55 protein-coding genes and 7 tRNA genes (2 of these 62 running past the window's edge) are annotated in these 54,603 nt (G+C 71.2%); 19 read left to right on the top strand and 43 right to left on the bottom strand.

The window, feature by feature from the left end:
* From yajC to pgsA, 11 genes are all read right to left on the bottom strand, one after another.
* On the bottom strand, positions 1–89 hold the 5' portion of the coding sequence (gene yajC, locus ACFYNU_RS15730; protein WP_356592207.1) for a preprotein translocase subunit YajC. It extends 415 nt beyond the left edge of the window; 89 of the gene's 504 nt are visible here — the first part of the coding sequence; it begins with the start codon at positions 87–89; its stop codon lies off the left edge, out of view.
* 165 nt (positions 90–254) lie between these two features.
* On the bottom strand, positions 255–1,364 hold the full coding sequence (ruvB, locus tag ACFYNU_RS15725; RefSeq protein WP_388766380.1) for a Holliday junction branch migration DNA helicase RuvB: 1,110 nt from the start codon (positions 1,362–1,364) through the stop codon (positions 255–257).
* A gap of 77 nt (positions 1,365–1,441) precedes the next feature.
* The gene (gene ruvA, locus ACFYNU_RS15720; RefSeq protein ID WP_356592203.1) at positions 1,442–2,068 is read right to left on the bottom strand and encodes a Holliday junction branch migration protein RuvA; all 627 of its coding nucleotides are present in this window, start codon (positions 2,066–2,068) and stop codon (positions 1,442–1,444) included.
* Positions 2,065–2,637: a crossover junction endodeoxyribonuclease RuvC gene (gene ruvC, locus ACFYNU_RS15715; protein ID WP_356592201.1), complete on the bottom strand. Its 573-nt coding sequence runs from the start codon at positions 2,635–2,637 to the stop codon at positions 2,065–2,067. Before ruvC ends, ruvA begins: the two co-directional genes overlap by 4 nt.
* Before the next feature lie 186 nt (positions 2,638–2,823).
* Positions 2,824–3,576 (bottom strand): YebC/PmpR family DNA-binding transcriptional regulator, encoded by a 753-nt coding sequence (locus ACFYNU_RS15710; protein ID WP_356592199.1) that lies wholly within the window; start codon positions 3,574–3,576, stop codon positions 2,824–2,826.
* 62 nt (positions 3,577–3,638) lie between these two features.
* Positions 3,639–4,211 (bottom strand): pyridoxal 5'-phosphate synthase glutaminase subunit PdxT, encoded by a 573-nt coding sequence (gene pdxT / locus ACFYNU_RS15705; protein WP_356592282.1) that lies wholly within the window; start codon positions 4,209–4,211, stop codon positions 3,639–3,641.
* Positions 4,212–4,233: 22 nt separating this feature from the next.
* Entirely contained in the window at positions 4,234–5,148 is a 915-nt protein-coding gene (pdxS, locus tag ACFYNU_RS15700) for a pyridoxal 5'-phosphate synthase lyase subunit PdxS (RefSeq protein ID WP_356592197.1), read from the bottom strand.
* 127 nt (positions 5,149–5,275) lie between these two features.
* A complete protein-coding gene (locus ACFYNU_RS15695; RefSeq protein WP_356592195.1) occupies positions 5,276–5,824 on the bottom strand; it encodes a hypothetical protein in 549 nt (182 codons plus the stop codon).
* Positions 5,825–5,915: 91 nt separating this feature from the next.
* Complete coding sequence (locus ACFYNU_RS15690; protein ID WP_356592193.1) at positions 5,916–7,079, bottom strand: glycosyltransferase family 4 protein; 1,164 nt, start codon at positions 7,077–7,079, stop codon at positions 5,916–5,918.
* On the bottom strand, positions 7,076–8,038 hold the full coding sequence (locus tag ACFYNU_RS15685) for a phosphatidylinositol mannoside acyltransferase (RefSeq protein ID WP_356592191.1): 963 nt from the start codon (positions 8,036–8,038) through the stop codon (positions 7,076–7,078). The genes ACFYNU_RS15690 and ACFYNU_RS15685 overlap by 4 nt, the downstream gene beginning before the upstream one ends.
* Positions 8,035–8,712 carry a phosphatidylinositol phosphate synthase gene (gene pgsA / locus ACFYNU_RS15680; protein WP_356592189.1) on the bottom strand — a complete coding sequence of 226 codons (678 nt, stop codon included), beginning with the start codon at positions 8,710–8,712 and terminating at the stop codon, positions 8,035–8,037. Before pgsA ends, ACFYNU_RS15685 begins: the two co-directional genes overlap by 4 nt.
* Before the next feature lie 336 nt (positions 8,713–9,048).
* Here pgsA and ACFYNU_RS15675 point away from each other — a divergent pair, with 336 nt between their 5' ends.
* Complete coding sequence (locus ACFYNU_RS15675; RefSeq protein WP_356592187.1) at positions 9,049–10,683, top strand: hypothetical protein; 1,635 nt, start codon at positions 9,049–9,051, stop codon at positions 10,681–10,683.
* Positions 10,684–10,737: 54 nt separating this feature from the next.
* Here ACFYNU_RS15675 and ACFYNU_RS15670 read toward each other — a convergent pair whose 3' ends face one another.
* Positions 10,738–11,307, bottom strand: a complete 570-nt coding sequence (locus tag ACFYNU_RS15670; protein WP_069629686.1) for an HIT domain-containing protein — start codon at positions 11,305–11,307, stop codon at positions 10,738–10,740.
* A 66-nt stretch (positions 11,308–11,373) separates the two neighbouring features.
* Between ACFYNU_RS15670 and ACFYNU_RS15665 the strand changes: the two genes are divergently transcribed.
* A complete protein-coding gene (locus tag ACFYNU_RS15665) occupies positions 11,374–12,069 on the top strand; it encodes an ion channel (protein ID WP_356592184.1) in 696 nt (231 codons plus the stop codon).
* 62 nt (positions 12,070–12,131) lie between these two features.
* Here the strand turns inward: ACFYNU_RS15665 and thrS are convergent, their stop codons facing one another.
* A complete protein-coding gene (gene thrS / locus ACFYNU_RS15660) occupies positions 12,132–14,114 on the bottom strand; it encodes a threonine--tRNA ligase (protein WP_356592182.1) in 1,983 nt (660 codons plus the stop codon).
* 194 nt (positions 14,115–14,308) lie between these two features.
* Between thrS and ACFYNU_RS15655 the strand changes: the two genes are divergently transcribed.
* Positions 14,309–15,034, top strand: coding sequence for an exonuclease domain-containing protein (locus tag ACFYNU_RS15655; RefSeq protein ID WP_356592180.1), 726 nt, complete (start codon positions 14,309–14,311; stop codon positions 15,032–15,034).
* A gap of 61 nt (positions 15,035–15,095) precedes the next feature.
* On the opposite strand, the gene ACFYNU_RS15650 is transcribed toward ACFYNU_RS15655, so the two are convergent.
* Together ACFYNU_RS15650 and ACFYNU_RS15645 are read right to left on the bottom strand one after the other, a co-directional pair.
* A tRNA-Val gene (locus tag ACFYNU_RS15650) sits at positions 15,096–15,167 on the bottom strand.
* Between the two features lie 39 nt (positions 15,168–15,206).
* On the bottom strand, positions 15,207–15,662 hold the full coding sequence (locus ACFYNU_RS15645) for an SRPBCC family protein (protein WP_356592178.1): 456 nt from the start codon (positions 15,660–15,662) through the stop codon (positions 15,207–15,209).
* A 92-nt stretch (positions 15,663–15,754) separates the two neighbouring features.
* Between ACFYNU_RS15645 and ACFYNU_RS15640 the strand changes: the two genes are divergently transcribed.
* The gene (locus ACFYNU_RS15640; protein ID WP_356592176.1) at positions 15,755–18,208 is read left to right on the top strand and encodes an SCO7613 C-terminal domain-containing membrane protein; all 2,454 of its coding nucleotides are present in this window, start codon (positions 15,755–15,757) and stop codon (positions 18,206–18,208) included.
* Positions 18,209–18,288: 80 nt separating this feature from the next.
* Here the strand turns inward: ACFYNU_RS15640 and ACFYNU_RS15635 are convergent.
* Positions 18,289–18,360 (bottom strand) — tRNA-Val (locus ACFYNU_RS15635).
* A 54-nt stretch (positions 18,361–18,414) separates the two neighbouring features.
* A complete protein-coding gene (locus ACFYNU_RS15630) occupies positions 18,415–18,873 on the bottom strand; it encodes a TIGR02611 family protein (RefSeq protein WP_356592174.1) in 459 nt (152 codons plus the stop codon).
* A 190-nt stretch (positions 18,874–19,063) separates the two neighbouring features.
* Here ACFYNU_RS15630 and ACFYNU_RS15625 point away from each other — a divergent pair, with 190 nt between their 5' ends.
* Complete coding sequence (locus ACFYNU_RS15625) at positions 19,064–19,477, top strand: SsgA family sporulation/cell division regulator (RefSeq protein WP_023542925.1); 414 nt, start codon at positions 19,064–19,066, stop codon at positions 19,475–19,477.
* Positions 19,478–19,665: 188 nt separating this feature from the next.
* Entirely contained in the window at positions 19,666–20,223 is a 558-nt protein-coding gene (locus ACFYNU_RS15620) for a CGNR zinc finger domain-containing protein (protein ID WP_356592172.1), read from the top strand.
* A gap of 3 nt (positions 20,224–20,226) precedes the next feature.
* Here the strand turns inward: ACFYNU_RS15620 and ACFYNU_RS15615 are convergent, their stop codons facing one another.
* Both ACFYNU_RS15615 and ACFYNU_RS15610 read right to left on the bottom strand, forming a co-directional pair.
* Complete coding sequence (locus tag ACFYNU_RS15615) at positions 20,227–20,379, bottom strand: hypothetical protein (RefSeq protein WP_167756225.1); 153 nt, start codon at positions 20,377–20,379, stop codon at positions 20,227–20,229.
* Between the two features lie 128 nt (positions 20,380–20,507).
* Positions 20,508–20,969 carry a hypothetical protein gene (locus ACFYNU_RS15610; RefSeq protein WP_356592170.1) on the bottom strand — a complete coding sequence of 154 codons (462 nt, stop codon included), beginning with the start codon at positions 20,967–20,969 and terminating at the stop codon, positions 20,508–20,510.
* 206 nt (positions 20,970–21,175) lie between these two features.
* On the opposite strand from ACFYNU_RS15610, the gene ACFYNU_RS15605 reads away from it, so the two are divergent.
* Positions 21,176–21,703, top strand: a complete 528-nt coding sequence (locus ACFYNU_RS15605) for a DsbA family protein (protein ID WP_356592168.1) — start codon at positions 21,176–21,178, stop codon at positions 21,701–21,703.
* Positions 21,704–21,726: 23 nt separating this feature from the next.
* Here the strand turns inward: ACFYNU_RS15605 and ACFYNU_RS15600 are convergent, their stop codons facing one another.
* Genes ACFYNU_RS15600 through ACFYNU_RS15590 form a run of 3 tightly spaced genes read right to left on the bottom strand, consistent with a single transcriptional unit; the run spans position 21,727 to position 24,484 of the window.
* Positions 21,727–22,566: a GNAT family N-acetyltransferase gene (locus ACFYNU_RS15600; protein WP_356592166.1), complete on the bottom strand. Its 840-nt coding sequence runs from the start codon at positions 22,564–22,566 to the stop codon at positions 21,727–21,729.
* Between the two features lie 41 nt (positions 22,567–22,607).
* Entirely contained in the window at positions 22,608–23,429 is an 822-nt protein-coding gene (locus tag ACFYNU_RS15595; protein WP_356592164.1) for an aminodeoxychorismate lyase, read from the bottom strand.
* Entirely contained in the window at positions 23,426–24,484 is a 1,059-nt protein-coding gene (locus ACFYNU_RS15590; protein WP_356592162.1) for a chorismate-binding protein, read from the bottom strand. Before ACFYNU_RS15590 ends, ACFYNU_RS15595 begins: the two co-directional genes overlap by 4 nt.
* Before the next feature lie 180 nt (positions 24,485–24,664).
* Between ACFYNU_RS15590 and ACFYNU_RS15585 the strand changes: the two genes are divergently transcribed.
* The 5 genes from ACFYNU_RS15585 (at position 24,665) to ACFYNU_RS15565 (ending at position 25,107) form a co-directional block, all read left to right on the top strand.
* Positions 24,665–24,737: transfer RNA gene (locus ACFYNU_RS15585), tRNA-Gly, on the top strand.
* Positions 24,738–24,773: 36 nt separating this feature from the next.
* Positions 24,774–24,847 (top strand) — tRNA-Cys (locus ACFYNU_RS15580).
* Between the two features lies 1 nt (position 24,848).
* Positions 24,849–24,920, top strand: a tRNA-Val gene (locus ACFYNU_RS15575).
* Positions 24,921–24,940: 20 nt separating this feature from the next.
* A tRNA-Val gene (locus ACFYNU_RS15570) sits at positions 24,941–25,012 on the top strand.
* A gap of 23 nt (positions 25,013–25,035) precedes the next feature.
* A tRNA-Val gene (locus ACFYNU_RS15565) sits at positions 25,036–25,107 on the top strand.
* 62 nt (positions 25,108–25,169) lie between these two features.
* Here ACFYNU_RS15565 and ACFYNU_RS15560 read toward each other — a convergent pair.
* The 4 genes from ACFYNU_RS15560 to ACFYNU_RS15545 form a co-directional block, all read right to left on the bottom strand.
* Positions 25,170–25,463, bottom strand: coding sequence for a zf-TFIIB domain-containing protein (locus tag ACFYNU_RS15560; protein WP_356592160.1), 294 nt, complete (start codon positions 25,461–25,463; stop codon positions 25,170–25,172).
* 68 nt (positions 25,464–25,531) lie between these two features.
* Positions 25,532–26,524 (bottom strand): phosphotransferase, encoded by a 993-nt coding sequence (locus ACFYNU_RS15555; RefSeq protein ID WP_388766366.1) that lies wholly within the window; start codon positions 26,522–26,524, stop codon positions 25,532–25,534.
* Positions 26,525–26,728: 204 nt separating this feature from the next.
* A complete protein-coding gene (locus ACFYNU_RS15550; protein WP_356592158.1) occupies positions 26,729–26,935 on the bottom strand; it encodes a hypothetical protein in 207 nt (68 codons plus the stop codon).
* Positions 26,936–27,123: 188 nt separating this feature from the next.
* A complete protein-coding gene (locus ACFYNU_RS15545; protein WP_356592156.1) occupies positions 27,124–27,381 on the bottom strand; it encodes a hypothetical protein in 258 nt (85 codons plus the stop codon).
* A 205-nt stretch (positions 27,382–27,586) separates the two neighbouring features.
* Between ACFYNU_RS15545 and ACFYNU_RS15540 the strand changes: the two genes are divergently transcribed.
* Complete coding sequence (locus ACFYNU_RS15540; protein WP_356592278.1) at positions 27,587–28,906, top strand: protein kinase; 1,320 nt, start codon at positions 27,587–27,589, stop codon at positions 28,904–28,906.
* Positions 28,907–28,923: 17 nt separating this feature from the next.
* Here the strand turns inward: ACFYNU_RS15540 and ACFYNU_RS15535 are convergent, their stop codons facing one another.
* The 8 genes from ACFYNU_RS15535 to ACFYNU_RS15500 all read right to left on the bottom strand — a co-directional run bounded on the left by ACFYNU_RS15535 (position 28,924) and on the right by ACFYNU_RS15500 (position 40,092).
* Entirely contained in the window at positions 28,924–29,745 is an 822-nt protein-coding gene (locus ACFYNU_RS15535; RefSeq protein ID WP_356592154.1) for an RNA methyltransferase, read from the bottom strand.
* Complete coding sequence (gene cobA, locus ACFYNU_RS15530) at positions 29,738–31,072, bottom strand: uroporphyrinogen-III C-methyltransferase (RefSeq protein WP_356592152.1); 1,335 nt, start codon at positions 31,070–31,072, stop codon at positions 29,738–29,740. Before cobA ends, ACFYNU_RS15535 begins: the two co-directional genes overlap by 8 nt.
* Positions 31,073–31,326: 254 nt before the next feature.
* Positions 31,327–34,767 (bottom strand): nicotinate-nucleotide--dimethylbenzimidazole phosphoribosyltransferase, encoded by a 3,441-nt coding sequence (cobT, locus tag ACFYNU_RS15525; RefSeq protein ID WP_356592150.1) that lies wholly within the window; start codon positions 34,765–34,767, stop codon positions 31,327–31,329.
* 335 nt (positions 34,768–35,102) lie between these two features.
* Entirely contained in the window at positions 35,103–36,323 is a 1,221-nt protein-coding gene (gene cbiE / locus ACFYNU_RS15520; RefSeq protein ID WP_356592148.1) for a precorrin-6y C5,15-methyltransferase (decarboxylating) subunit CbiE, read from the bottom strand.
* A 207-nt stretch (positions 36,324–36,530) separates the two neighbouring features.
* Positions 36,531–37,169 (bottom strand): GNAT family N-acetyltransferase, encoded by a 639-nt coding sequence (locus ACFYNU_RS15515; RefSeq protein ID WP_356592146.1) that lies wholly within the window; start codon positions 37,167–37,169, stop codon positions 36,531–36,533.
* A 117-nt stretch (positions 37,170–37,286) separates the two neighbouring features.
* Positions 37,287–38,147, bottom strand: a complete 861-nt coding sequence (locus tag ACFYNU_RS15510) for a MetQ/NlpA family ABC transporter substrate-binding protein (protein ID WP_356592144.1) — start codon at positions 38,145–38,147, stop codon at positions 37,287–37,289.
* 173 nt (positions 38,148–38,320) lie between these two features.
* Positions 38,321–38,989, bottom strand: a complete 669-nt coding sequence (locus ACFYNU_RS15505) for a methionine ABC transporter permease (protein ID WP_356592142.1) — start codon at positions 38,987–38,989, stop codon at positions 38,321–38,323.
* Positions 38,986–40,092, bottom strand: a complete 1,107-nt coding sequence (locus ACFYNU_RS15500; protein ID WP_356592140.1) for an ATP-binding cassette domain-containing protein — start codon at positions 40,090–40,092, stop codon at positions 38,986–38,988. The genes ACFYNU_RS15505 and ACFYNU_RS15500 overlap by 4 nt, the downstream gene beginning before the upstream one ends.
* 588 nt (positions 40,093–40,680) lie before the next feature.
* Here ACFYNU_RS15500 and ACFYNU_RS15495 point away from each other — a divergent pair.
* Together ACFYNU_RS15495 and ACFYNU_RS15490 are read left to right on the top strand one after the other, a co-directional pair.
* Positions 40,681–41,040: a hypothetical protein gene (locus ACFYNU_RS15495; protein ID WP_356592138.1), complete on the top strand. Its 360-nt coding sequence runs from the start codon at positions 40,681–40,683 to the stop codon at positions 41,038–41,040.
* Between the two features lie 2 nt (positions 41,041–41,042).
* On the top strand, positions 41,043–41,510 hold the full coding sequence (locus tag ACFYNU_RS15490; protein ID WP_388766358.1) for a hypothetical protein: 468 nt from the start codon (positions 41,043–41,045) through the stop codon (positions 41,508–41,510).
* Between the two features lie 95 nt (positions 41,511–41,605).
* Here ACFYNU_RS15490 and ACFYNU_RS15485 read toward each other — a convergent pair whose 3' ends face one another.
* Together ACFYNU_RS15485 and ACFYNU_RS15480 are read right to left on the bottom strand one after the other, a co-directional pair.
* A complete protein-coding gene (locus ACFYNU_RS15485) occupies positions 41,606–42,109 on the bottom strand; it encodes a GNAT family N-acetyltransferase (protein WP_356592136.1) in 504 nt (167 codons plus the stop codon).
* A gap of 331 nt (positions 42,110–42,440) precedes the next feature.
* The gene (locus ACFYNU_RS15480; RefSeq protein WP_356592134.1) at positions 42,441–43,610 is read right to left on the bottom strand and encodes a glycerophosphodiester phosphodiesterase; all 1,170 of its coding nucleotides are present in this window, start codon (positions 43,608–43,610) and stop codon (positions 42,441–42,443) included.
* Between the two features lie 238 nt (positions 43,611–43,848).
* Here ACFYNU_RS15480 and ACFYNU_RS15475 point away from each other — a divergent pair, with 238 nt between their 5' ends.
* Positions 43,849–44,523: a lysophospholipid acyltransferase family protein gene (locus tag ACFYNU_RS15475; RefSeq protein ID WP_356592132.1), complete on the top strand. Its 675-nt coding sequence runs from the start codon at positions 43,849–43,851 to the stop codon at positions 44,521–44,523.
* 122 nt (positions 44,524–44,645) lie between these two features.
* On the opposite strand, the gene ACFYNU_RS15470 is transcribed toward ACFYNU_RS15475, so the two are convergent.
* Positions 44,646–46,229: a DHA2 family efflux MFS transporter permease subunit gene (locus ACFYNU_RS15470; RefSeq protein WP_356592130.1), complete on the bottom strand. Its 1,584-nt coding sequence runs from the start codon at positions 46,227–46,229 to the stop codon at positions 44,646–44,648.
* On the bottom strand, positions 46,226–46,774 hold the full coding sequence (locus ACFYNU_RS15465) for a helix-turn-helix domain-containing protein (protein ID WP_356592128.1): 549 nt from the start codon (positions 46,772–46,774) through the stop codon (positions 46,226–46,228). Before ACFYNU_RS15465 ends, ACFYNU_RS15470 begins: the two co-directional genes overlap by 4 nt.
* A 138-nt stretch (positions 46,775–46,912) precedes the next feature.
* Here ACFYNU_RS15465 and ACFYNU_RS15460 point away from each other — a divergent pair, with 138 nt between their 5' ends.
* Positions 46,913–49,132: an NADP-dependent isocitrate dehydrogenase gene (locus tag ACFYNU_RS15460; protein WP_356592126.1), complete on the top strand. Its 2,220-nt coding sequence runs from the start codon at positions 46,913–46,915 to the stop codon at positions 49,130–49,132.
* Positions 49,133–49,199: 67 nt separating this feature from the next.
* Here the strand turns inward: ACFYNU_RS15460 and argH are convergent, their stop codons facing one another.
* The 3 genes from argH to ACFYNU_RS15445 form a co-directional block, all read right to left on the bottom strand.
* Complete coding sequence (gene argH, locus ACFYNU_RS15455; RefSeq protein ID WP_356592124.1) at positions 49,200–50,630, bottom strand: argininosuccinate lyase; 1,431 nt, start codon at positions 50,628–50,630, stop codon at positions 49,200–49,202.
* Between the two features lie 139 nt (positions 50,631–50,769).
* Positions 50,770–51,963, bottom strand: a complete 1,194-nt coding sequence (locus tag ACFYNU_RS15450; protein WP_356592122.1) for an argininosuccinate synthase — start codon at positions 51,961–51,963, stop codon at positions 50,770–50,772.
* An 85-nt stretch (positions 51,964–52,048) separates the two neighbouring features.
* On the bottom strand, positions 52,049–52,435 hold the full coding sequence (locus tag ACFYNU_RS15445; protein ID WP_356592120.1) for a DUF488 family protein: 387 nt from the start codon (positions 52,433–52,435) through the stop codon (positions 52,049–52,051).
* An 80-nt stretch (positions 52,436–52,515) separates the two neighbouring features.
* Here ACFYNU_RS15445 and ACFYNU_RS15440 point away from each other — a divergent pair, with 80 nt between their 5' ends.
* On the top strand, positions 52,516–53,124 hold the full coding sequence (locus ACFYNU_RS15440) for a pyridoxamine 5'-phosphate oxidase family protein (protein ID WP_356592118.1): 609 nt from the start codon (positions 52,516–52,518) through the stop codon (positions 53,122–53,124).
* Positions 53,125–53,176: 52 nt separating this feature from the next.
* A complete protein-coding gene (locus tag ACFYNU_RS15435; protein WP_356592116.1) occupies positions 53,177–53,905 on the top strand; it encodes a L,D-transpeptidase family protein in 729 nt (242 codons plus the stop codon).
* A 56-nt stretch (positions 53,906–53,961) separates the two neighbouring features.
* Here the strand turns inward: ACFYNU_RS15435 and ACFYNU_RS15430 are convergent, their stop codons facing one another.
* Together ACFYNU_RS15430 and ACFYNU_RS15425 are read right to left on the bottom strand one after the other, a co-directional pair.
* Complete coding sequence (locus tag ACFYNU_RS15430) at positions 53,962–54,549, bottom strand: arginine repressor (RefSeq protein WP_356592114.1); 588 nt, start codon at positions 54,547–54,549, stop codon at positions 53,962–53,964.
* Positions 54,550–54,556: 7 nt separating this feature from the next.
* Positions 54,557–54,603, bottom strand: the final stretch of a protein-coding gene (locus ACFYNU_RS15425; RefSeq protein WP_356592112.1) for an acetylornithine transaminase. The gene runs 1,168 nt beyond the window's last position; only the last 47 of its 1,215 coding nucleotides appear in the window; the start codon falls outside the window, past its right edge — the gene reads right to left on this strand; its stop codon occupies positions 54,557–54,559.

Genomic DNA, 54,603 nt, shown 5'->3' with positions numbered 1-54,603 from the left:
GCCGCCTGCTGCTTCTTCTTGGCGGACCGGGTCATCAGGAACATGGCCCCGATGAGCACGATGAAGGGGAGGAGGGTCACGAGACTCACGGGAGGGAACTTCCTTCGCACGACCGCGCTGTCGGGCGGCCTGATATACGGGGGTGGGTTAGCCGACTTTTAAGGGCGGCATCGGCGGAGTCTAAGCGAGTCCGCATCAATGGAACAACGCCCGGCATGGCACCGGGGTTCCTGCTCGTGGGAATGCCCGTGCGGTCACGCCCCGAACAGACCCGGTTGTCCGCTTGCGCCCGGACTCCGCGGGGGCGGGGTGAGCCCCAGATGCGCCCAGGCGGCGGGGGTCGCGACCCGGCCGCGCGGGGTGCGGGCGAGCAGCCCCTCCCGTACGAGGAAGGGCTCGGCGACCTCCTCGACCGTCTCGCGCTCCTCCCCCACCGCGACGGCGAGGGTCGACAGACCGACGGGGCCACCGCCGAACAGCTTGAGAAGGGCCTGGAGCACGGCGCGGTCCAGCCGGTCGAGGCCCCGTTCGTCGACCTCGTACACCCGAAGGGCGACGGCGGCGATGTCCCGGTTGATATAGCCGTCGGCCTTGACCTGGGCGTAGTCGCGGACCCTGCGCAGCAGACGGTTGGCGATACGGGGCGTGCCCCGGGAGCGCCCGGCGATCTCGGCGGCCCCGTCGGAGTCGATCTCCAGGTCGAGGAGGTGGGCGGAGCGGTGGATGACCCGTTCCAGCTCGGAGGGCTCGTAAAACTCCATCTGGGCGGTGAAGCCGAAGCGGTCGCGCAGCGGCGGCGGCAGCAGCCCGGCCCTGGTGGTGGCGCCCACGAGGGTGAACGGCGGCAGCTCCAGCGGGATGGCGGTGGCGCCGGGGCCCTTGCCGACGATGACGTCGACGCGGAAGTCCTCCATGGCCATGTAGAGCATCTCCTCGGCGGGCCGGGACATCCGGTGGATCTCGTCGAGGAACAGGACCTCGCCGTCCTGGAGGGAGGAGAGGATCGCGGCGAGGTCGCCCGCGTGCTGGATGGCGGGGCCCGAGGTGATGCGGATCGGGGCGCCCATCTCGGCCGCGATGATCATGGAGAGGGTGGTCTTGCCGAGACCGGGCGCGCCGGACAGCAGAACGTGGTCGGCGGTGGCGCCCCGGGCGAGGGCCGCCTTCAGGACGAGGTCGAGCTGTTCGCGTACGCGCTCCTGCCCGACGAACTCGTCCAGCGACTTGGGCCGCAGCGCCGCCTCGACCGCCTGGTCCTCGCCGTCGGCGGAGGCGGTGACGAGCCGGTCGGGCCCGTCGGCGTCCGCCGGCCGGGGGCCGCCTGCCGGTGTCCCGTTGCTGCTGTCGTCCCAGTTCACTGTCATTCACCTCGTGGAATCGGGACGTCCCTGGACGGTCCCGTGGAGTGCGGCCCCGGCGCGTACCCGTGTGTGCGGTCGGGTCAGCGTGTCCGGTTCAGCGACTGGAGGGCGGCCCGCAGGAGTCGCGGGACGGCCGGTTCCGCACCGGCCTTGATCGCCTCCTCGGCCTGGGGCGTGACCAGCGCGACCGCCTCGTCGGCCTCCCTCGTCGCGTACCCGAGGCCGATCAGGGCCGCGTGCAGCTGATCGTTCCAGGAGACGGAGACCGGGGTGCCGATGCCCTGTCTGCCGATGTGGGAGCCGACGGGCTCACCGAGCCGGTCCTTCAGCTCCAGCAGGAGCTTCTGGGCGCCCTTCTTACCGATGCCGGGGACGGCGGTCAACGTCTTCTCGTCCCCCGTGGCGACGGCGACCCGCAGGGTGTCGGGCGAGTGCACGGCGATCATCGCCTGGGCCAGCCGGGGTCCGACGCCGCTCGCGGTCTGGAGCAGTTCGAACGTCTGGCGCTCGTCGTCGTCGGCGAAGCCGTACAGCGTGAGCGAGTCCTCCCGGACGACCAGCGACGTGGCGATCTTCGCCTCCTGGCCGATCCGCAGCCCCGCGAGGGTGGCCGGGGTGCACTGCACCAGCATGCCGACGCCGCCGACCTCGATCACCGCGGAGGTCGGGGCGAGGGCGGCCACCGGGCCGCTGACGAAGGCGATCATCGGGGAACCTTCCGTACGGGTACATGGCTGGTGGGACGGGCGGACGCCTTGGCCGCGGCCTGCGCCCGGGCGTGCGCCTGCTGGAGACGGTTGACGGCGGGGGCGCGCCAGATGTGGCAGATGGCGAGCGCGAGGGCGTCGGCGGCGTCGGCCGGTTTCGGCGGGGCGTCCAGCCGCAGCAGCCGGGTCACCATGGCGCCGACCTGTGCCTTGTCGGCGCGCCCGCTGCCCGTCACGGCCGCCTTGACCTCGCTGGGGGTGTGCAGCGCCACGGGGATACCACGGCGCGCGGCGCAGAGCATGGCGACCGCGCTGGCCTGGGCGGTGCCCATCACCGTACGGACGTTGTGCTGGCTGAACACCCGCTCCACGGCGACCAGTTCGGGCCGGTGCTCGTCCAGCCAGGCTTCCACGCCCCGCTCGATGGCGACCAGGCGTGAGCCGAGGTCCGCGTCGGCGGGCGTACGCACCACGCCGACGCCGAGCATCGTCAGCGGGCGTCCCGCGACGCCCTCGACGACACCGACGCCGCACCGTGTCAGCCCGGGGTCCACGCCCAGTACCCGCATCGCGCCCCTCCCCCTCGCACTCTCGGTCCCGCTCGGTCACATGTTCTGCCGGAGTGTCAGAACCCCTGATCAGCACAGTATCGGTCGGCACCGACAACGCGGCGGGCCGACGGGGGGTGTGTCCCCGTCGGCCCGCCGCGTACAGCCGAGTTGACGCCGCCGACCGCGCCGGCCGGACCAGGGAGGTCAGGCGTCGACCTTCTCCATGACCTCGTCCGAGACGTCGAAGTTGGCGAAGACGTTCTGCACGTCGTCGCTGTCCTCCAGCGCGTCGATCAGCTTGAAGATCTTCCGTGCGCCGTCCTCGTCCAGCTCGACCTGCATGGTCGGTACGAAGTTGGTGTCGGCGGAGTCGTAGTCGATGCCGGCGCCCTGGAGCGCCGTGCGGACCTCGACCAGGTCGGTGGCCTCGCTGAGCACCTCGTAGGACTCGCCCAGGTCGTTGACCTCCTCGGCGCCCGCGTCGAGGACGGCGCCCAGGACGTCGTCCTCGCCCAGCTCGCCCTTGGGGACGATCACGACGCCCTTGCGGTGGAACAGGTACGACACGGAGCCGGGGTCGGCCATCGAGCCGCCGTTGCGGGTCATCGCGACGCGGACGTCGGAGGCGGCCCGGTTGCGGTTGTCGGTCAGGCACTCGATGAGGACGGCGACACCGTTGGGCCCGTAGCCCTCGTACATGATCGTCTCGTAGTCGGCGCCACCGGCCTCCAGGCCGGCGCCGCGCTTGACGGCCGAGTCGATGTTCTTGTTCGGCACCGAGCTCTTCTTCGCCTTCTGGATGGCGTCGAAAAGCGTCGGATTGCCGTCGACGTCGGCGCCTCCGGTGCGCGCGGCGACCTCGATGTTCTTGATCAGCTTCGCGAAGAGCTTGCCGCGCTTGGCATCGATCACGGCCTTCTTGTGCTTCGTCGTAGCCCATTTAGAGTGGCCGGACATCTGCCTGTCTCCTTCGCGTAACCAATCCTGCTCCGTTCGGCAGAGATCCTACCGGGATCCCCTCACCGCGCGGAGCGCGCCATCTCCGTGAAGAAGCCGTGCAGCCGGTGGTCGCCGGTGAGTTCGGGGTGGAAGGCCGTCGCGAGGGCGTTGCCCTGCCGTACGGCGACGACATGCCCGCCGTGCTCGGCGAGCACCTCCACCTCGGCGCCCACGGACTCGACCCACGGCGCCCTGATGAAGACGCCGTCGACCGGTCCCACACCGGCGACGTCGACGGCCGCCTCGAAGGACTCGTTCTGCCGTCCGAAGGCGTTCCTGCGGACGATCATGTCGATGCCGCCGACGGTCTCCTGCCCGGAGCGCGGGTCGAGGATCTTCTCGGCGAGCAGGATCATCCCGGCGCAGGTGCCGTAGACCGGCATCCCGGCGCGTACGCGTGTCCGCAGCGGCTCCAGCATCCCGAAGAGGACGGCGAGTTTGGACATGGTGGTCGACTCGCCGCCGGGGATCACCAGGCCGTCCACGGAGGCCAGTTCGTCCGGCCGCCGTACGGTCGTGGCGACGGCACCGGCCGCCGACAGGGCGGCCAGGTGCTCCCGTACGTCGCCCTGGAGGGCCAGGACGCCGATCAGCGGGCCGCTCGCGGCGCCCTGGTCACCAGCCACGGTTGGCGTAGTGCTCGGACGCGGGCAGGGTGTCGATGTTGATGCCGACCATGGCCTCGCCGAGGTTGCGGGAGGCGTCCGCGACGATCTTGGGGTCGTCGAAGAAGGTGGTGGCCTTGACGATGGCGGCGGCGCGCTTGGCGGGGTCGCCGGACTTGAAGATGCCGGAGCCGACGAAGACGCCCTCGGCGCCGAGCTGGCGCATCAGCGCGGCGTCCGCCGGGGTGGCCACGCCGCCCGCGGAGAACAGCACGACGGGCAGCTTGCCCAGCTCGGCGACCTCCTTGACGATCTCGTACGGGGCGCGCAGCTCCTTCGCTGCGGCGTACAGCTCGTTGTTGTCGTAGCCGCGCAGCCGGGCGATCTCGTGTCGGATCTGGCGCAGGTGCCGGACGGCCTCGACGACGTTGCCGGTGCCGGCCTCGCCCTTGGAGCGGATCATGGCGGCGCCCTCGGCGATACGGCGCAGGGCCTCGCCCAGGTTGGTCGCACCGCAGACGAACGGTGTGGTGAAGGCCCACTTGTCGGAGTGGTTGACCTCGTCGGCCGGGGTCAGCACCTCGGACTCGTCGATGTAGTCGACGCCGAGGGACTGGAGGACCTGCGCCTCCACGAAGTGTCCGATGCGGGACTTGGCCATCACGGGGATCGAGACGGCCTCGATGATGCCCTCGATCATGTCCGGGTCGGACATCCGCGCGACGCCGCCGTCCTTACGGATGTCGGCGGGAACCCGCTCCAGCGCCATCACGGCGACGGCGCCGGCGTCCTCGGCGATCTTCGCCTGGTCGGGCGTGACGACATCCATGATCACGCCGCCCTTGAGCTGCTCGGCCATGCCGCGCTTCACGCGGGCGGTGCCGGTCTCGGGGGTCTGGCCGGTGGTGGGAAGCGTGCTGGACACGGTGACGACCTCACTGGGAACTGGTACGGGAGTCTTTCGGTGAGGTGAGCAAACCTCCGCCGACCAGTCCACAGCAAGGGCCAATGAAAGGCCGGTGGATCGTTCTCGTGGCTCTGTCGCCGCGCGGTCAGGTGCCGGGGCGGTCGGCGAGCGCGACCGGCGGCTCGTCGTCCATCTCGAACGCGAGCGGGAACGGCGCGTGCCCCGCGAGGCGGAACCAGCGGACCGTACGGTGCCGGCGCAGCGCGCGGGCCGCGCGTACGGAGTCGTTGTGGAAGCGCCGGGCCATGGGCACCCGACGTACCGCCGCGGCCAGTTCGGTCGCGGCCTCCTCGCCGCCCGGCGCGGCCCGTACCGCCTCGACCTGCGCGGCCTCCCCGAAAACGGCCCGCAGCGCCTCGCTCAGCTCGCTCTCGGCCACCTCGCGCAGCTCCTCCTCGTCGGCCTGCCGGGCCGCGTGCGCGCCCTGGTAGAGCACGATCGAGGCGGCGGGGTCGAGCAGGCCCGCGGTGGCCAGCTCCTGGGCGACCGAGGCGCGGCGCAGCAGTTGGGCGTCGAGGGAGGCCCGTGCGGCGTCGATCCGCGCGTGCAGCCGGTCGAGACGGCCGGCGGTCCAGCTGAGGTACAGGCCGATGGCCAGCAGCCCGACGAAGATCCAGATCAGGGTTTCGGTCACGCACGGCAGGCTACTGCCGTCGAGGTCCGGTGCCCCCACCCCGCCCCTTCCCGCGGCCGGGGACGGACCCGCCCCCGGCCCGCGGGTGGACTCAGTCGCGGGCCGTCAGGCCGAAGCGGGCGCGCAGGCCCACGCGTTCGTCCGTGGCCACCGACGCCGCGCCGTCGGTCACCGTCTCGTAGACCGCCAGGATGTCCGCGCCCACCGTCGACCAGTCGAAGCGGCGCACATGGGCGCTGCCGCGCGCCCGCAGTTCCTCGCGGCGCTCGGGGTCGCCCAGGAGCCGTACCACCGCCTCGGCCAGCGCGTCCGCGTCCTCGTTGGCGAACAGTTCCCCGGCCGCGCCCTGGTCCAGGACCTGAGCGAACGCGTCCAGGTCGCTCGCCAGCACAGCCGCGCCCGCCGACAGCGCCTCGACCAGGACGATGCCGAAGCTCTCGCCCCCGGTGTTGGGTGCCACGTACAGGTCGACACTGCGCAGCAGCCGCGCCTTGTCCTCGTCGCTGACCATGCCGAGGAATTCGACGCGTGAGCGCATCTCCTTGGGAAGCGACTCGACGGCCTCCTTCTCGTCGCCGCGCCCGGCGACCAGCAGCCTGGTGCCCGGGAGGGATTCGAGGATCTTCGGCAGGGCCTTCATCAGGACGGGCAGCCCCTTGCGGGGTTCGTCGATCCGCCCTATGAAGCCGATCGTGCCGCCCTGCCACTCGGGGTTGACCTCGGCGTCGGCGAAGAAGCCGACGTCGACACCGTTGGGGATGACGACCGCGTCGCCGCCCAGGTGCTCGACCAGCGTGCGCCGGGCGTACTCGCTGACGGCGATTCGCGCGCTTATCTTCTCCAGCGCCGGCTGGAGGATCGGGTACGCGGCGAGCATCACGCGCGAGCGCGGGTTCGACGTGTGGAACGTCGCGACGATCGGCCCCTGCGCCGCCCAGCAGGTGAGCAGCCCGAGCGAGGGCGCCGTGGGCTCATGGATGTGGATGACGTCGAAGGTGCCGTCGTGCAGCCAGCGCCGTACCCGGGCCGCCGCCAGGAAGCCGAAGTTCAGCCGGGCGACGGAGCCGTTGTACGGGACGGGCACGGCCCGGCCGGCGGAGACCACGAACGGCGGGAGCGGTGTGTCGTCGTCGGCGGGCGCGAGCACCGAGACGTCGTGGCCCAGCCGGATCAGATGGTCCGCGAGATCCCTGATGTGGAACTGCACTCCGCCCGGCACGTCCCAGGAGTACGGGCAGACGATGCCGATCTTCACCCGGTCCCCCCGGGCCTCTCGGTGCTCCCGGCACCCCCGGCACTCCCCGCGCTGCCGCCGGGCCGGGGTTCGAGGTCGGCGAGCCAGAGACGTTGCAGCATGTGCCAGTCCTCCGGGTGCTCCGCGATGCCGTCGGCGAACCTGTCGGCCACGGCCTGTGTCATCACAGACGACTTCTCGGCCCGTTTGCCTGTCTCCGGCACCTCGACGGCCGAATACACCCGTCCCCGCATGAGCTTGGGCCCGTCGAAGTGGAGCGCCACCGGGAAGAGCAGCGCCCCGGTCTGCTGCGCCAGCATCGCGGGCCCGGCCGGCATCCGTGTCTTCTCACCGAAGAACGTCACCTCGACGCCCGACGCCGACAGATCGCGGTCCGCGACCAGACACACCAGGCCACCGGCCCGCAGCCGGCGGGCGAGCGTCCCGAAGGCGGTGCCCCCGGTGTGCGGCAGCACCTCCATACCGAGGCTCTCGCGGTACTCGACGAAGCGGTCGAAGAGCGATTCGGGCTTGAGCCGTTCCACGACGGTGGTGAACGGAACGCCCATCCCCCGGGTGAGCCAGGCCCCGGCGAGATCCCAGTTGGCCAGATGCGGCAGGGCCAGGATGACGCCCCGACCGCTCTCCAGTCCCTCGTTGAGGAGGTGGATGTCCTTGATCTCGACGCTGTCCCGCACCCGTTCGGCGCTCCACACCGGCAACCGGAACGACTCCATCCAGTACCGCATGTACGAGCGCATGCCCGCCTTGGACAGCTCCCGCAGGCGCTCGGGGCCCGCGTCCGGCACCACCCGGGCCAGATTCGACTCGAGCCGCAGCACGTTCGAGCCGCGCCGCCTCCACACGGTGTCGGCGATCGTCCTGCCGAGTGCGGCGGCGGCCGGTTCGGGGAGCTTCTTGACGGTGCTCCAGCCCGCCCCGTACAGGGCGTCGACCAGTCGGTCCCGCCCGCCGCTCATGACGCGGACCCGGTGGCGCCGGCGGCCCCGCTCGCACTGGCCGCGTCCGCCTCGGCGGACTCGCGCCGTACGGTGACGACACGCTGCCCGAGTGTCACCAGACTGCCCGCGGCCACCACCCACAGCGCGATCGGCAGCAGGATCTCGATCCCGGGCACGCCGAACGTCTTGTGCATGCCCGCGAGACCCGCCGCCACCAGGGAGATGACAAGCCGCTCGGCGCGCTCGATGAGCCCGTTGACGGCCACCGGCAGCCCTATCGACTCGCCGCGGGCCTTCGTGTACGACACGACCTGGCCACTGGCCAGGCAGAAGATCGACACGGCGCACAGCACGTTGTTGTCGCCCGTCCCCGCGTACCAGAGCGCGAATCCGCCGAAGACCGCGCCGTCGGCGACCCGGTCGAGCGTGGAGTCGAGGAACGCCCCCCACCGGCTGGAGATCCCGGCCTGCCGCGCCATGTTGCCGTCGACGAGGTCGGAGAAGACGAAGAGCGTGATGACGATGGTGCCCCAGAAGAACTCTCCGCGGGGGAAGAAGAACAGCGCTCCGGCCATCACTCCCGCCGTACCGATGAGTGTCACAGCGTCGGGACTCACCCCCCGGCGAAGCAGAAACGCGGCGAACGGGGTGAGGACACGCGTAAAGAATGCACGCGCGTACTTGTTCAGCATGGCCTTCCCGACGGTCGGTTGGGCAGATGGCCCCATCGGCCATCGGCTGGCCCATCGTAGCCAGGACCGACGCCCTCCACCGCCGGGGCGCCCGGCTCGGCGTCCCCCGGCAGTTCGTCCCCGGGCGCGCCGCGGGGCCGACCAGTTCCGGACAGCCGCCGGAGCCGCTGTGGGGGCCTGAGCGGGCACGGTGGCGAAACGTGGGGGCCGGTTTCTCCCTGACGCGGAGAGCGTGCCCCGGTTACGCTGTGGTGCGCCCCAGGTCAGCAGGTGTGCGGGGCAGGGTAGTTGGGAACAGGGCGCAGCAGCGGATGCTTGCGGCGATGGGGGCGGACAGTGGCGCACGACGGATTCGATTTCTCACCTGGGGCTCAGGTTCCGCTCCAGGGGTCGGCGGGTCAGACCGCGGCGACGCATGCCCTCGCCTCGGCGGCGTACCGCGACAGTCCGCTGGAGGAGATCTCCAAGGCGGACAACGATTCTCACAAGTCCGATGTGAAGAAGGGCAAGGTCTCGCTCTTCGAGCCGAATCTGGGCGAGGCGTTCTCGCGCGCGGTGCAGACGCGGATGCTCGGTGGCGGGCGGGCCGCGCTCATCCAGTCCTTCGGTACGGAACCGCAGACGGTGGTCGAGCACTGTCTGGCGGCGATCCGCATCCGTAAGGAGCGCGACACCCGACTCACCCTGGTAACCGTGGTGTTCGGCGTGCTGTTCCTGCCGGGAGCGCTGCTGTGGATCGGGGTCTTCCAGCTGCGCAGGACGCTGGCGGGGTCGAAGGACAAGAAGGCCGGGGCGATCGGCGGCGCCCTGTTGCTCGGGGTCGCCGCGCTGGCTGTCGTCTTTCTGGTCGCGCTGCCGTTCACGGGCTTTCTCGGCTGGTACCTGCGCGGCATGATCATCGCGCCCGTCATCGGCTGGCTGCTCGCCAAGCGGATCTGCGAGACGACGGCGAAGGACCTGCGCGCCCGCTGGAGCGACCTGCTGGACGGCGGTGGGCTGGGCGCCAAGGTGCCGGAGGCGGTGCCGGGGCATCCCGACGAGACCGCGCGGGAGGAGCTGCGCCACGGGCTGGAGAAGCTGACGGCCGAGCAGCGGTCCAACGCGATCTTCTACGCGGGCCCCAAGGAGATACTGGGCATGGGCACCCGGTGGGGCAGCTGGCAGCTCGCGGAGGAACTGGTTCCCAAGGATGCCGACAAGGAGATCCATCAGTTCCGCAGCTACGACGTGATACGCGTGATGCACGACCAGCTGAAGATGCTGGAGCGCGGCCCGCTCAACTCCGGTGGCTTCCCCAAGCCCGAGGTGAAGCACTGGATCGTACGGCCGGTCGGCGAGAAAGCCGGATCGGTCAGCAGGCCCGACGGCCAGGACGTGGAGACGTTCCAGGTCAAGGGCCACGAGATACAGCGCATCTGCAACCACCAGCAGTTCGGCAGCGGCGACCGGCACTATCTGGGCGTCCAATTCGTCCTGTGGGACGGCCAGTTGGTCATCACGATGATGATCACGGTGACGGTCCTGCACGAGACGCTGCGCATCGAGGTGACCGGTCACGCGCTGGGCCCGGTCCACTCCCTCTTCACCTCTAAGCCGTCGCCCAAGACGGTCACGAAGCCCAAGACGGTCAGGTTCTGGGAGACCACGACCCACAGTCTTCCGTTGGTGGAGCCGAAGGAGGCGGTGCGGCTCGCGATCCGGGCTCCGTTCACCTGGTATCCGCCGATCCTCGACTATCTCGGCGGCAAGCTGTCGCTGCCCGAGCCGTTCGGTCTGCGGCATGTCTGGGCCGAGGAGCCGTGGCGGCACCGCTTCATGGCGGACGACGCGATGCGCGCGGCCACACCGGTGCTGCGGGTGGCGCACACGGCGGCCCTGCGGGTGCTGAACGAGAACGGGGTAGACACCGAGCGTTTCGGAAACCGCTCCTCGTTCCTGAGCGGCGCGATCCAGGACCCGTCGCCGAAGTAAGGAGGCCGAGCAGGCCGAGCAGGCCAGCGGGCCGGGAGATACGGCGCGCAGGCCTTACGGCTTGGTGGCGGCCGGCCACGCGTCGGCCAGCATCGCCCGGGTGTCGGCCAGCAGTTGGGGCAGCACCCGGGTGTGCGCGACGACGGGCATGAAGTTCGCGTCGCCGCCCCAGCGCGGCACCAGGTGCTGGTGCAGATGGGCGGCGATGCCGGCCCCGGCGACGGTGCCCTGGTTCATGCCGATGTTGAAGCCGTGCGCCCCGGAGGCCGTACGCAGCGCGGTCATCGCCTGCTTGGTGAACGCGGCGAGTTCGGCGGTCTCCGCCTCGTCCAGCTCCGTGTAGTCGGCGACGTGCCGGAACGGCACGACCATGAGATGGCCGCCGTTGTACGGATACAGGTTCAGCACCGCGTAGACGGACTCGCCGCGGGCGATGACGAGCCCGTCCTCGTCGGACTTGCGCGGGATGGAGCAGAAGGGACAACCGTCGTCCGCGTTCGGGCCGGTGGGCTTGTTCTCACCCTGGATGTAGGCCATCCGGTGGGGTGTCCACAGACGCTGGAACGCGTCCGGGCTGCCCACTCCGATCTGCTGCTCCGGCTCACTCGTCATGCTGTGCAGCATATGACTTCGCGCCGGTGAAGCGTGTCGCCGGGCCCGCTCCGCACGCCTCCCGGCCATGCTGGCGCGATGCATGTCCGGAACCGAACCGACCGGCCGCGCGGCTGGGAGCGGCGGCTCGAACTGCCGCTGCTCATCGCCTCGCCGCTCTTCCTCGCCTGCTACGCGGTACGCGTGCTGGACCACGACCGCGACGCCCTCGTCGGCGACGTCGCGACGATCGCCCTCCTCGCGATCTGGGCGCTGTTCGCGGTGGACTACGCGGTACGTCTGGTGCTGAGCGGCGAGCGTGCCCGCTTCGTGACGTCGCACTGGCTGGACACGGTCGTCCTGATCCTGCCGCTGCTGCGGCCGGTGCGGATCGTCAACACATATGTGACGCTCCAGCACCGCCACGACCGGCCCCGGCTGAGTCTGTACGGGCGGGTGATGGCGTACGCGGGGATCACGGCCCTGCTGCTCAGCGTCGCCACGTCGCTCGCGGTCTACCAGCAGGAGCGCGGCGCGCCGGGCGCCACCATCCGTACGTACGGGGACGCGGTGTGGTGGGCCTGCTCGGCGATCACCACGGTCGGGTACGGCGATGTCACCCCGGTGACGCCGCTCGGCCGGGTGTTCGCGGTCTTTCTGATGATCTGCGGACTGGCGCTGCTGGGCGCGGTGACGGGTTCGTTCTCCTCGTGGCTGGTCCAGGTCTTCCGCCGCGAGGACGAGGCGGGCGGCGCGGGCCGGCCGCCGGACGACGTACGGCCGCCGGGAAGCTGACGCCTCCCGGCGGCCGTAGGAATCCGCGTGGGTGCCTCGCGGAGCTGTCCCGCGGGGGTGTCTCAGACCTGTACGCGGCGCTCCACGACGTCCAGCAGCTCGGCGAGCGCCTCGTCGGCGGGGATGCCGTTCTTCTGCGTCCCGTCCCGGTAGCGGAAGGACACCGCGCCGTTGGCGACGTCCTCGTCACCCGCGATGATCATGAACGGTGTCTTGTCCTTCTGGTGGTTGCGGATCTTCTTCTGCATCCGGTCCGCCGACGCGTCCACCTCGACCCGCAGCCCCTTGGCCCTGGCCCGCGCGGCGAACTCCTGGAGGTAGGGCACGTGCGCGTCGCCGATCGGGATGCCGACCGCCTGGACGGGGGCCAGCCAGGCCGGGAACGCCCCCGCGTAGTGCTCCAGGAGCACGGCGAAGAAGCGCTCGATCGAGCCGAACAGCGCCCGGTGGATCATGACGGGCTGCTGCTTGGTGCCGTCGGACGCGGTGTACTCCAGCTCGAACCGCTTGGGCTGCTGGAAGTCGACCTGGATGGTGGACATCTGCCAGGACCGACCGATGGCGTCCTTGGCCTGTACGGAGATCTTGGGCCCGTAGTACGCGGCGCCGCCCGGGTCGGGGACCAGCGGCAGCCCCTGCTTGTCGGCGGCCTGCTGGAGCGCCGCCGTGGCCTCCTCCCACTCCTCGTCCTCGCCCATGAACTTGTCGGACTCGGGGTCGCGGGTGGACAGCTCCAGCTCGAAGTCGGTCAGCCCGTAGTCCCGCAGCAGATCCAGCACGAAGGTGAGCAGGGAGTCCAGCTCCTGCGGCATCTCCTCCTTCGTGCAGTAGATGTGCGCGTCGTCCTGGGTGAAGCCGCGGGAGCGGGTGAGTCCGTGCACGACGCCGGACTTCTCGTAGCGGTAGACCGTGCCGAACTCGAAGAGGCGCAGCGGCAGCTCGCGGTAGGACCGGCCGCGCGCCTTGAAGATCAGGTTGTGCATCGGGCAGTTCATGGCCTTGAGGTAGTAGTCCTGGCCGTCGAACTGCATGGGCGGGAACATGCCCTCCGCGTAGTGCGGCAGGTGCCCCGAGGTCTCGAAGAGCTTCTTCTTCGAGATGTGCGGGGTGTTGACGAACTCGTACCCGGACACCTCGTGGCGGTGGCGCGAGTACTGCTCCATCTCCTTGCGGATCACCCCGCCCTTGGGGTGGAAGACCGCGAGGCCGGAGCCCAGCTCGTCGGGGAAGGAGAACAGGTCCAGCTCGCTGCCCAGCTTGCGGTGGTCGCGGCGCTCGGCCTCGGCGAGGAAGTCCAGGTGGGCCTTCAGCTCCTCCTTGGACGGCCAGGCGGTGCCGTAGATCCGCTGGAGCTGCGGGTTCTTCTCGCTGCCGCGCCAGTAGGCGGCGGCGGAGCGCATCAGCTTGAAGGCCGGGATGTTACGGGTGGTGGGCAGGTGCGGACCGCGGCAGAGGTCCTTCCAGCACAGCTCGCCGGTCTTGGCGTCGAGGTTGTCGTAGATCGTCAGCTCACCGGCGCCGACCTCGGCCGACGCGCCCTCGGCGGCGTCGGCGGCCTTGCCCTTGAGCCCGATCAGCTCGATCTTGTACGGCTCATCGGCCAGCTCGATCCGCGCGTCCTCGTCGGTGGTGACCCGCCGGGAGAACCGCTGGCCGCGCTTCTGGATCTCCTGCATCTTCTTCTCGACGCGCTTCACGTCGTCGGGGGTGAAGGGCTCGGCGACGTCGAAGTCGTAATAGAAGCCGTCCTTGATCGGCGGGCCGATCCCCAGCTTGGCCTCGGGGAACAGCTCCTGCACGGCCTGCGCCATGACGTGCGCGGTGGAGTGGCGCAGGATGTTCAGGCCGTCCTCGGAGGAGATCTCCACGGGCTCGACGGTCTCGCCGTCGGCGACCTCGTAGGCCAGGTCCTTCAGCTCGCCGCCCACCCGGGCGGCGATCACGGTGCGCTCGCCGGGGAAGAGGTCGGCCGCCGTAGTGCCCGTCGTCACCACGCGCTCTTCCCGCTCGGAATCGCGTTCGATGGTCACGCGGACATCTGACACCGGTCTCTCCTTCACTGGCGGGGCGCGCGGGCTCGTACCCGTACGCGTCGGGAATCGTACCGAGCCGGAGGGGCCGCTCGCTAAACGGTTGAATTGTGCCGTCATCTCCGGCGTACGGCGCAAAGGTCGCGGGTATCACCGTTTCGGGCAGTCGGCCTCATGCCATCTGCCAAGCGTGCGCGAGGAGTTCGGGGATGACGCACTGGTACGAGGGCCCCCTGGCCGCATTCGACATCGAAACCACAGGTACCGACGCCGAGGAGGACCGGATCGTCTCGGCCGCCCTCGTCGTCCAGGACATCTCGGGCGCCCGGGCCCGGGTCACCCGCTGGCTGGTCAATCCGGGGATACCGATCCCGGTGGCCGCGACCGAAGTGCACGGCCTCACCGACGCGTTGGTCCAGCGCTCGGGGCGCTGGCCGGCACCGGTGATAGAGGAGGTGGGGCGGGCGCTGGCCGAGCAGTGCATGGCGGGCCGGCCGCTGGTCGTGATGAACGCGCCGTTCGGTCTGACGGTGCTCGACCGCGAGATGCGGCGCCACCGCGACTCGTCACTGGCCCGCTATCTGGAGAACGCGCCGTTCTGCGTGCTGGATCCCGGCGTGCTGGACCGGCATCTGGACGCGGTCCGAAAGGGCCGCCGACGGCTGGTCGACCTCTGTTCGCTGTACGGGGTGGTGCTGGACGGCTCGCACGACGCCGTGGCCGACGCGGCGGCGGCGCTCGAAGTGGTCCGGTCGGTGGGGCGCCGGTTCGCCACCACGACGGAGGCGCTGACGCCGGCCCAGTTGCACGCGCGCCAGGCGGTCTGGCACGCGGCGCAGTCACGCGGCCAGCAGGAGTGGTTCGCACGCGGCGGCACCCGGGCGGCGTCCGATCCGGCGTGGCCGCTGCGGCCCCGAATGCCCGCGGTGGCCTGACCGTTGAGGAAGCCGGGGAACAGCAAGGCCGGTCCGTCGATGACGGACCGGCCTTTCCCGGTGGGCGATACTGGGTTCGAACCAGTGACCTCTTCGGTGTGAACGAAGCGCTCTCCCACTGAGCTAATCGCCCGGGAACGGACTGAACCATACAGGTCTCGGCGGGTTTCGTTCAAACCGTATGACGGTGCGCGAGGACGTCGCGCAGCCCCCGTCGCCCGGCCCGCATCATCAGCGCGTGATTGGCGAGGAAGAAGGGACGCCCGGCCACGGCGAGGCGCCGCAGCAGCGGCTTGTTGACGTCGACCTCCTGCTCGTACAGGGCCCGGGTGCCGCCGCCCCGGGCGCTCAGCGTCCAGCGTGCCCAGCCCTCGAGATCGCCCGTCATCTCCATCTCCAGGACCCGGGCGCGCGGATCGTTCCTGCTCTCGCGGGCGCGGACGGACAGGTCGTACGGGATCACGGACCGGAACCGGGCCGTCCCGGTGCGCTCGTCGACCGGGGTCACCTCGCGGACCTGGGGCCACCAGTCGGGGTACTCACCGGCCCGCTCCAGCACTCCGAAGACGGTGTCCGGGGCGGCGTCGAGGTCCCAGACGCTGCGGAAGCGGTAGTGGTACCAGTCCATGGGTCAAGTGTGCGCCCCACTCGGATACTCACGCCCGTATCTGAGTACGAGAGCCGATGGCCCATGCTGTGGCGCGGACCACACTCCAGACCATGGAGAACGTTCCGCGACCGGCCGAGGAACTCGCGGTCCTCGATGGTGAACTGGCCCGCATCGAGGCGCGCAGAGCGCAGTTGCTCGCCCGCAGGTCCTATCTGTTGACGCTGCTGATGTCGGCGGCGGCGCCCGTGCCGGGGGCGCCGCCACGACCGCCGGCACCGCCGGCACCGCCGGCACCGCCGACGCCCGCCCGCGTACCCGAGACGTCCCCGCCGAGCGTGCAGAACGCCCTGCTGGCGCTGGGCGGTGTGCTGCTGACCGTCGCGGCGATCGCCTTCACCGTCGTCAGCTGGGGCGCCATGGGCATCGGCGGTCGCTCGGCCGTGCTGGGCACCGTCACCCTGGCGGCGCTCGCCGCGCCGGCGCTCCTGCTGCGCCGGGGCCTGACCTCGACCGCCGAGGCCGTCGGCGCGCTGGCGCTGGTGCTGACGGTCCTGGACGCCTACGCCCTGCACCGTGTCGCGCTCCCCGGCACGGACCCGCTCGGCTACACGGCCACCGCGTGCGCCGTACTGGCCGCCGTCTGGGCCGCGTACGGACTGCTGCTCGACCGGCTGCGCACACCCCTGCCCGCCGCGGTCCTCACCGCCCAACTCCCGTTGTCGCTCTGGGCGCTGGCGGCGGACGCGGGCCAACTGACGCTCGGGTGGGCGCTGCTGGCCACCGCCGCCGCGGACCTCGCGGTCGTGCTGTGGGCGAAGCCCGCGCCTGCCAGGTCGATCGCGGGCGTCACCGCCTGGGTGGCCGGCGGCTGGGCGCTGCTGATCGCGGCCGGTCTCTCGGTGACGGCGGACAGCCCGCTCGACGCGGCCCGGCCGGGCGTCCTGCTGCTGGCGGGTGCCGCTCTGGGTCTGTACGTGGCCGTGCGCCTTCCCGCCGTCTCCCTCGCCGCCGCCCTGGTGGCAGGTCTGGCCGTGGTCGCCGCGACCGGCGGTCTGTTGCGGCCCTCGGTGCCGATCGGCTGGGCCGTGGTCGGGTATCTGCTGTGCGGCGCGGCCCTGTTGACGGCCGTACGGGCCCCGCTGCCGCTCCCGGCGGTGCGCGGGCTGTGCGCCGCCGCCGGGACCGTCGTGGCCGGGGCCGTGCTGTGGGCGCTGCCCGCGACGGCCGTGACACTGCTCGGCCCGCTGTCCTGGGCGGACCGCGTCTGGTCGGGGGCACCCGGCGGGGCGCGCGAAGCGCTCGGCACGGATCCGGGCTGGTCGGCGATGGCCACGGCGCCGCTGGTGCTGCTGATCGCCGCCGGGCTCCTCGTGGCCGCGCACGGCCGGCTGCCCGCCTCCGCACGACCCGCCGCGCTATCCGGCGCGACGGCGCTCGGCTGGGCGGCGCCGCTGATCCTCCCGGCCGCGCTCGACCTCGGGTACGGGGCGGCCGTGGTGACGCATCTCGCCCTGACTGCGGGCGCGTTGACGCTCGCGGTGTACGGACGCCGGGCAGCCACCGGCGCCTGGTCCCCGGTCTCGACGACCGCCATGGTCTGCGCGCTCGTCGGCGCGGCCGATGTCGCGCTGCTGGCCCTGGCCACGGAGACGACCACGCTGATCACCCTCGCGGTGCTGCTCGCCCTGCTCTGCGGCGGCGCGGTGGCCCTGAACCCGGTCGTGACCACGGCCGCCCTCGCGGCACGGACCTGCCAGGCGCTGATGGCCTGCGCGGCCGTCGGGGCCGCCGTCGGCCTGCTGTGCGCCCTCTGCGCGTCCGCCGGGCTCGCCCGCGAGACCACCGCCCTGGCCGTCCTCGCCGTGCCCGCCGCCGTCGCGCTGCTCGGCGCGCGGCTGCGCCACCGTCCCGTGGCCCTGCCCGTCGAGCTGACGGCGGCCGGCGCCGGTCCGCTGGCCGTCGGCCTCGCCTCGGGGCACCCGGAGACCGCCGCCCTCGTGCTGGCGCTGTGCGGCGTCGTCGCGGCGGGCACCGCGCTGCGCCCGGAGCGCCGTCCCGTGGCCGGGTATCTCGCGGCGGCGCTGTTCGTCCTGGCCACCTGGGTGCGGCTGTACGCCTCCGACGTGGCGACCCCGGAGGCGTACACGCTGCCGGTGACCGTCCTCGCGCTCGCCGTGGGTGTCCTGCGGCGCCGTGGCGACCCCGGGGCGTCGTCCTGGACGGCGTACGGCCCCGGCCTCGCCGCGACGCTCCTGCCGAGCCTCGTCGCCGCCTGGGGCGACACGCACTGGCTCCGCCCGCTGGCGCTGGGGGTCGCCGCCCTCGCCGTCACACTCGTCGGGGCGCGGCTGCGGCTCCAGGCACTCCTGGTGCTCGGCGGCGCGGTGCTCGCCCTGGACACGCTGCACGAGCTGGCGCCGTACGTCGTCCAGGCCGTCGGCGCCCTGCCGCGCTGGCTGCCGCCCGCGCTCGCCGGACTGCTGCTCCTGGCGCTGGGCGCGACCTACGAACGGCGCCTGCACGACGCCCGCCGGCTGCGGAACTCCCTGGGCCGGATGCGCTGACGGACCCGCGCCGGGAGTCACGTACCGGAGAACGACCGATGCCCCGGAGACGGTGAAGTCTCCGGGGCATCGATTCCGGGTGGGCGATACTGGGTTCGAACCAGTGACCTCTTCGGTGTGAACGAAGCGCTCTCCCACTGAGCTAATCGCCCGGACGCAGGGCAAACATTACCCCATGTCAGTGGCTCCACCGGACCGTTCCACGGTCACTGCTGGATCTTCCAGGGCATGACGAATCCGAACTTCCACAGATAAATTCCGGCCAGCACGGCCATGATCACCAGACCGGCGGTCGTCAGGATGATGTTGCGCCGCCGCACCTTGGGATCGAGCGCTTTCTGAGCGGCTTCGGTGACCTTGCGTCGCGTCCATCGGAGCACCAGTTGTGCCCAGACGAATTCCGTCGCCCAGATCGCCATACCGCCGAAGATGACGAGCCAGCCGGGGCCGGGCAGCACCAGCATCGCCGCGCCCGCCACGACCACCGCGAGCCCGACGACGAATACGCCGACCTGCCAGCTCATATGGAGCGTCTTCGAACTCTTGATAAAGCCCGGAGCACGTGAGCCGAGCGCATGCTCGAACGTCTCCGGCTTGGATTCCCCCGCGGTTCTCTCTGCCGTCGGTACGACGACATCCCCCCGCTCGTCACTCTCCGCATGCATGACCCCCAACCTACCCGACGCCGAGTCGTCACCGGAATGGCGGCATAAGTCGAAGTTAGGCACCGCTGTACGAGCTACCTGAAGGATCACAAAACAGACAGAGGGGTTTACAACGGCACCGTAGGTGGCATGTCGATTTCGCCGACGTGCGAATCCCCGAGCGCACACTGAGCGAAAGGCCCTGGCGCTTATGAACACCACGGTCAGCTGCGAGCTGCACCTGCGCCTCGTTGTATCGAGCGAGTCCTCACTGCCTGTACCCGCGGGCCTGCGGTATGACACGGCCGATCCTTATGCCGTGCACGCCACCTTCCACACCGGAGCCGAGGAGACGGTCGAGTGGGTGTTCGCCCGCGACCTTCTGGCCGAGGGGCTGCACCGGCCCACCGGCACGGGCGACGTCCGAGTATGGCCCTCCCGCAGCCAGGGCCAAGGCGTCGTCTGCATCGCGCTCAGCTCCCCGGAGGGAGAGGCCCTGCTGGAGGCCCCGGCGCGAGCCCTGGAATCCTTCCTCAAGCGAACCGACGCCGCGGTGCCACCCGGCACCGAGCATCGCCACTTCGACCTCGACACGGAGTTGTCTCACATCCTGGCCGAGAGCTGAGCCAGGCCGAGAGCTGCTCGGCGCCGTCCGACTCGGGGAGACGGCGCCGTGCGGACAACCACATACGGGCGGACAACGACGCCGTCGCCGCGGAAGCCACCGCGACGACGGCGTCGTCGCGCTCCCGCGCCCCCTAAGATCTGCGGAACCCGGCGGGCACCGGTCCGCAGCAGGCCAGGGAGCGAATCGTGCAGATCCCCCACGACACCCGCAACGCCCTTGAGACCGTCGTCAGTCTCGTGAACACCATCCCCGAGGCCCACGGCTCGGACGGGCTCCCCGATGTCGAGGCCCTGTACGCCTTCGCACAGGCCCACCGCATGAGCGGGGTGGGTGATCTCGGTCCCCGCGATCTGCGGGCCGTACAGGCCGTACGTACGCGCTTCGCCGAGGTGTTCGCCGCCCCCGGTCCCCGTGAGGCGTCAGAGCTGCTCAACGATCTGGTGGCCGCCGCCGGGACGACCCCGCAGCTGACGGACCACGACGGCTACGACTGGCACGTGCACTACTTCGCGCCGGACGCGTCGATGGCCGACCATCTCGCCGCCGACTGCGGGATGGCCCTCGCGTTCATCGTGGTGGCGGGCGAACAGGAACGGCTGCGGCGCTGCGAGGCGCCGGACTGCGGGCACGCCTTCGTCGACCTGTCACGCAACCGTTCGCGCCGTTACTGCGACAGCCGCACCTGCGGCAACAGGCTGCACGTGGCCGCCTACCGGGCGCGCCGCAAGGAAGCGGCCGGCTGAGCGTCACAGCAGGAACAGATCATGGACCGCCGCCATCAGCAGCAGGGTGCCGATGACCGTCAGGAAGATCATCAACGGCGGCTGGGAGAGCGCGAAAAGACAACCGCGCGGCTCTTCGGTGGGTGCGGGGGCCTGGCCCCGTGAGGTATCGAGCATCGCGGGGTGATCATGACGCAGACCGCACTCCGCCGAACAACCAACACGCGTCCCGGCCAGGCGAGTTCGTCAGATTCGTAGCAAACGTCCACCCCCTGAGACGGACGGCCCCCCGGGAGGCTCCCGGGTCAGATGCCGTGCTTCTTGAGGATGGCCTCGACATCGCTGAAATCGTCACCGGAATCCGTGCCGCCGGACTTCTTCGCCTTGGCCGCCTTCGGCTGCGCGACGGGGGCCGCGGACGCCCCGAGCGAGGGGGCGGAGGCCGCCGGCGCGACCGCGTCGCGCTGTGCCGCCCTGGCCGCCGCCCGGCGCTCCTTGCGCGTCCCGACGCCGGAGCGCCGCTCCACCATCCGTGTCGTGAGGAACAGCAGCCACGAGAGCCCCAGGAGTCCGACGCCCACCCAGGCGGTCGGACTGAACGCCTTGTCGGCGAGCCACTGGACCACCCCGGTCATCACGAGGGCGACCGGCACCAGCGAGTAGGCCGCGATACGCGTCGCGGCGAGGAAACGCTTGCGGTACGCGGTGATCGCCGCGATGCCGAGCCCGGCAGCGGACACCGCGGAACAAATGGTCTCGGCAATCATCCGGTCCTCCAGGCGTGGGCGCCGTCGTCGGTCGTGAGCGTTCCCGTCGGGCAGGCCGGTCCACGCCGACCTGTCGACCCTTCCATCCTGCACCTCCGGGCCGGGTAGGGGCCACGGTGCGGAGGGACCTCAGGGAGATCTCCGGGGTCGCTCTCCTCCCCAGGTCCCGGTCGGGAGGGGCGCCGGCGACCTGGAAGACTGGCCGCATGACTGACTCCTCCACCACCGGCCCCGTCGTGCTCGACGTCTGGTGCGAGCTCCAGTGCGCCGACTGCCACACCGCCCTGGCGGACCTGCGGGCGCTGCGGGAGCGTTACGGCGACCGGCTGGACGTACGGCTGCGGCACTTCCCCCTGGACAAGCACCGCCACTCCTTCGCCGCCGCCCAGGCGGCCGAGGAGGCGGTCGAGCAGGGGCAGGGCTGGCCGTACGCGGAGGCCGTCCTGGCCCGCCACGCGGAGCTGGACACCCGGGGCGAACCGCTGCTGATCGAAATCGCCCGCCAACTGGGCCTGGACGAGGAGGAGTTCGACACCGCGCTGATCGACGGCCGGCACACCCTGATCGTCGACGCCGACCAGGCCGAGGGCAAGGCGATCGGCGTGACGGGCACCCCCACGTATGTGATCGACGGCGAACGCCTCGACGGCGGCAAGAGCCAGGAGGGCCTGCGCGCACGCATCGAGGAGATCGCCGACCGACTGCTCGCCGAGGCCGGACACCCGCTCTCCTGAAGCGCTGCTCCGAGCAGCGCCCGTCAGAGCAGCGTCTTGAAGAGATTGCGGTGCGTGGTCACGTATCCGAGTGATTCGTAGAGGGCGATCGCCGGGGTGTTGCCCGTGAAGACGTGCAGGCCCAGTGCGCCCGCGCCCGTGCGGAGGGCGATCGTCTCGGCGTGCAGCATCAGCGCGCGGCCGTAGCCCTTGCCGCGGTGTTCGGCGGACACCTCCACGTCGTACACGAACGGGGCGACGGTGTCGGGGGCGATCTCCCTGCTGCCCACCCAGACATGGCCGACCACATCGCCGTCGTGGACCAGGGCCTCGATCCAGGTGCCGGGGGTGGCCAGGCCGGCGGGCAGGTTCTCGGCGCGGCCGGACTCCGCCTTGGCGCGGGCCTGTTCCGGCGGCAGGCCGCGGTCGATCCAGCTCTGCAGGAAGCCGTCGAACGAGCGCCGCTCCCAGACCTCGTACTCCGTCTCGTCCAGCGGTCTGCCGAGGAGGCCGGGCGGCAGGGCCGGGGGCTCCTGGGCGAGGTCCTTGGTCATGTTCCTGCTGCGCTCGGTGTGGCCCAGGGTCTCCAGCAGCGGCAGCGCTCCCCCTGCGCCGGCGGGGACGGAGGCGATCACCTGGCCGCAGCCCCAGCCGCGCAGGACCTCCTCGGCGGCCAGCACGGCGATCGTGCCCCGGCCGCGGCGCCGGTTCGCCTCGTCGATCCGCAGATGGCGCAGCACACCCGCCGGAGTGCCGTACGCCCCGTCCATGCCGAGTTCGATCACGCCCACGGGGCGGCTGTTGTCGCACACCTCGTAGCCGCGTGACTTCATACCGTCGTCGGTCTGCTGAAGCGGCCCGGTCGGCCGCAGAGTCGTGGTCATCACGGGAGTTGTACCCATCTCACCGCCACACGTCATCCGGTTTACGGATCGAGGTCGCCCGCCGCGCGCTCGTCGAAGACGCGCATGGCCTTCGCGGTGACCGGACCGGGCGCGCCGGGCAGTGTGCGGCCGTCGACGCGGTGGACCGCCTGTACGTCGCGCAGTGACGACGTCAGGAAGATCTCGTCGGCCCGGTCGAGCACGTCGAACGGCAGCCGGGTCTCCTGGGCCCCGGTCCAGTCCACCGTGAGCGCCCGGGTGATACCGGCGAGGCAGCCCGAGGAGACCGGCGGGGTGTGGAGCTGTCCGTCCAGGACGACGAAGACGTTGGAGCCGGTGCCCTCGCAGAGATCTCCCACGGTGTTGGCGAACAGCGCCTCGGAGGCGTCCTGTTCGCGGGCGCGGGCGAGCGCGACGACGTTCTCCGCGTACGACGTTGTCTTGAGCCCGGCCAGCGCGCCGCGTTCGTTGCGCACCCACGGGACGGTGATCACCGCGGTGGTGTCGGGGCGGCGGTGTGTCTCGCCGACGGCCACGACCAGCGTCGGGCCCGCGTCGCCGCGGTCCGAGCCGAGCGGGGACAGTCCGCCGGTGTAGGTGATCCGCAGCCGGCCCATGTCGACCGGATTGGCGTCGAGGACGGCGGCGCAGGCGGCCCGTACCTCGTCGTGGTCGGGGTCGGGCAGTCCGAGACCGCGCGCCGAGCGGGTGAGCCGGTCCAGATGACGGGTGAGCGCGAAGGTCCGGCCCCGGACGGACTTCACCGTCTCGAAGATTCCGTCGCCCACGGTCAGCCCGTGGTCCAGCACCGACACCCGCGCGGCGTCGGCCGCCCGCAGTCCGCCGTTGACCCAGATCATCATCCAGCCGTCCTTCCCGTCGCCTCGTACACTCCCGACGCTACCGCCAGCAGCCGCGATGCCTTCAGCTCCGTCTCCCGCCACTCGCGCTCCGGGTCGGATCCCCAGGTGATGCCCGCGCCGGTGCCGAAGCGCAGGACGGGGCCGCGCGGCAGGTCTCGCTCGATCCAGAACGTCCTTATCCCGACGGCCAGTTCGGCGGTGCCGCGGTCGGCGTCCACCCAGCCGACGGCGCCGCAGTAGGGCCCCCGAGGTGCCGTCTCCAGCTCCTCGATGATCTTCAACGCGCTGGATTTCGGCGCGCCGGTGACCGATCCGGGCGGGAAGGTCGCGGCCAGCAGCTCCGGCCAGCCGGCGCCGTCGGCGAGTTCGCCGCGCACCGTCGAGACGAGATGGACGAGTCCGGGGTGCGGCTCGACGGCGCAGAGGGCGGGCACGGTCACCGATCCGGTGGCGCAGACGTGGCCGAGGTCGTTGCGGACCAGGTCCACGATCATCACGTTCTCGGCGTGGTCCTTCTCCAGCAGGTCCTCGGCGGTGCGGCCGGTGCCCTTGATGGGACCGGACTCCACCCTGCGGCCGGTGCGCCGCAGATACAGCTCGGGCGACGCGGTGGCGATCTCCACGCCGTGGGCGGGCAGCCGGATCGTACCGGCGTACGGGGCGGGGTTGCCGCGCGCGAGGAGCGCGGTCAGCGCGTCGACGTCGGCGGCGTCCGGGTCGGGCAGGGGCGCCGTCAGGACGCGGCAGAGGTTGGCCTGGTAGACCTCGCCTGCCGCGATGAGTTCGCGGACGCGTCGTACACCGGCGACATACGCGGCGCGGTCGAGCGACGACGTCCAGTCGCCCGCCGCCGGGCCCCGCCACTGCCCGGGAACGGGCGCGGGTACCGGCTCGTGGCGTACGTCGCCGAAGCGGGCGCAGGTCAGACGGCCCTCGAAGTCCATGGCCACGGCCCAGAAGCCGGCGGATTCGAGGGCTTCCGGGTCATGGGTGACATCGCGCGGATCGGTGGCGAGGAGATCACCGAAGCGGGCCAGCGGAGGGAGGTCGTGCACGCCGCCGAGTCTAGGACGGCTCAACCGGACGCACCGTCCATGTGTCACGTCGGCGACGTACGGGTGCCTCAGCGTGAACGTACGGCAGCACGCTGCACAAACGCGTTTTTGTACTGGCCCCGTAATCCGCTAGAGTTCAGCACGTCGCCGGACCGAGCGGGAGGGACCGGGAAACGGCACGCGGACGTAGCTCAGTTGGTAGAGCGCAACCTTGCCAAGGTTGAGGTCGCCAGTTCGAACCTGGTCGTCCGCTCGAGTTGGGGGATCAATTCCCGGCCCCCGCACTCCTGGTGGAGTGGCCGAGAGGCGAGGCAACGGCCTGCAAAGCCGTCTACACGGGTTCAAATCCCGTCTCCACCTCCAAGGACGATTAGCTCAGCGGGAGAGCGCTTCCCTGACACGGAAGAGGTCACTGGTTCAATCCCAGTATCGTCCACTGGATCCATTCGGATTCCCGCGCGATTAGCTCAGCGGGAGAGCGCTTCCCTGACACGGAAGAGGTCACTGGTTCAATCCCAGTATCGCGCACGCAGTACACGCAGGGTCACCCTGCGCGATTAGCTCAGCGGGAGAGCGCTTCCCTGACACGGAAGAGGTCACTGGTTCAATCCCAGTATCGCGCACAGCCCGAAGCCCCCGGCCGAATCGGCCGGGGGCTTCGTCGTGCTGCGGGGTACGACCGGGATCAGGAGGAGAAGAGCATCCGGCCGAAGCCCTTCTGGCGGTGACCGCCGTGGTGGCCCCCGTGGTGCCCGCCGTGCGGCGCGCCCCACGCGGGAGCCGGCGCCGCCTGGGCGGGGTAGCCGCCGGGGGCCGGGGGCGGCGGCGGGGCCTGCTGTCCCCACTGGGCCTCAAGGCGGGTGAGGGACTCCAGCTCGCCGTAGTCGAGGAAGATCCCCCGGCAGCCGCTGCACTGCTCTATCTGGACACCGTTGCGGTTGTACGTGTGCATCGCCGCATGACACTTGGGGCACTGCATGGCTCGGGTCAGCTCCTCGCTGGTCGGTCGGCATCGCCGGAATGCCTCCCGGCGACGGTGAGTTCACCTTACGACGCGGGTCCGGCCGCCAACTGCGTTGGGAGTGTGGCAATTCGGGCACAGGTCTCGATCATCGTCTCCTCCACCTCGTCCAGTTCACGGCCCTGCTCGGTCGACTTGGCGACGGCCAGGGCGGCGGTCTGGACGGTGAGGGCGCGGGCGGGGACGTCGAGCCGGGACCAGGGGTCGCCCTCGGCCGGTACGGCGGGACCGCCCGCCGACCGGTAGGCGCCGAGGAAGCGCCGCCACTCCTCGGAGGTGAGCAGTCCGGCGGCGTACCAGGCGGCGGGGCGGGCCAAGTCCCAGGCGCCGTCGCCCAGTCCGAGGTCGTCCACGTCGATCAGCAGCCAGGGGCCGTCCGGTACAGGGTGGCGTACGAGCTGGCCGAGATGCAGGTCCCCGTGGCACAGCAGCCCGCCCGACGGTGCGGGTGCCTCGCCCCTGGCCCAGTCGGGCAGCCCCGCCCAGGCCCGCTCCACGGCGACGGCGGCCGGATGGGACCCGGCGGCCCGCATCCGGGCGAGCGCCTGGGCGGCCTTCAGGGGCCCGCGCATGGGCGGGAGGTCCGGCGGCGCCAGTGCGGCGGGCGGGACGGCGTGCAGCCTGGCCAGCAGGGTCGCCGCCGCTTCCCAGGGCGCGTCGTCGGGGCGGTCGGGGTCGACGGGGGTGCCGTAGGGCCAGGCGGTGACGGGCCGGCCCGCGACCTGCGAGGTGGCGGCGGGCAGTGGCGGCAGCAGAATGCCGACGAGCAGGGGGTGCGAGGCGACGGAGAGCCGGGCGCGGTGGCCGGCGGGGTCGGTGGCGGGCGCGTGCGCCTTGGCTACGGCGGCCCCGTGACGTACGACCACACCGTCGGAGCGGTCGGCCAGCACGGTCTCGCCGCCTCCGCAGGCAGGGCAGGGGGGCTCGGTGGCGGTTTCGCCGGCCGGGCCGCCCGCCGCGTCCGGGTGGGCGGCGTGCCGGGCGGCGAGGTTGAGTGCGTGTACGACGGATGCGGTCACGGTGGTCTCTGTCCCCCGGTGCGGTGTGTTCCCGCCGGGGAGCCTACGCGTGGACGGGGACCGGATACGGGTCCGGACAGCGCGATGGCCGGTCAGCTCCCCAGCTGACCGGCCAAACGCTGCCGTCCGCCGCACCCCCGTCCCCACGGGGTTGTTGGCCGGATGTCTACGGTTCGGGCCGCTCTCCCGAACCTGGGGCGCCGCTCAGCGCCCCAGCATCACGCCCACGGACGACGCTTGTGTGACCACTGCTTCCCAGCCGCCGAATACGACGACCAGCAGGGCCGCGAGAGGGAGAACCATGGCTGTCGCCACCAGGGGGTGGCGCGGACCGGAACTCCGCCCGCCGAACGCGTCGAATGCCCTGCGTCCCTGCGTGCGGATCATCGCTCGCGATGCCGTGTCGGCCATGGTCCTTCTCCTGTCGTGTCTGGCAGCGGCGAGTGTCTGACCTCGGGGGACGAGTGCTGCACCCGCCGCTTGACAACAACATTAGGTAAGCGCCGCGCCTGGGTCGTCATGCCCGCGTACCGATTGCCGGGCCTCCCGGAGGATGACCGGTACCCCCCGCGCGTACTCCCCTGGGTGGAGAGACGGTCCTACGCCTGCGGGTCTTCCCGGAGGGGACGCTCGGAGACGTCCTCCCTGGGGACCGGTTGCTCGACCAGAGCGAGCACCCGTGTGGCCATGAAGCGCGCCGTACGCACCACCGAACCGTTGCGGGTGACTTCACTCACTTCCACCACTCCTCGACGCACCGCCGTCTCCACCCGGCGGCCTGCCCGACTTGCCACGACTTCGTACGTACGCGTCGTGTCACCCGCGTCCACCACTATCTCCACGCGGTCACCCTTCATTGATCCAATCCCCCTTCTGCGACGGACCATTGAGATCTCGCACGGGTCTGAGGACCTTGGATCCGCGGTCCCCTGACCACCCCTCAAGTTTCTCACCCGGCACTGACAATCGATCCGTCCCGGAGGGCGCGGCCTATGAGCGCCCCGGGGCGCGGGTACGTAAGCTGTGCCACGTCACACGGACGACCGGGCAGCGGGGATGGACATGGCGATGATGCGGCTCCGGCGCGAGGACCCGCGTGTCGTCGGTTCGTTCAGGATTCACCGGCGGCTCGGGCAGGGCGGTATGGGGGTCGTCTACCTGGGATCGGACCGGCGCGGGCAGCGGGTCGCGCTGAAGGTGATCAGGCCCGATCTCGCCGAGGACCAGGAGTTCCGGTCCAGGTTCGCCCGTGAGGTCTCGGCGGCGCGGCGGATCCGCGGGGGCTGTACGGCCCGGCTGGTGGCCGCCGATCTCGACGCGGACCGGCCGTGGTTCGCGACCCAGTACGTACCGGGGCCCTCCCTGCACGACAAGGTCGCCGAGGACGGGCCGCTGACCGCCGCCGAGGTCGCCTCCGTGGGAGCCGCGCTCTCCGAGGGACTGCTGGCGGTGCACGAGGCCGGGGTCGTCCACCGCGATCTGAAGCCTTCGAACATCCTGCTCTCCCCCAAGGGCCCGCGCATCATCGACTTCGGGATCGCCTGGGCGACGGGGGCGAGCACGCTCACCCATGTCGGTACGGCGGTGGGCTCGCCCGGCTTCCTGGCGCCCGAGCAGGTACGTGGCGCGACGGTGACCCCGTCGACCGATGTCTTCGCGCTCGGCGCGACGCTGGCCTATGCCGCGACGGCCGACTCGCCCTTCGGGCACGGCAGTTCGGAAGTCATGCTCTACCGGGTGGTGCACGAGGAGGCGCAGCTGTACGGGGTGCCGGACGCGCTGGCGCCGCTGGTGCGGGCCTGTCTGGCGAAGGACCCCGAGGAGCGGCCGAGCACGCTCCAGCTGTCGATGCGGCTCAAGGAGATCGCGGCGCGCGAGGCGCAGGGGCTGTCGGACGGACGGCCGCCGGCGCAGCGGGAGCGGACCGGGCAGGACGTGCCGACGGGCCGGATCGCGGAACGCACGGCGCGGATGCCGCAGCGGACCGAGCGCACGGAGCGGTCGGAGCGGTTGGAACGCTCGGAGCGGATCGAACGGCAGGACCGGTCGGACCGCACGGAGCGGACGGAGCGGTCCGACCGGTCGACCCAGGGGCGTACGGCTGGCGGGCACGACTCCCGGGCGCAGGGCTCGCGTGGTTCGGCGCCGCGTACGGGCGGTGGGCGTCCGCCCAGGCCCCGTGACGGCTCCTCGCGCGCCGGGGCGCGTACCGGCGGCCGTACCGGCGGCCGTCCGGGCAGCAGGCCCGGGGCACGTACGACATCGGGTGGCCGTGGCGGACGCAGGCCGGCCAATCCCCGGCTGCTGCGTCAGCGGCTGATCGTCTTCGTCGTGGTGACACTGATCGTCGCGCTGGGGATCGCGGCGGCGCAGCAGTTGTAGGGCGTCGTCGAGCCCGGTCAGTCCCGGGGCCGCGTCATGTAGAAGGCGACGGCCGAGGTGGCGGCGACGTTGAGGGAGTCCACCCCGGCGTCCATCGGGATGCTGACCCGCAGATCCGCGGCGGCGAGGGCGTCGGCCGTCAGACCGTCGCCCTCCGTACCGAAGAGGAGCGCGAGTCTGTCGTCCCGCCGCGCGGCGAGTTCGTCGAGAGTGATCGACTTCTCGTCCAGGCAGAGGGCCGCCGTGACGAATCCCGCCTCACGCAGCAGGCCGGCGTCGCCGGGCCAGGACTCCAGCCGGGTCCAGGGGACCTGGAGGACGGCGCCCATCGAGACCTTGACGGCCCGGCGGTAGAGCGGGTCGGCGCAGCGCGGGGTGAGAAGCACCGTGTCGACCCCGAGCGCCGCCGCGTTACGGAAGGCGGCGCCGAGGTTGGCGTGGTCGACCATGTCCTCGAAGACCACCACGCGGCGTGCCTTCCGTAGGAGGTCGGCAGGCGGCGGCAGGGGCCTGCGGTGCATGGAGGCGAGCGCGCCGCGGTGGACGTGGTAGCCGGTGACGCGCTCGGCCAGGTCCGGGGCGACCTCGTAGACGGGTGCGGAGGTCCCGTCGATGACGTCGCGCATCACCTCGGTCCACTTGGCCGTCAGGAGCATGGACCGCATCTCGTAACCGGCCGCGACCGCACGGCGGATGACCTTCTCGCCCTCGGCGATGAACAGGCCCTCGGCGGGCTCGCGGCGGCGGCGGAGTTCGACGTCCGTGAGGTCGGTGTAGTCGGCGAGGCGGGGGTCGGCGGAGCCGTCGGGGGCCGCTTCGACGGTGACGATCTCAGCCATGGCCGGTCTCGCCGCGTGCCTCGCCGCCGGGGCCTTGGTCTGTGCCGCCGCCGGTGCCGCGGTCTGTGCCGCGGTCTGTGCCGCGGTCTGTGCCGCCGGTGGTCCGATCGGGGCCTCGGTCGGGGCCGACGGAGACGACGTCGCCGATGACGATGACGGCCGGGGGCCGTACATCCTCCGTGACGACGGCTTCGGCGGCCGTTTCGAGTGTCGCGTCGACGCGGCGCTGGGTCGCCGTCGTGCCTTCCTGGATCAGCGCCACGGGGGTGGCGGGCGACCTGCCGTGGGCGACGAGGGTCCCGGCGATGGCGCCGATCTTGTCGACGGCCATCAGCAGGACGAGCGTGCCGCGCAGTCGGGCGAGCGCCGGCCAGTCGACCAGGGAGCGCGGGTCGTCGGGGGCGACGTGGCCGCTGACCACCGTGAACTCGTGCGCCACACCCCGGTGGGTGACGGGGATGCCCGCCGCGCCGGGGACGCTGATGGAGCTGGAGATGCCGGGGACGACGGTGCAGGCGATGCCCGCGTCGGCGAGGGCCTGGACCTCCTCCATGCCGCGGCCGAAGACGAAGGGGTCGCCGCCCTTGAGCCGTACGACCGCCTTGCCGGCCTTGGCGTGCTCGATCAGCGCGTTGTTGATGGCCTCCTGGGCCATGTAGCGGCCGTACGGGATCTTCGCGGCGTCGATCACCTCGACGTGCGGCGGGAGTTCGTCAAGGAGGTCGCGCGGGCCGAGGCGGTCGGCGATGACGACGTCGGCCTCGGCGAGGAGGCGCCGGCCCCGGACGGTGATCAGCTCCGGATCGCCGGGGCCGCCGCCGACGAGGGCGACGCCGGGGGTCCGGGTGCGGTGGCGGGGGGCGGCGAGGGTGCCGTCGCGCAGACCCTCGACGATGGCGTCGCGTACGCCGGCGGAGCGGCGCGGGTCACGTCCGGTGAGGACGGCGACGGTGACGCCCTCGCTGCGGCCGGTGGCCGGGGTCCAGGCGGTGGCGGCGTCGGCGTCGTCGCTCCGTACGCACCAGGTCCTGTTACGTTCGGCCTCGGCGGAGGCGCGGGCGTTCGCCTCGGCGTCGCCGGTGGCGACCAGGACGTACCAGGCGTCGCTCAAGTCCCCCTCGACGTACGGACGTTGTTCCCAGCGCAGCTCGCCGGCGTCGGCCATGGCCTCGACGGAGGGGGTCACGGACGGCGACACGAGCAGGATGTCGGCGCCGGTCGCGACGAGGGCCGGCAGGCGGCGCTGGGCCACCTGCCCACCTCCGAGGACGACGACGCGCCGGCCGGCGAGACGGAGTCCGACGGGGTAGGCGGGGTGCTCGGGCATGGGGCGGCTGGCTCCTCTGGGGGGGGCGGTGCGGGTGGTGAAGGGGCTGGTGGGACGCGGTTCAGCTTAGTGGGGGGGTGGCGCGTGGGCCGGGGTGGTGGGGGCGGAGCTTTCCCCTACCCGCCCCTTCCCGAAACCGGGGCTCCGCCCCGGGCCCCGTACGGCCTTCGGCCGTGCCCTCAAACGCCGGGCGGGCTGAAGATGCCCGGACCCCGCTCCTCAAACGCCGGAGGGGCTGAATGTGCCCCCCGCGGCTACTTCTCCGTCACTCCCGCCGAGTCGAACGTCGCCACCTCGTGCATCGCCCGCGCCGCGCTCTGGACCACCGGGAGTGCCAGCAGGGCGCCCGTGCCCTCGCCCAGTCGGAGGTCCAGGTCGACCAGGGGGCGCAGGCCCAGCTTGTTGAGCGCCGCCACATGGCCCGGTTCGGCGCTGCGGTGGCCCGCGATGCAGGCGGCCAGGGCCTCGGGGGCGATGGCGCGCGCGACGAGGGCCGCCGCTCCCGCGCTCACGCCGTCGAGGATGACCGGTGTACGCAGCGACGCGCCGCCCAGCAGGAAACCGACCAGCGCTGCCTGTTCCAGGCCGCCGAAGGCCGCGAGGACGCCGATGGGGTCGGCGGGGTCGGGGCGGTGGAGTTCGAGCCCGCGCCGGACGACGTCGATCTTGCGCGCGTGCGTCTCGTCGTTGATGCCGGTGCCGCGTCCGGTGACCTCGGCCGGGTCCAGGTCCGTGTAGACCGAGATGAGCGCCGCGCAGGCCGTGGTGTTGGCGATGCCCATCTCACCGGTGATCAGGCCCTTGTTGCCCGCCGCCACCAGATCGCGCGCCGTCTCGATACCCACGTCGATCGCGGCCAGCACCTCTTCGCGGGTCAGCGCGGGGCCGGTCGTGAAGTCGGCGGTGCCGGGCCGGACCTTGCGGGGCAACAGACCGGGTGTGGCGGGCAGTTCGCCCGCGACGCCGACGTCGATGACGCAGACCTCGGCGCCGACCTGGTTCGCGAAGGCGTTGCAGACCGCGCCGCCACCGAGGAAGTTGGCGACCATCTGCGCCGTCACCTCCTGGGGCCAGTGGGTGACGCCCTGCGCATGCACACCGTGGTCGCCCGCGAAGACCGCGACGGCGGCGGGCTCCGGGATCGGCGGCGGGCACATCCGGGAGAGACCGCTGAGCTGCGCGGAGATGATCTCCAGCATGCCGAGCGCCCCTGCGGGTTTCGTCATCCGCTTCTGCCGCTCCCACGCCTCGCCGAGCGCCTTCGCGTCGAGAGGGCGGATACCGGCGATGGTCTCCTTGAGCAGGTCGTGCGGCTCCTCACCGGGCAGCGCCCGGCGGCCGTACGTCTCCTCGTGGACGACCCAGGACAGCGGGCGGCGCTTGGACCAGCCCGCCTGCGTCAGTTCGGGCTCCTCCGGGAACTCGTCGACATACCCGACACACAGATACGCCACCACGTCCAGATGCTCGGGGAGACCGAGGGCGCGGACCATCTCGCGCTCGTCGAAGAAGCTGACCCAGCCGACACCGAGTCCCTCGGCGCGGGCGGCGAGCCACAGGTTCTCGACGGCGAGGGCGGAGGAGTACGGCGCCATCTGCGGCTGCGTGTGGCGGCCGAGGGTGTGCCGGCCGCCACGGGTCGGGTCGGCGGTGACGACGATGTTCACCGGGGTGTCGAGGATGGCCTCGATCTTCAATTCCCTGAACTGCTTGGCCCGGCCCTTGGGGAGCGACTTGGCGAAGGCCTCGCGCTGGCGCTGGGCCAGTTCGTGCATGGTCTGCCGGGTCTCGGCGGAACGGATGACGACGAAGTCCCAGGGCTGCGAGTGGCCGACGCTGGGGGCGGTGTGCGCGGCTTCGAGGACTCGCAGCAGCACCTCGTGCGGGATCGGGTCGGGACGGAACCCGTTGCGGATGTCACGGCGTTCACGCATGACGCGCAGAACGGTTTCGCGCTCCGCGTCGTCGTACCCGGGGGCGGGAGGGGACACCTCGGCGGCGGCGACCGCGGGGGGCTCGGGTACGGCGTCGGGCACCGTGGCCGGAGCGGGAGTCCGAGCCGGAGTCTCAGCCGGTGCGGCGACGGGAACGGCCGGGGATGCTGGCTCGGGGGCCTGTGACGGTACGGGCTCCGCCACCGCCGACTCCGCTTCCGCCTCCACGACCGGTACGGGCTCGGGCTCGGGGTCCGTGTGTACGGGCTCCGGCCCGGTCGGTGCGGCAATCACCGGGTCCGCGCCGGGCAGCGCTATCGGCTCGCGCTTCTCCTCGGCATCGACCGGCTCCACGGGTTCGACCGTCGCCACGGGCTCGACCGGCTCGGCCGCCGGGGTCTCGTCCACGGCCGCCGCGTCGGGCACGGGAATGGGCACGGGTGCGGGTTCCGGCAGGGCCTCCTCAGCCACCGGCTCCGGGGTCTGCTCGGGCTCGGGAGCGACCTCGGCCACCACCTGCGGTTCGGGCACCGGTACGGGCTCGGGCTCCGGTGCCACTTCCTGCACGGGCGCCGCCTCCGCCACCGGAACCGGCTCCGGGGCGAACGCCGGTCCTCCGTCGGGGACGACCGTTTCTGCGGGAGCTTCCGGGGCCACCGGCTCGGCCATGACCTGCGGTTCGGGCGCCACTTGCGGTTCGGGCGCCACCTCGGCGACCGCGACAGCGACGGGTGCCGCCGCCTCCGCCACCGGCGTGTCGGACTGCGGCGGCACCGACGCCCATGGGTCCGCGCCCTGCACGGGAATCGCGCCGAGCTGCGGTCCCGGCAGTTCCGCGGCTTCCTCGCGCGGGATGTCCAGATACTCGGGACCAGTGGTGGGCGGCCCCTGGGCCCGTACCCGAACGGGGTTCGGCGGCGTGCTCGACGGACCGCGGTCGGCGAGCGAACGCACCACGCCACCCGTCGAGTCGGGCATCGGCGGGCCCATGTGCAGCGGGCGGCGTGCGGGGGGCGGTGTCGGCGTGGACGTGGCGGTCGGGATTCGTACGGCCCCGAGGTCGACGGAGCCCGAATCGCGCCCACCGGTCTCGTGCGCGCCCGGTTCGGGCGCGGGCGCCGGAGCTTCGGCCGCCACCGCCGGCGGCGCTACGGCTTCGGCGACTTCCTGAGGCGCCTCCTGGAGCGCTTCAGGGGCCGCCTCCGGGACCGCTTCATGGGTCAACTCCGGCGCCGGAGCCTCCACCGGCGTCTCCGCCGGCGCGTACGTCTCGGGCGCCACCGCGAACTCGGTCTGCTGCGCCACGGGGCCCACCTGCATGTGGGACAGGTCCGGCGCCGGATACTCCGCCAGGCCCTCGGGGCCGGGCGCGGACTGGAACTCCGGCGTCTGTGTCTGGTACTGCGGCGCGAGCTGTGGCTCCGGCTCCGGCTGCGAGTACGTCGCGAGCTGGGACTGCGCCTGCTGCGGGGCGAATTCGGCCTGCCCCATCTGCTGCGGGATCTGCGCCGCGGCGACAGGCTCGGGCGCCGGCGCGGGCACGGTGTGGGCGACGGGCGCGAGCGGCTCGGCCGGAGGCGCCGGCTGGGGGTCGCCCCAAGCGCCCTGCGAACTCGGCATCAGCAGAAGGTCGTCGTCCTCGGGAGCACTCTCGGAGGGGCCCAGGTAGGCGTAGGAGCCGGCAGCGGGGTCGCCCGGCTGCTCCGCCATGCCTGCGTTCTCCGGCTGTCCCTCGCCCGGGACCTGGCCGGTGTCAGTCATGCGTACCCCTCGCCCATTGGTTGTGCTCCTTCGGCCCTTCGACCGGGGCGCCCGATTCGACGGCGCTCCGGCGCCCGTCAGTGTCAACGAGCGTGGGCGCCGCGCGGCACGAATCGAGCCGCGGCCCTCACGTATTCTCGCGGCCGTTCGCGGCCAACACGCGGTGATCCGTGGCGGCCCGCTGTGGTCTGCGCCACGTTGCGCGTCCCCCGGTGCAGCCGTACCACATGAGGGTCCAAAACGACCCCCTTTTCCGGACATTGACGAACGAAGCGACGAACGACCGGCTGCGGTACAACGATCGGTCAGCCTACCTCGCGCCTCTGACAACAGGGTCAGGGGGCGCGGTCCGGCCGGTTCCCCGAGACCAGGAAAACCACCGAGCGTTCGCGCTCCGACCAGGCTCCGGTGTCCATCTCGACCGACTGGAGCAGGACGCACTCCACCACGTAACCGCCCTCGCGGAGCGCGGCGCAGATGGCCTCGGCCTCGTCCCGCGTGGCCGCGTGGGTCACGATGCGCGCGGGTCGGCGGTCGGCGCACGCGATGACGACGTCCACTCCCCCGCCGCCGATGCGTACGACGTCGGGCTCGGGCAGGTTCTCCAGTACGTGGGGCGCTCGGCCTTCCACGACTTCCAGTTGTACGCCGGCGCGACGGGCGGCGGCGGCCGTACTCGCGCACGCCCCCGGTTCCGCGTCGACGGCGATCACGGCCGCCCCGAAGCGCCCCGCCTCGGCGGCGAGTGCGCCGCTGCCGGACCCGATGTCCCAGACGAGGTCGCCGGTACGGGCACCCAGGCGAGCGAGTTGGGCCGCGCGCAGCCAGGTCGACTCGCCCTCGTCGAGGTCGATGCCGTACTCCTCGGACGGCAGCGCCCAACCCCTTACGGCGGGCGGGAACTCGGGATCGTGGCCCGCGATCCAGCCGCTGGTGCGGACGGGCGCGGTGCCGATCCCGCCGACGACGATCACGACGTTGGGGTCGCGCCAGACGTGGTCGGCGGCCTTGTCGGAGGTGAGGACGGTGACCTGTTCGCGGTCGGTGCCCAGTTCCTCGCAGATGACGAAGGTGCGGTGAACTCCCTGGAGGAGCAGGGCGAGTTCGGCGGGCCCGGCGCCAGGCGACGTGAGGACGGCGACCTTGGTGTGCGCCCGGCACACATTGACGGCGCGCCGGAGTGTGCGCTGCTGGGCGACCACGACCTGGGCGTCGTCCCAGGGCATTCCGGCGCGGGCGAAGGCGGTGGCCACGGCGGAGACCGCGGGTACGACTTCGACCTCAAGGCCGTGCTCGGGGGCGCGCAGGGTGCGTACGACGCCGAAGAAGCCGGGGTCGCCGTCGGCGAGTACCACGGCGCTGCCGCGGTGTCCGGCGATCCTGCGGGCGGCGAGGTCGACGCTGCCGAGGCGGATGCGTTCGGCGTCCGGCGGTATTTCCGGCAGGGCGAGATGGTGGGCGGCGCCGGCCACCAGCGTGGCGGCGGTGAGGGCGGACGTGGCCGCCGGCGCGAGGGGCGAGCCGTCCCAGCCGATCACCGTGACGCGGTCGGCCATCGTCGTCAGTCTCCCCAGAGTTCGTCGGAGGTCGTCAGGTTGTTTTGTCGCAGGCCGGACCGCTGTCCATCGGTGGTGCGTCGAGGGGGTCCGCGCCGGGGCGGTGCGTGTGAGGGTACCCGCAGGCCGCCGCGCCGTCCGCCGCGGGGCGTGGGTCGTGTGCTTGAGGATCGAAGATCGAAGGTCGTGGGTCGCAGGCCGTGGAGTTCAGTTCCAGTCGGTGAACGACGCGTAGCCGCCCGCGTCCGCCATCTGGTCCGCCACGCCTTCGAGATCCTCGGGCAGCAGGCTCCAGACGATGAGATCCGTGCGGACGTCGATCCAACTGCCGGTCTCCGTCTGCGTCCGCGCTATCCACGCGTTGCGCAGGACGCCCTCGCTGATACAGCCGGCCTTCTGCGCCACCTGCTGGGCGGCCGTGTTGTCGGCGGCGGTGCGCAACTCGACACGCTCGAAGCTCTGGTCGCGGAAGAGCCACTCCGCGACGGCGAGCACGGACTCGGTCGCGTAACCCTCACCGCGCGCCCAGGGAGCGGTCACATAGGAGATCTCGGTGGTGCGGGTGCGCCAGTCGGTGTTCTTCAGGCGGGCGAGGCCGACGAGACGCTGGGTCAGGAACTCGGTGACGGCGAGGACCAGTCCGCGCCCCTCCGTGCGTTCCGCGGGGGCGATCGCGCTCACCCAGTCCTCGGCGTCCTGGGCGCTGTACGGGTACGGGGCCGACATCCACGCGATGACCGGTTCGTCGTTCATCATCTCGATGTGCGCCGGGATGTCCGCCGCCTCGAACGGGCGCAGCACCAGCCGCTCGGTGCTGATGGAGACGTCCGGAAAGGTGGTAGTCATGCTCAGCTCCATGCCTCAGTCCGTCGTAAATGCACAGCATGCAGCATCGGGTGAGCCCCGCACACGGCCGGGTGTGCGGGGCTCGTACCGGACCGACGGCCGGGTCGCGCGGACAAATTACGCGGGCGGGCCGAAGGCGGGCAGGACCGCGCCGTTCTTGTAGGTGTCCTTGATGTACTGCTCCACCTCGGGCGAGTTGAGGAGCTTCGCGAGCTTCAGGACACGCGGGTCCTTCTCGTTGCCCTCCTTGACGGCGAGGAAGTTGGCGTACGGGTTGTCCTCGGTCTTCTCCAGGGCGAGGGAGTCCTCGGCCGGGTTGAGGTCGGCCTCGATGGCGTAGTTGCCGTTGATGACGGCGGCGTCCACGTCGTTCAGGGCGCGGGGCAGGGTGGCGGCCTCCAGCTCCTTGAACTTCAGGCCCTTGGCGTCCTTGATGTCGGCGAGGGTGCCGTTGCCCGCCACGCCGTCGGCGAGCGTGATCACGTCGTTGTCGGCGAGGAGCTTCAGCGCCCGGCCCTCGTTGACGGTGTCGTTGGGGATCGCCACGGTCTGGCCGGACTTCAGGGCGCCGAGGTCCTTGACCGTCTTGGAGTAGAGGGCGAGCGGCTCCAGGTGGACGTTGACGACGGGAACGATGTGGGTGTCGTTCTTCTTGTTGAAGTCGTCGAGGTAGGGCTTGTTCTGGAAGTAGTTGGCGTCGACCTCGCCGCTCTCGGTGGCGGTGTTCGGCAGGACGTAGTCCGTGAACTCCTTGACGTCGAGCTTGAGTCCGGCGTCCGGGGCGAGCTTGTCCTTGATGAAGTTCAGGATGTCGGCGTGCGGCGTCGGGGACGCGGCGACGAGCAGGGGCTTGGACTCGTCGGCCTTGGCGCCGTCCGCCGTCTTCTCGGCGGGGTCGGACGAGGTGCCGCAGGCGCTCAGGCCGATGGCGAGGGCGGTGGTGGCCGCGGCGGTCGCGATCTTGAGGTGGGTGCGCACGAAGAGTGCCTCTTTCCGGTGTTCGGTGGTCGGGCCCGGACAAGGAGTGCGGGCCGGTGGGACATCTGGGTGGCCGGTGGGGCCGGGTCGTACGGATTCGGTTGGTACGGATTCGGTTGGTACGGATCCGGTTTGCCGAGTCGTACGGATCCGGTCCGTACGGCCCGGCCGGGCTATGCCGTCCGGGTCCGGCGGGTCAGCAGCCGTACGGCGAGATCGCCGATCAGCTGGATCACGGTGACGATGAGGATCAGCACGACGACCGTGGCGATCATGAAGCCGTTCTCGAACCGCTGGAATCCGTAGGTGACGGCCTTGGAGCCGAGTCCTTCGCCGCCGACCGCGCCCGCCATGGCCGAGTAGCCGATGAGCGCGATGACGGTGGTGGTCGTGCCGGAGACGATCGACGGCAGGGCCTGCGGCAGCAGCACCTTGCGGACGATGGTGGGGATCGAGCCGCCCATGGCCTGGACGGCTTCGACCAGGCCGTGGTCGACCTCCCGGATCGCCGTCTCGACGAGCCGGGCGAAGAAGGGGATGGCGCCGATGGCGAGCGGCACGATCATCGCGGTGGGGCCGATGAAGGTGCCGACGACGAAGGTGGTGAAGGGGATCAGCGCGATGAGCAGGATGATGAAGGGCAGCGAGCGGCCGATGTTCACGATCACGCCGACGACCTTGTTGACCGGGGTGTTCTGGAGCAGGCCGCCCTTGTCGGTGAGGACGAGCAGAACGCCCAGCGGCAGTCCGCCGGCAACGGTGACCAGCGCGGACCACAGCACCATGTAGAGGGTGTCGAGCGTCCCCTGGCTGAGCAGAGGCTGCATTTCGGACCAGGTCACTTGGTGGCCTCCTTGGTGAGCGCGACGGTCTCGGCCACGTCCGCGAGTGCGTCCCCCGCGTCCACGGCATCCGCCGCGTCCGCGGCGTTCACGATCTCGACCTGGAGCCCCTGTTCGCGCAGGAAGCCGACGGGCACGACGTTCTCCTCGAAGGTGCCGGGCAGTTCGATACGCATCCGGCCGATCTGGCGCCCCGCGACGGTGTCCATCGCCGCGCCGAGGATCGAGATGTCGATGTTGTAGGTGCGGGACAGCTGGGAGATGACCGGCTGGGTGGCCGCCTCCCCGTGGAATGTCACGTCGATGACCGTGCTGCCGGGTCCGGCCCCGGATCCGTCCACCGGGAACAGTTCGCGCGCCAGCAGCGAGCCGGGGGTGGCGAGCAGGCCCCCGACCGTGCCGGACTCGGTGATCCGGCCCCGCTCCATGAGCGCGGCCGAGTCGCAGATCGTCTTGACGACCTCCATCTCGTGCGTGATCAGCAGGATGGTGAGGCCGAGCTGCTGGTTGATGTCGCGCAGGAGCCGCAGGATCGAGCGGGTGGTCTCGGGGTCGAGCGCGCTGGTCGCCTCGTCGGAGAGCAGCACCTTCGGGTTGCCCGCCAGGGCGCGGGCGATGCCGACGCGCTGCTTCTGGCCGCCGGAGAGCTGGGCGGGGTAGGCCTTGGCCTTGTCGGCGAGACCGACGAGGTCGAGCAGTTCCAGCGCCCTGCGGGAACGCTCCTGCCCGGACTGGCCGAGGATCTCCAGCGGCAGTTCGATGTTGTCCTGGACGGTGCGCGACGACAGCAGGTTGAAGTGCTGGAAGACCATGCCGATCGAGCTGCGCGCGCGGCGCAGTTCCTTGCCGGCCCGTCGGCCTCGGCCGGCGAGCGCGGTCAGGTCGGTCCCGTCGACGGTCACGGTGCCGGCGGTGGGGCGTTCGAGGAGGTTGACGCAGCGGATGAGCGAGGACTTCCCGGCGCCGCTGCGGCCGACGACGCCGAACACCTCTCCTTCGCGTACATGCAGGTCGACGCCGTCCAGCGCGGTGATCTCATGGCCGCGCGACCGGCCGGACCGGCCGGTCCGATAAATCTTGGTCAGGCCCGTAGTGGTGATCACAGAGGGTTTCCGTCACTGTCGGGTGCGCGGCGCGGCGGCCGGCGGGGCACGGGGATTCGGGCGGTCCGTCAGGGCGCGGCGCGACAGGGCACGTCAGCTCGTGGCTACCCGGGGCCGGGCACGGGAGAGGGACGTACGGGGGCTACGAGACGTAACCACGGGTGTCGCGTCGCTTCTGTCGGGTCTCGCTTCGGGGCGCGAGGCTCAGGCAGGGGCCCTCAGCGGGCGCACATTCGACACAGACAGCGAGCACCGGGCGTCGTGATCGCCTCGGTCGCAAGGGTGCGGCTGCTCGTCGTGGTCATGTCGGTAAGTAAAGCAGACGTATATCCACGGCTCGGCCGGTTGTCCGATTAGCGGACAGGTCTGTCTGTCACGGCTGAAAGCGCCCTCGATCTCCAGCTGTACCGCTCTGACCTGCGGGGATACGGGTGCGGGCCCCTCGTCGACGGGGTCCGCGCCCGATCGGGAGTGGTGGTGCGTTGTGGCCAAGACCACGGTCCGGCGGCTCCCGGGGCGGAGGTCGCCGGACCGTTCCGCACAGGGGCGAGCGCACCGGGCTTTTCGGGCCGTAATACTCTCGTCGTCATGCTTGTCGCCCTGACGGTCGCGGTCTCCGTGGCCGCTCTCGCCCTCGCCGCCTGGTGCGGATTCGCCGCGTACCGGGACCAGCCCACCAAGGACTGGCACTTCATCGGCATGGCCGTGGTGACGGCGCTGGCGCTCGTCCAACTGGTGGTCGGGATCGTTCAGTTGGCGCGTGGTGAGGACCCGGCCGAGGGCTCGGTGATCTTCGTCTCGTATCTGATCGGCGCGTTCGCCGCCGTACCGGCCGCCGGCTTCCTGTCCCTGGCCGAGCGGACCCGCTGGGGCTCGGCGACGGTCGCGGCGGGCGCGGTCGTGCTCGCCGTGCTCGAAGTGCGTCTGTACGACATCTGGGGAGGCTGACCGTGGAGACCGGGACAGGAGCCGCCGGCACGGGCGCCGACGCGAGCACGGGCGCGGGCCCCGACGGGCGGCCGGCGGGGCGGACGCGGCTGGTGCGGGGGCCCGGACTGCTGCTGGTCTGGCTGTACGGGGTGATGTCGGTCGGCGCGGTGTCGCGGACCGCCTTCGAGATCTCCACCAAGTTCGACCGGGCACCGCTGGCGTACACGCTGTCGGGCGTCGCCGCCGTCGTGTACGTGTTCATCACCTACACGCTCGTACGGGGCGGCGAGACGGCCCGGAAGGCGGCGCTGGTGTGCTGCGGCGGCGAACTCGTGGGGGTGCTCACCGTCGGGACCTGGACGGTCGTGGACCCCGAGGCCTTTCCCGAGGCGACGGTCTGGTCCGGATTCGGCTGGGGGTATCTCTTCATCCCCGTGCTGCTGCCGATCACGGGGATGCTGTGGCTGCGCAGGTCCCGACGGAGTTGAGCGGTTGAGGGTTGAGCGGTTGAGGGTTGAGTCGTTGAGGTCGAGCGGTCGCGGGTCGAGTCGTTGAGGCTCGCAGGCTGAGCGGTGGCCGGCCGTCAGGCGCTGGCGACGAACGCCCCGGTGGCCGCCTCCTTCTCCAGCGTCACGAGCGTGAGCCCGGGACCGGTCGGCTCGCTCGCCACCGGCGCGTACCCCTTGCTCCGGTACAGCCGCAGATTGCCCTCGCTGCGATGGCCGGTGAAGAGCTGGAAGCGCTTGGCGGCCTCCGCCCCGGCGAAACTTCCCTCTATCGCGTCGAGCAGCCGGCCGCCGAGACCGTGGTGCCGCATCCGCGGATGAACGATGAGCTTGCCGATCCTGGCCGTGCCCTCGCTGTCGATGGCGCCCCGCACGGAGGCCACGACTTCGCCACCGAGCCTGGCCACCAGTGCGTGGCCGCGGGCGATTTCGTCCTTGAGGTCGTCGAGCGTCTGGGTCAACGGTTCGATGGTGTAGTCACCGTAGAGCTCGGCCTCGCTCTGGTAACACAGGTACTGAAGCTTGAGGATGTGTTCCGCGTCCTGCGCACTCGCTGCTGAGATGGTCACGCTCATGCCCATGTGTGCATGCCTCCCGCTCACCTGCTGCCGCCGGTTGTCTACCGCTCCTTTCCCCGGAGTTCAGGAGCTGCAACCTCTGTGGTGAGCATTCTGCGCAGGCATCACAGGCGTGCGGAACGTGAAGGCTCCATTTCCCTCTGTGAGATACCCAACTCCCCTGTGATTACGCGGCGACCAGCCGCGTCGGGCGACAACATCGCAGCCGCCGCGCCGGGCCGGCCCAGGTGTACGTTCCGCCGTCTCGTGCCCAACTGGGCCGCCCCGGGAGACGGTTGTGCCCCGGCGGGCGAGGAGCCCGCCGGGGCACGAGTCAGGATGTCGCGGGCGCCGCTCAGTCCTTGTTGAAGTCGGCGGCGGCCAGCAGACCCGTGTCCGGGTTGTCGGTGAAGATGCCGTCGATGCCCTGCTCGAAGTAGGTCTTGAAGGCCCCGAAGGCGTCGCCGTAAGCGTTGGGGTCGGTGCCGATCCGGAAGTCGGCAGGCAGGAAGCTGTTCTCGTTGCGCATCGTGTACGGGTGCAGTATCAGGCCCTTGGCGTGGGCGTCGCGCACCAGTGTGGTCGGCTTGAGCAGCTTGCCGCTCGCGTCCCTCGGGATGATCAGGTCCACCCACGGGCCGATGCCCTGCGCGAAGGACGCGACCCACTTCAGCCCCTCGGGCTTGATGAGGTCGGCCACGAAGCGCGGGTCGCCGGACTGCTTGAAGTCCCAGGGCTGGGTGTCCGCGGCGTCGAACAGCACGACGCGCGGCGTCGAGACCAGCTTGGCCATGCGCTGCATGCTGGTGGGCTCGAAGGACTGGAGGAAGAGCGGCGAGTCACGGCGGTCCCTGCCGTACCGGCGCAGCAGCTTGGCGAGCCGCTCCTCCAGACCGAGGCCGAGGCCCCGGAAGTAGGTGGGGTGCTTCGTCTCGACGTACAGCCAGACGGGCTCGCCCCGGCGGCGGCCCTCCGCGTCGGCCCAGCGCAGCACCTCCTCGAAGGTGGGGATCTCCCAGCGGCCGTTGTAGAGGGTGCTGTGCGGACGGGACTGCGGGATGCGCTCCTTGGCCCGCAGCTTCTTCAGCTCGGCGAGCGTGAAGTCCTCGGTGAACCAGCCGGTGAGGCTGACCCCGTCGACGCTCTTGGTGGTCTTGCGCCCGGCGAACTCCGGGTGGTCGGCGACATCCGTGGTGCCGGTGATGTCGTTCTCGTGACGGCAGACGAGATGACCGTCCTTCGTCGGCACGAGGTCCTGCTCGATCACGTGGGCGCCCATGTCGAGCGCGAGCTGGTACGAACCGAGGGTGTGCTCGGGCCGGTAGCCGCTGGCGCCGCGGTGTCCGACGATCGTCGGCACGGGCAGTCTCTTCTGCGGCGGGCGGTGACCGCCGCCGCGCGTGTCGGTCTGTGCCGCCTGCGCCGTACCGGCCGTACCTGCGGAAAGACCGAGTGCGGCCGAGCCGAGCACCGCCGCTCCCAGCACGGTCCGTCGTCCCGGGATGTTCCGCGCACCCTGTGTCATGAACGCTCCTTCATGTGATGTCCATGTGCTGTCCCGCACCTGTCAAGCGAGGGCTTGAGCGTAGACAGTGGTCCCCGTACACGGGGCAGATCTGGCGCGAACACACCGGAAACTCGTGTCAACACCGTGTATCCGATCGATCAACCCGATGTGCGCGGGGGGCCGACCCGCGAGTATCGTCCTCACCTGCGACGAGTTAGTCGGCTCGCTACGACCGCTCACCAACCGGAGGACCCCGTTGTCCCGCTTTGCGCTCGTCAAAGCAGTGCTCGGACCGATCTTGCGTCTGATGTTCCGGCCACGGGTGGAGGGCGCCGAGCACATTCCGGGGACCGGCCCGGTGATCCTCGCCGGCAATCACCTCACGTTCATCGACTCGATGATCCTGCCCCTCGTCTGCGGCAGCCGTCAGGTCTTCTTCATCGGCAAGGACGAGTACGTCACGGGCAAGGGGCTCAAGGGCAAGCTGATGGCCTGGTTCTTCACCGGCTGCGGCATGATCCCGGTGGACCGTGACGGCGGGCGCGGCGGTGTCGCGGCGCTGATGACCGGCCGCCGGGTGCTGGAGGACGGCCATATGTTCGGCATCTACCCGGAGGGCACGCGCTCCCCCGACGGCCGGCTGTACCGGGGCCGTACGGGCATCGCGCGGCTCACGCTGATGACGGGCGCGCCGGTGGTGCCGTTCGCGATGATCGGCACGGACAAGATCCAGCCGAACGGGTCGGGGATGCCCCGGCCGAGCAAGGTGACGGTCCGCTTCGGCGCGCCGATGGAGTTCTCGCGGTACGACGGCATGGACCGTGACCGCTATGTGCTGCGGGCGGTGACCGACTCCGTGATGACGGAGGTCATGCGGCTCGGCGGGCAGGAGTACGTGGACATGTACGCCACCAAGGCGAAGGCGGCCTGATCTCGAAGGACCCGCCCGATGCCCGCGCCCCCTCCTCGGGGGACGCGGGCATCACCGGTCTCCGGCCGGGCCGGGCCGAGGGGGCCGGGGTCGCAACGCCGGGATCCCGGCGCGCCGGGGCCTCAGTGCCGGGCGTCCTGCGGATCCTTCACGGGCTCGTCCTGGCCGTCCTCCGGTCCGTCCTCCAGCTTCTGGCCGCGCAGCAGGAACCACGCCACCACCGACGTCACGAGCAGCACCGCCGCCCCCGCGCCCGCCGCGATACGCAGGCCGTGCACGAAGGCCTCCTGCGCCGCCGCGACCAGTTCGGCCGCCTGGTGGCCGGGGATGCCGCCCGCCGCCTCGACCGCGCCGCCGAGGGACTCGTGCGCGGCGTCCGCCGTCTCGGCGGGTACGCCGGACGGGGTGAGGAAGCCCCGGTAGACGCCGGTGACGATGGAGCCGAGCAGCGCGATACCGAGCGCGGCGCCCAGTTCGTACGCCGTCTCGGACACCGCCGACGCCGAGCCCGCCTGCTCCTTGGGGACGCTGGAGAGGATCACGTCGGCCGTCACGGTGAAGGAGAATCCGGCGCCGACGCCGACGACCAGCAGGACGGCGCCGAGCATCGGGTAGCCGGTGTTCTCGGTCAGCAGGACGAGTGAGGCGGTCGCCAGACCGACCCCGGCGAGACCGCCGGCCACCACCAGCCGTACGGAGAACCTTCGGGCGGCCCGGCCGGCGAGCAGACCCGCCGTCACGGCGCCGACGGCGGCGGGCAGTTCGGCCACGCCCGCCTCCAACGGGCCGCGCCCCTGGACGAGTTGCAGATACTGCGACAGGAAGAAGACGAGCCCCGACAGACCGAGGATGGTCAGCAGGTCGGCGAGTACGGCACCGGAGAAGCCTCGGTTCCTGAACAGCCGCATGTCGAGCAGCGGGTGGCGGATCCTGAGCTGTCTGCGGACGAAGTGGACGAGCGCGGCGACGCCGACCACCGCGGCGGCGGCGATGTCCCAGCGCAGCCCGTGCGCCGCGGCTTCCTTGATGGCGTACACGACACCGACGATGCCGACGAGGGACAGCACCACGCTCCGCATGTCCCAGGGGCCCGGCGCGGGGTTCTTCGACTCGGGCAGCAGTTTCACGCCGACGACGACGAGGACCGCCATGACGGGCAGGTTGATCAGGAAGACCGAGCCCCACCAGAAGTGCTCCAGCAGGAATCCGCCGACGACCGGGCCGACGGCCGCGCCCGCCGAGGCGGCGGCGCCCCAGATGCCGATCGCGACGCTGCGTTCCTTGGGGTCGTGGAAGATGTTGCGGATCAGGGCCAGCGTGGACGGCATGAGGGTCGCGCCGGCGACACCGAGCAGCGCGCGGGCGACGATCATCATCTCCGGGCTGGTGGCGTACGCGTTGAGCACGGATACGGCTCCGAACGCGACCGCGCCGGTCAGCAGGAGTTTCTTACGGCCGATCCGGTCGCCGAGGCTGCCCATGGAGACGAGCAGACCGGCGATGACGAACGAGTAGATGTCGCCGATCCACAGCAGCTGGGTGCCGGACGGCTTGAGGTCCTCGCTCAGGAACGGTGTGGCGAGGCCGAGGACCGTGGCGTCGACCGCCACCAGCAGCACGGCCAGGACGAGTACGGACAGGGCGAGCCAGCGCCCCGGGCGGTACCGGGCGTCCGTCTCCGTCGTCGGCCGGTCGGTGCTGATCATCGCTCCACGCTCCGTCGTGCTCCGCCGAGCAGCAGCTCGGCGATCATGTACTGGAAGTCCTTCGCCGCGACCCGTCCGTCCAGGACGGCCCACGCACCCGTGCCGACGAGTCCGTAGAACGCCTCGGTGAGCCAGACGGGGGGCAGGTCGATCCGGAACTCGCCCTGTTCCTGTCCGCGCCGGAAGAGCGCGGCGACCCGGGCGTCGAGCCGGTCCCAGCCCTCGTTCACCTCGCCCTCGAAGAGCTGGTTCTCCGTGACGAGGAAGGCCAGCAGCCCGGCCGAGGGCTCGATCTCGGCGACGAGCCTGCGCAGCGCGTCGCTCGCGGGGCCCTCGTCCGTCCGTGCCGCGTCGAGCGCGGCCCCGAACTCCCGGATGCCCAGCTCCTCCAGCGCCTTGACCAGGGCGTCGCGCCCCGCGAAGTGCCGGTGCAGGGTGGCCCGGCCGATGCCGGAGGCCCGCGCGACCTCGTCCATGGTGGCGGTGGCCTTACGGGTGAGGAGGCCGGCGGCCGTGCGCAGCACCTGGTCACGATCGACTGTCATGAGACGACCTTAGCCCAAATGAGACGCTGATGTCTCACTCAAGACGAGTGGCACTCACCACGGGCCACTGTCGAGCGCGGCCGGGTCACGGGATATCTTGATGTCGAGCAATGTTGCAGACGTGGAGCGGAGCACCCGGTGACAGACTCGACCATCATTTACACGCACACGGACGAGGCCCCGGCCTTGGCCACCTACTCATTCCTGCCTGTGGTCGAGGCCTATGCCTCGACGGCCGGGGTCACGGTGGAGCGCCGTGACATCTCGCTGGCGGGACGGATCATCGCCGGTTTCGCCGACCGTCTCGAAGCGGGACAGCGGATCGATGACGCGCTCGCGGAGCTGGGCGCCCTCGCCAAGACGCCCGCGGCGAACATCATCAAGCTGCCGAACATCTCGGCGTCGATCCCCCAGCTGAAGGCGGCCATCGCCGAGCTTCAGGAGCAGGGTTACGCGCTGCCCGACTACCCGGACGACCCGAAGTCCGACGAGGACAAGGACGTACGGGCGCGCTACGACAAGGTCAAGGGCAGCGCCGTGAACCCGGTGCTGCGCGAGGGCAACTCGGACCGCCGCGCCCCCGCCTCGGTGAAGAACTACGCCAAGGCGCACCCGCACCGGATGGGCGCCTGGACGGCCGATTCGAAGACGAACGTCGCGCACATGGACGCCGACGACTTCCGCTCCACCGAGAAGTCCGCCGTGATCGCCGAGGACGGCTCGCTGCGGATCGAGCTGGTGGGCGACGACGGCAACACCACCGTGCTGCGCGAGTCGGTGCCCGTGCTGGCCGGCGAGGTCGTGGACGTCTCCGCGATGCGTGTGGCCGCGCTGCGCGAGTTCCTCACGGCGCAGATCGCCCGCGCCAAGGCCGAGGACGTGCTGTTCTCGGTGCACCTCAAGGCCACGATGATGAAGGTCTCCGACCCGATCATCTTCGGTCACACGGTGCGCGCCTTCTTCCCCAAGACGTTCGCGGAGCACGGCCAGGCGCTCGCCGCGGCCGGTCTGAGCCCGAACGACGGCCTCGGTGGCATTCTCAAGGGCCTTGAGTCGCTGCCGGACGGATCGAAGATCGCCGAGTCCTTCACGGCCGAGCTGGCCGAGGGTCCCGCCCTGGCGATGGTCGACTCCGACAAGGGCATCACCAACCTGCACGTGCCGAGCGATGTCATCGTCGACGCCTCCATGCCGGCCATGATCCGCACCTCCGGCCATATGTGGGGCCCGGACGGCGGCGAGGCCGACACGCTCGCCGTCATCCCGGACAGCAGCTACGCGGGCATCTACCAGGTCGTCATCGACGACTGCCGCGCCAACGGCGCCTACGACCCGTCGACCATGGGCTCGGTGCCCAACGTCGGTCTGATGGCGCAGGCGGCCGAGGAGTACGGCAGCCACGACAAGACCTTCGAGATCCCCGCCACCGGCACCGTGCGCGTCGTGGACGCGTCGGGCGAGGCCGTGCTGGAGCAGACGGTCAGCGCCGGCGACGTCTTCCGGATGTGCCAGACCAAGGACGTGCCGATCCAGGACTGGGTCAAGCTGGCCGTCAGCCGCGCCCGTGCCACCGGGAACCCGGCCGTGTTCTGGCTCGACGAGGGCCGCGCGCACGACGCCAACCTGATCGCCAAGGTGAAGACGTACCTGCCCGAGCACGACACCGACGGGCTGACCATCGAGATCATGAAGCCCGTCGAGGCCATCGCGTTCTCGCTGGAGCGCATCCGGCGCGGCGAGGACACCATCTCGGTCACCGGCAACGTCCTGCGTGACTATCTGACCGACCTCTTCCCGATCCTGGAGCTGGGCACCAGCGCCAAGATGCTCTCGGTCGTGCCGCTCATCAACGGCGGCGGGCTCTTCGAGACGGGCGCCGGCGGCTCGGCGCCCAAGCACGTGCAGCAGCTCGTCAAGGAGGACTACCTGCGCTGGGACAGCCTGGGCGAGTTCCTCGCGCTGGCCGTCAGCTTCGAGCACCTCGCGACCACCACGGGCAACGCGCGCGCCCAGGTGCTGGCCGACACGCTCGACCGCGCCACCGGCACGTTCCTGAGCGAGAACAAGTCGCCCAGCCGCAAGGTCGGCGGCATCGACAACCGTGGCAGCCACTTCTACCTGGCGCTCTACTGGGCGCAGGAGCTGGCCAAGCAGACCGAGGACGCGCGGCTCGCCGAGGCGTTCACGGCGCTCGCCACGACGCTGGCCGAGCAGGAGCAGACGATCGTGGCCGAACTGGTCGCCGTGCAGGGCGCGCCGGTCGACATCGGCGGCTACTACCAGCCGGACCCGGCCAAGGCCGAGGCCGTGATGCGGCCGTCGAAGACGTTCAACCAGGCGATCTCCACGCTGGGTTGATCCGACCGCGCGACGCGAAAGCGCCGGCCGGGCTCGTGTCGAGCCCGGCCGGCGCTTGTCGTAACGGCTACTTCTTGGCCGTCGCCCAGGCGTGCTGGACGGCCAGGTCGGTCTTCACCTCGGCGAGCTGGACCGCGACCGCCGAAGGCGCCGTACCACCGCGGCCGTCGCGGGAGGCGAGCGCGCCGGAGACGTTGAGGACCGTGCGCACCTCCGGTGTCAGATGCTCGGAGATCGAGGCGAACTGATCGTCCGTCAGCTCGTCCAGCTCGATCCCCTCCTTCTCGCACACCTTGACGCACTCCCCCGCGACCTCGTGCGCGACCCGGAACGGCACACCCTGCCGCACCAGCCACTCGGCGATGTCGGTGGCCAGCGAGAACCCGGCGGGGGCCAGCTCCGCCATCCGCTCCCGGTTGACCGTGAGCGTCGCCATCATGCCGGTGAACGCGGGGAGCAGGACCTCCAGTTGGTCGCAGGAGTCGAAGACCGGCTCCTTGTCCTCCTGGAGATCGCGGTTGTACGCCAGCGGCAGCGCCTTGAGCGTGGCCAGCAGGCCCGTCAGATTGCCGATGAGGCGGCCCGACTTGCCGCGCGCCAGCTCGGCGATGTCCGGGTTCTTCTTCTGCGGCATGATCGACGAGCCGGTGGAGAACGCGTCGTGCAGCGTCACGAAGGAGAACTCCTTCGTGTTCCAGATGATGACCTCCTCGGCGATCCGCGAGAGATTCACCCCGATCATCGCGGTGATGAAGGCGAACTCGGCGGCGAAGTCGCGTGCCGCCGTGCCGTCGATCGAGTTGGCGGCCGAGCCGTGCTCGAAGCCGAGGTCCGCGGCGACCGCCTCCGGGTCGAGACCCAGCGACGACCCGGCCAGCGCGCCGGAGCCGTACGGGGAGACCGCCGTGCGCTCGTCCCACTGCCGCAGCCGCTCCGCGTCCCGCGACAGGGACTGCACATGTGCCAGCACATGGTGGGCGAAGAGCACCGGCTGGGCGTGCTGGAGATGCGTACGGCCCGGCATGGCGACGTCCGGGTGCGCCTCGGCGAGGCCGACGAGCGCGTCCTGGAGGTCGGCGATCAGCGCGCCGATGATCCGCGCGTGGTCGCGCAGATACATCCTGAAGAGGGTGGCGACCTGGTCGTTACGGGACCGGCCGGCGCGCAGCTTGCCGCCGAGGTCGGCGCCGAGCTGTTCGAGGAGGCCGCGCTCCAGGGCGGTGTGCACGTCCTCGTCGGCGACGGTGCCGGTGAAGGAGCCGTCGGCGACGGCCGCCTCCAGCCGGTCGAGCCCGGCGAGCATCCGGTCCAGCTCGTCCTGGTCGAGAAGGCCCGCCTTGTTGAGCACGCGCGCGTGCGCGCGGGAGCCCGCGATGTCGTACGGCGCGAGGCGCCAGTCGAAGTGCACGGACGCCGACAGCTTGGCCAGGGCCTCGGCGGGGCCGTCGGCGAAACGGCCGCCCCAGAGCCGGACGTCACCGGTATTGCTGCTGCTCACTGCTGGGTCGCTCCTCGCATGCGGTCACACTGATGGGCGGGGTGAGGGATTCTCTCCCCTACCCCGCCCCTTCCCGAAATCGGGGCTCCGCCCGGAACCCCGGCACTCAAACGCCGGACGGGCTGGATCAGCCGGGCGCTCAGGCCTGGTCGCGCTTGGCGGCGATCTTCGCCGAGAGACCGAACAGCTCGATGAAGCCCTGCGCCTTGGACTGGTCGAACGTGTCGCCCGAGTCGTACGTCGCCAGGTTGAAGTCGTACAGCGACTCCTCCGAACGCCGGCCGGTGACGACGGCACGGCCGCCGTGCAGCGTCATCCGGATGTCGCCGGTGACGTGCTGGTTGGCCTCGTTGATGAAGCCGTCCAGCGCCCGCTTCAGCGGGGAGAACCACAGGCCGTCGTAGACCATCTCGCCCCACCGCTGCTCGACCTGCCGCTTGTACCGGGCCAGCTCGCGCTCGACGGTGACGTTCTCCAGCTCCTGGTGGGCGGTGATCAGCGCGATGGCGCCCGGGGCCTCGTACACCTCACGGGACTTGATGCCCACGAGCCGGTCCTCGACCATGTCGATCCGGCCGACGCCCTGGCCGCCGGCCCGCTCGTTGAGCTGCTGGATCGCCTGGAGGACCGAGACCGGCTTGCCGTCGATGGCGACCGGGACGCCCGCCTTGAAGGAGATGACGACCTCGTCGGCGTCGCGGGGCTCGGCCGGGTTGGAGGTGTACTCGTAGATGTCCTCGATCGGACCGTTCCAGATGTCCTCCAGGAAGCCCGTCTCGACGGCTCGTCCGAAGACGTTCTGGTCGATGGAGTACGGGGACTTCTTGGTGGTCGCGATCGGGAGGTTCTTCTCCTCGCAGAAGGCGATCGCCTTGTCCCGGGTCATCGCGTAGTCACGGACCGGGGCGATGCACTTCAGCTCGGGGGCGAGGGCGACGATGCCGGCCTCGAAGCGGACCTGGTCGTTGCCCTTGCCGGTGCAGCCGTGGGCGACGGTGTCGGCGCCGTGCTTCTTGGCGGCGGCGACGAGGTGCTTGACGATCGCCGGGCGGGAGATCGCCGAGACCAGCGGGTAGCGGTCCATGTAGAGCGCGTTGGCCTTGATCGCCGGGAGGCAGTACTCCTCGGCGAACTCGTCCTTGGCGTCGGCGACCTCGGCCTCGACGGCACCGCAGGCGAGCGCGCGCTTGCGGATGACGTCCAGGTCCTCGCCGCCCTGACCGACATCCACGGCGACGGCGATGACCTCGGCGCCCGTCTCCTCGGCGATCCAGCCGATGGCGACGGAGGTGTCCAGGCCTCCCGAGTAGGCGAGTACGACGCGCTCGGTCACGGGTTTCTCCTTACGGTGCATACGCTGATGGGTATAACTATGCAGTGCACCGTATGTTTTGTCAACGCGACCCCTGGGTGCCCCCTCAGTCGCCCTCCGTGATCTCCGAGGCCAGTACCCGGGGGTGGCTGTGCTCCAGGTCCTTGGTGGCCGTGAGCAGGGTGAGCGTGCCCTCGGCGGCCAGTGTCCGCAGGCGTTCGAGGGCGTCCGAGGCGGCGGATCCGGGCTCCGCCAGCTCGGCCCGGTAGCGGTCGGCGAACGCCGCGTACCTCGCCGGATCGTGTCCGTACCACTTGCGCAGCTCCGCCGAGGGGGCCGCGTCCTTCACCCAGTCGTCGAAGACCGCGTCCGTCTTGGCGAGCCCGCGCGGCCAGAGGCGGTCGACCAGCAGCCGCGTCCCGTCGCCCCGGCCGGGCGGCTCGTAGACCCGTCGGACCCGTACCTCGTGCGCGGGCTTCGTCTTCTCCGTCATACGTTCCGTTTCCCCGTCCCGCGTTCCGTCCCTCGGAAACATCTCGACGCGTGCGATCGTCGGCGCCGACAATAGATGCCATGGGAAAGCTCTACGAACGGATCGACGGCCGTATTCGCACCTTCATCGAGGAACAGCCCGTCTTCTTCACCGCAACGGCCCCGCGCGCCGACGACGGTCATGTCAACGTCTCGCCCAAGGGGCGCTCCGGCAGTCTCGTCGTGCTGGACGAGTCGACGCTCGCCTATCTCGACTTCGGCGGCAGCGGCGCGGAGACCATCGCCCATTTGCGGGAGAACGGCCGCATCACCCTGATGTGGTGCGCCTTCGACGGCCCGCCGAAGATCCTGCGCGTGCACGGGCGCGGCGAGCCGGTGTTCCGGGACGACCCGCGCTGGGCGGGGTACATCGAGCGCTTCGCGGACGCGGACGGGCCGAGCGCGCGGGCGATCATCCTGGTCAGCGCGGTACGGATCAGCGACTCCTGCGGATTCGCCGTCCCCTTCATGGAGTACCGGGAGGAGCGCACCCAGCACGCCCAGCACTTCGCCAGGAAGAGTGACGAGGAGTTCGCGGCGTACTGCGAGAAGAAGGAGCACGTGGGCGTGAGCCTGGACGGGCTGCCCGCGCTGCCCCTGCCGCTGCCCCCGCGCACCGACCTGCCCGCCGAGATCGCCCGTTCGGCTTAGCCCGGCGGCGACCTGAGAGGCCGTCACCCCGTGACCGGCATACGGTCCGAGCATGCGCACCCTTCTCTCGCTCGGCTCCGTCCTGCTCGCCGTCGTCGCCACGGTCGCGGCGGGTCCGGTCGCGCCCGCCACCGCCGTACCGCTGCCGCCCCGGCCCCCGCTCCCGGAGCGGATGGCCGACACCGGCGGCGGCAGTCAGCTGATCACCGCCGAGGCGCCGAGCACCGACGCGACCACGGGCCGCGTCACCTGGTGGGACCGGCGCGGGGACCGCTGGGTGGAGGCGGGGTCGGCGGACGCGCGGTTCGGGGCCGGCGGGCTGGTCCGGGGCAGCGCGCGCGAGCAGGGCACCTCGACCACACCGACGGGGCTGTACGACCTGCCGTACGCCTTCGGCATCCGGCCCGCCCCGGCGGGGACCCGGTTCGCCTACCGCCCGGTGACCGACCGGTCGTGGTGGTGCCAGGACAACGACTCGCGCGCGTACAACCGGTGGGTCGAGGGCCTGCCGGCCGACTGCCGCGCGGCGGAGGCGGAGCATCTGACCACGTACGGCACGCAGTACGCCCGCGCCCTGGTCATCGGCTTCAACTACCACCGGCCCGTGCGCGGCCGGGGCGCCGGGATCTTCCTGCATGTCAACGGCAAGGGCGCGACGGCCGGTTGTGTCTCCGTGCCGGACGGCGCGATGAGCCGCATCCTCGCGTGGGCCGACCCGGCGCGCTCACCGCACATCGCGGTGGGCACGGCCTCGGGGCGTACGGCGATCACGAACTACTGAGCCGGCCCCGCGAGGTGCCGACCCGTTCTTCTGGGCCTCGTTCCCGGCTGTCGGTCTCAGCTGTCCTTCTGGGCCAGCCGCAGCAGATGGTCCGCGAGCGCCTGCCCGCCCAACGGGTCACGGCTGATCAGCAGCAGTGTGTCGTCACCGGCGATGGTGCCGAGGATCGGCCGCAGTTCCGCCTGGTCGATGGCCGAGGCGAGGAACTGCGCGGCGCCCGGGGGCGTACGGAGCACCACGAGGTTCGCGGACGCCTCGGCGGAGATGAGCAGTTCACCGGAGAGCCGCCGCATCCGCTCCTCCTTCGCCGACTCGCCGAGCGGGGCGTGCGGGGTGCGGTAGCCGCCCTCGCTGGGGACCGCGTAGATCAGCTCACCGCCGGTGTTGCGGATCTTCACGGCGCCCAGCTCGTCCAGGTCGCGCGAGAGCGTGGCCTGGGTGACGTTCAGACCGTCGTCGGCGAGGAGCTTGGCGAGCTGGCTCTGGCTGCGGACCGGCTGCCGGTTGAGGATGTCCACGATCCGGCGGTGCCGTGCCGTGCGCGTCTGCGGGACGGACGGGCCGATGTGCTCGGCCCCGCCGCTCGTCCCGTTCCCGCCGTCGGTGTCGATCCCGTTGTGCTCGGGTGCCTGCGCCTCGGTCATCGTCGTCTCATTCCCCGGTTCGTCCGTCCCCGTTGGTCCCGTGGGCGGTGTCGA

The sequence above is a fragment of the Streptomyces sp. NPDC006643 genome (assembly GCF_042870175.1).
Taxonomy (GTDB): domain Bacteria; phylum Actinomycetota; class Actinomycetes; order Streptomycetales; family Streptomycetaceae; genus Streptomyces.
This window is presented reverse-complemented; position numbering and strand designations above follow the sequence as displayed.

Excerpts from the sequence above, each read along its gene's own strand:
- ruvB (WP_388766380.1), bottom strand. The coding sequence starts at position 1,364 with ATGACAGTGAACTGGGACGACAGCAGCAACGGGACACCGGCAGGCGGC.
- ruvA (WP_356592203.1), bottom strand. The coding sequence starts at position 2,068 with ATGATCGCCTTCGTCAGCGGCCCGGTGGCCGCCCTCGCCCCGACCTCC.
- ruvC (WP_356592201.1), bottom strand. The coding sequence starts at position 2,637 with ATGCGGGTACTGGGCGTGGACCCCGGGCTGACACGGTGCGGCGTCGGT.
- ACFYNU_RS15710 (WP_356592199.1), bottom strand. The coding sequence starts at position 3,576 with ATGTCCGGCCACTCTAAATGGGCTACGACGAAGCACAAGAAGGCCGTG.
- ACFYNU_RS15685 (WP_356592191.1), bottom strand. The coding sequence starts at position 8,038 with ATGAGCGGCGGGCGGGACCGACTGGTCGACGCCCTGTACGGGGCGGGC.
- pgsA (WP_356592189.1), bottom strand. The coding sequence starts at position 8,712 with ATGCTGAACAAGTACGCGCGTGCATTCTTTACGCGTGTCCTCACCCCG.
- ACFYNU_RS15670 (WP_069629686.1), bottom strand. The coding sequence starts at position 11,307 with ATGCTGCACAGCATGACGAGTGAGCCGGAGCAGCAGATCGGAGTGGGC.
- ACFYNU_RS15665 (WP_356592184.1), top strand. The coding sequence starts at position 11,374 with ATGCATGTCCGGAACCGAACCGACCGGCCGCGCGGCTGGGAGCGGCGG.
- ACFYNU_RS15655 (WP_356592180.1), top strand. The coding sequence starts at position 14,309 with ATGACGCACTGGTACGAGGGCCCCCTGGCCGCATTCGACATCGAAACC.
- ACFYNU_RS15645 (WP_356592178.1), bottom strand. The coding sequence starts at position 15,662 with ATGGACTGGTACCACTACCGCTTCCGCAGCGTCTGGGACCTCGACGCC.
- ACFYNU_RS15640 (WP_356592176.1), top strand. The coding sequence starts at position 15,755 with ATGGAGAACGTTCCGCGACCGGCCGAGGAACTCGCGGTCCTCGATGGT.
- ACFYNU_RS15630 (WP_356592174.1), bottom strand. The coding sequence starts at position 18,873 with ATGCATGCGGAGAGTGACGAGCGGGGGGATGTCGTCGTACCGACGGCA.
- ACFYNU_RS15625 (WP_023542925.1), top strand. The coding sequence starts at position 19,064 with ATGAACACCACGGTCAGCTGCGAGCTGCACCTGCGCCTCGTTGTATCG.
- ACFYNU_RS15615 (WP_167756225.1), bottom strand. The coding sequence starts at position 20,379 with ATGCTCGATACCTCACGGGGCCAGGCCCCCGCACCCACCGAAGAGCCG.
- ACFYNU_RS15610 (WP_356592170.1), bottom strand. The coding sequence starts at position 20,969 with ATGATTGCCGAGACCATTTGTTCCGCGGTGTCCGCTGCCGGGCTCGGC.
- ACFYNU_RS15605 (WP_356592168.1), top strand. The coding sequence starts at position 21,176 with ATGACTGACTCCTCCACCACCGGCCCCGTCGTGCTCGACGTCTGGTGC.
- ACFYNU_RS15600 (WP_356592166.1), bottom strand. The coding sequence starts at position 22,566 with ATGACCACGACTCTGCGGCCGACCGGGCCGCTTCAGCAGACCGACGAC.
- ACFYNU_RS15595 (WP_356592164.1), bottom strand. The coding sequence starts at position 23,429 with ATGATGATCTGGGTCAACGGCGGACTGCGGGCGGCCGACGCCGCGCGG.
- ACFYNU_RS15560 (WP_356592160.1), bottom strand. The coding sequence starts at position 25,463 with ATGCAGTGCCCCAAGTGTCATGCGGCGATGCACACGTACAACCGCAAC.
- ACFYNU_RS15550 (WP_356592158.1), bottom strand. The coding sequence starts at position 26,935 with ATGGCCGACACGGCATCGCGAGCGATGATCCGCACGCAGGGACGCAGG.
- ACFYNU_RS15545 (WP_356592156.1), bottom strand. The coding sequence starts at position 27,381 with ATGAAGGGTGACCGCGTGGAGATAGTGGTGGACGCGGGTGACACGACG.
- ACFYNU_RS15540 (WP_356592278.1), top strand. The coding sequence starts at position 27,587 with ATGGCGATGATGCGGCTCCGGCGCGAGGACCCGCGTGTCGTCGGTTCG.
- ACFYNU_RS15535 (WP_356592154.1), bottom strand. The coding sequence starts at position 29,745 with ATGGCTGAGATCGTCACCGTCGAAGCGGCCCCCGACGGCTCCGCCGAC.
- cobA (WP_356592152.1), bottom strand. The coding sequence starts at position 31,072 with ATGCCCGAGCACCCCGCCTACCCCGTCGGACTCCGTCTCGCCGGCCGG.
- cobT (WP_356592150.1), bottom strand. The coding sequence starts at position 34,767 with ATGACTGACACCGGCCAGGTCCCGGGCGAGGGACAGCCGGAGAACGCA.
- cbiE (WP_356592148.1), bottom strand. The coding sequence starts at position 36,323 with ATGGCCGACCGCGTCACGGTGATCGGCTGGGACGGCTCGCCCCTCGCG.
- ACFYNU_RS15515 (WP_356592146.1), bottom strand. The coding sequence starts at position 37,169 with ATGACTACCACCTTTCCGGACGTCTCCATCAGCACCGAGCGGCTGGTG.
- ACFYNU_RS15495 (WP_356592138.1), top strand. The coding sequence starts at position 40,681 with ATGCTTGTCGCCCTGACGGTCGCGGTCTCCGTGGCCGCTCTCGCCCTC.
- ACFYNU_RS15485 (WP_356592136.1), bottom strand. The coding sequence starts at position 42,109 with ATGGGCATGAGCGTGACCATCTCAGCAGCGAGTGCGCAGGACGCGGAA.
- ACFYNU_RS15480 (WP_356592134.1), bottom strand. The coding sequence starts at position 43,610 with ATGACACAGGGTGCGCGGAACATCCCGGGACGACGGACCGTGCTGGGA.
- ACFYNU_RS15470 (WP_356592130.1), bottom strand. The coding sequence starts at position 46,229 with ATGATCAGCACCGACCGGCCGACGACGGAGACGGACGCCCGGTACCGC.
- ACFYNU_RS15465 (WP_356592128.1), bottom strand. The coding sequence starts at position 46,774 with ATGACAGTCGATCGTGACCAGGTGCTGCGCACGGCCGCCGGCCTCCTC.
- ACFYNU_RS15445 (WP_356592120.1), bottom strand. The coding sequence starts at position 52,435 with ATGACGGAGAAGACGAAGCCCGCGCACGAGGTACGGGTCCGACGGGTC.
- ACFYNU_RS15440 (WP_356592118.1), top strand. The coding sequence starts at position 52,516 with ATGGGAAAGCTCTACGAACGGATCGACGGCCGTATTCGCACCTTCATC.
- ACFYNU_RS15435 (WP_356592116.1), top strand. The coding sequence starts at position 53,177 with ATGCGCACCCTTCTCTCGCTCGGCTCCGTCCTGCTCGCCGTCGTCGCC.
- ACFYNU_RS15430 (WP_356592114.1), bottom strand. The coding sequence starts at position 54,549 with ATGACCGAGGCGCAGGCACCCGAGCACAACGGGATCGACACCGACGGC.